Below are 57,671 nucleotides of genomic sequence, written 5' to 3'. Positions count from 1 at the left end.
AAGAACGGGGAGGTTATGGAGACATACATAATAAGGGGGCTGGGCTACAGCATAACGGAACCTGAGGCGGTGAAGCTCTCGGTGTGGCTTGTGGAGAATCTGGATCAGGAAAAGCAGCTCGCGCATGACTCACTGCCCAAGAGCAGTTGGGGTAAGCTTATACTGGACAAGGAGCTGGTGTTTACGTCAGAAAAGCCCTATGCGGTGGAGAAGATAACGTATGCCGTGCCGCAGAAGGGCAGCAAGAGCGGCATAATAGTGCAGACGGGGACAAAAAGCACGGTGGAGAGCTACACATGGCATACGCCGGGAGGGAACCTCTGGTACGGAAGCCACACGACATCGAAGGAAAGCATAATGGACTGGCTGCCGTGGGACAGTATCAAGGCAGAGTATGGGATTAGCCGGGGGAAGTAGAAGAGGAAAATGCGAATATGGAGGGGCAGGGGAGTGACGGGACATTTGGGTGTCCTTTTTTTGTTGCTATAATACAGAATATATTGAGTTAAAAGGTTTAATGTGGTTGAATAGGATATCATTTTATGATAACCTTATGTACAGGTAATCGGAAAGAGCAGGTGTGATTGTCGCCTCCATTCTTACAAAAGAAGGGAGGTGAGGCCTATGGATACATACCAGATAATGTCTTTAATGATAGGATCGGGGATGTTTGTCCTGACGCTTATCTCCTTGATTATTGTGCTAATAAAGGCAATAGCTAAGGAAAAAAAATAATCACCCTGCCGGCTACGCAGGATGATTATTAAGAAATAATCTGTTCGGTGGCAATCGCATTCATGCGAATCCGATTACCTCTTACATTTATTATAGCATAAATTTAATAATAGTAAACTGTTCGTTTAATAAAATCTCCAGAAAAGCATTCACTCCCTTTGTTTAGGAACTCTTTGGCGGCCTCATTTACTTCATATTAAAAAATAATAAATAGAAGGAAGCTTCAGGTATGTCAAACATTTTACTTATAGAACCGTCATATAGAAATAAATACCCTCCGCTTGCATTGATGAAAATTAGTACCTATCACAAGTTGCTTGGAGATACTGTTATCTTTTGCAAAGGTAAAAATACAGAGCTAAAGAACCGTAAATGGGATAGAATCTATATTACAACACTTTTCACTTTTCATTGGAATCCTACTATAGATACAATTGAATACTATCAACATTCTGTAAATAATATATCGGACATATACTGTGGAGGAGTATTAGCAACAGTTTTGCATGATGACTTAATTAAAAAATTTCCTGTAACTGTTACGCCAGGATTACTTAATAGAGCTGGAATTCTTGGGAATGATGAGCATATTGTAGACACGCTTCCGCCGGATTACTCAATAATTGATATGGAAAAGAATACATATCTCAAATATAGTTATCCTTTAAAAAATGCTTATATAGCATACGCAACCCGTGGATGTATAAGAAAATGTCCTTTCTGTGCGGTTCCTACAATTGAACCCTGCTTCAGCCCATATATTGATATTAAGCAGCAGATAGATTATATACGGACTAATTTTGGTGAAATGAAGGACTTAGTGCTGCTTGACAATAATGTACTTGCTTCTGAAAATTTCAACGAAATTATTGATGATATAAAAAAAGCAGGGTTTTACAAAGGAGCTTGTCTTGAATATAAAAAGAATGGAAGAACTATTCGGACAAAAAGATATGTTGATTTTAATCAGGGAATTGATGCAAGGCTATTGACTAAAAATAAGTGCAAAAAGCTCTCGGAAATTGCTATAAAACCTTTGCGTATTGCATTTGATCATGCCGACAAAAAATCTGTGGATCTTTATAAAGCGAAGATAAGAATGGCAGCGTCATATGGAATAGAACATCTATCAAATTATGTGCTTTTTAATTTTGAAGATTCTCCCGAGGACTTGTATAACAGGCTTTTGGTTAATGCTGATTTAAACGAGGAATTCAGGGAGCAAGGCTCTAACTCAAGAATATTTTCTTTTCCTATGAAATATAGCCCGGTAAGAGGTACAAATTCATTAGACAGGAAGTATATAGGTGTAAAATGGAATAAAAAATATTTGAGAGCGGTTCAGTGTATTCTAAATGCAACACATGGAGTAGTAGGACCTAAAAAAGAGTTCTTTCATAGAGCTTTTGGAAGAAATCTTGAGGAATTTCTATTAATCTTGTCCATGCCTGAAGATATGATTATTAATCGTTCAAAGTATGAAAGAGCTGGTATTACCGATAGATGGAGGGAGGATTTCTCAAGACTGTCTGAAGATTCTGAGCAATACTATTTTATACACAATAAGGATTTAAAGACACTGAATTTTTCGGAATCACAACATAATATTTTATCCTATTATATTAGTGTGCAATAAGAGTCTAAACTTATGGCAATTCTTTAGAAATCTTAATGTTTAAGGACACGTGGAATGTCCTTTTTGCTGTGCAAAAATTATAAAGAGAGGGGGCTTTTGTATGTCCAAAGTTGGTACTATGACAGAAGAAGCGTTGTACTATATGCAGCTCCAGATGGGAGATAAACAGGTAATGTCAATTGAGGATGAACGTCCTGGGTGTCCGAATGATATTGAATATCATAAAAGAGAGCTAAGGAGGTTTGAAGAATATCTCAAGAATATGGACAATAAAGACATAGAGCAGCTATACAATGAAAACGATATTTTTCAAATGAAGTATATGCTATGGACATTGATGGGTTTCTGCAATGTATATTTGAAGGGGAAATAGGCTTAAAAAGGAAAGATATATAGAAAGAATTCAAAATTATAAGCATTAAGGGAATAAAAGGGGGCACTGGTTTTATGAATTCAGAAGTGTATACTGTTTATGATATAATGCAGATATTAAATATAAGCAAGAATGTAGCATACGATTTGGTAAAGCAGAAAGGCTTTCCTGCGATCAGGATAAAAAGCTCTTATAGAATTCCTAAAAAGGGATTTGATAGCTGGCTTAATGATAGAATTAATAGAACAGGGTAAATGACAATTAAATTTATAATATGGTTATTGATATTGTAATAACCATAAAAGACCACATGGCACAGCAGGAGAGGGAAAAGATTGTATCAAGAATAAATCAAGGATTGGCAGTTGCAAAAGAGCTGATACTGAAATATAGCAGGGTTAAAAAAGCTGAGCTGGATGAATGATTTTAATGGAATTTCATAGAAAAATCATAACAAAGGGAAGGCTTATCGCCTTCCCTTTTGACACTATCCTATTCAATAGGATATAATAATTGTAGGTGGTGAAAAAGTATTGGAGAGGGAATTCGTTTTTACAAATGAATTTTTGAAGCGATGGCAAGTTATTGGACTTACAGAAGAACATTTAAGAGAGCTTGAAACATTTCTTTGCAAAAATCCCCTATCTGGAGATATTATTGTTGGCACAGGTGGAGTAAGGAAGCTGAGATGGCAGATAAAAGGATATGGGAAAAGCGGAGGAGCAAGAATTATTTACATAGATTTTACATCAATTGAAAGAATTTATATGTTGACAGCATATACTAAGCAGGAGCAATCAGATTTGACAATGGAGCAAAGGAAGGTATTATACAATTTGGTTAAAAAGCTTGAATCGGGAAAGGGGTAAATTCATGAGTGAATTTAATCTGTTTGAAAGTATAAAAAATGGCTTGGAAGAAGCTATTGAATACGAGAAAGGCAATTCCATAAATGTAAGGGTTAAAAGGGTTAAAATTGAGCCTATACGTCAACATACATCACAAGAAATAAAAGATATTAGAGCAAAAGCAAACCTTTCACAATCGGCTTTTGCAAACTTTATGGGAGTTTCAAAAAAGACTGTTGAAGCATGGGAAGCAGGTATAAATATTCCTCAAGGTTCTTCTCAAAGGCTTTTAGAGATAATAAGCAAAGATTCAACGATATTGCAGCAGTATATTGAGCAGTAAATTTAAATAAAATTTTAATGACGGCAAAAGACTATGAGAGACAATTTAAGAAGGTTCATTCAGGGGGCAAATTGATATAATTTCAGGTAGACATTAGGTAGACATTGCCCACTAAAAACACTAAAATAGCATATAATATTTGGTAATACTGTAAGGGACAATACAAGATGAGGAAAAACTTATAGCTGTTGAAGTATAAGGAATAGACGGGAAAAGATAAGACATAAAAATATATGGTGTGAAGAGGCTGTCAATTGTTCAATTCCCCTCGCCTCCACCAAGTAGACAAACCTACTTTTTTAACTAAGTTAAAAGTGGGTTTGTCTTTTTTATGCCCTAAAGTGGTTGTTTTGTATAAGTTTTATTCCTAAAATTGTAAAGAATGAAAAGTAATCTCTCTTCAATTTAAATTTATAACATAAATTATCGTGGGTTTAACGTTGCTGGGTAAAATAATAAACCCAAAAATAATAATGTTTAATGAGGATACCTTTGATGAAAATTCCTTATGGTTTTACCGTAGACAATGATGGCAGCGTTACTGTTGACAAAACACAGGCAAAAGCCATCCAAATGATTTTTAGTGAATACCTTAACGGCAATAGCCTTGGAGGATTGGCAAGAATGCTGGAAAGCCTGGGCATCCCCTCGCCATCAGGAAATAAGTGTTGGGGGCGAGCCGCGATTGATAAGCTGTTGTCCAGTTCAAAGTATGTTCCGCTCATTATTAGCTTAGAACTATATACCACAGTACAATTTGAAAAAGCGGCGCGCTCAAATCAAGAAGTCAATAATGACGGAAGCACACAGCGGAAGGGCACCCGGGACAATTCCAAGAATGTACTGAGCGGCCTTTTAGTTTGCTCAGAGTGCGGCGCGAATTATCGCCGGATTACACGTGCCTCCGGAGAAGTGGTCTGGCGTTGCGCCAACCGTGTGGAACGCAGAAGGTGTACGCAGTCCCCATCAATTACAGAGAAGGATATCATTCAGTTAGTTTGCAATGAACTCGGTATGGATACTTTTGATTCAGAACATGTCAGAGATCTGCTGGACCAAATCCTAATTGACCAAGCTGGTTCTATCTTTTTCGAGTACAGACATACGCAACGCTTTTCCACTCTTTAATCGGCACTATTCAAGTTCTTTCGAACAAGGTATAATATGAATATATTCATGTTTACTTGAACGGGAGATGATCATGGTGACCGAGGAAGAAAAGCGTGCGGAAGCGATTTGGACATATTGCATATCACCAATACAGTTACTTTCGTTCTTAAAAGAAAGGGCTGAACAAGACGCATGATAAATATTCTAATCGCAGATGACGAAAACGACATCCGAAACTTAATAAAAATCAGCCTTGAGGAAAACGGATATACCGCCTTAACGGCGCAAAACGGAAAGGAAGCCTGGGACATCCTGACGACACAGGACGTCCATCTGGCCATCCTTGACGTGATGATGCCGGTGATGGACGGGTTTAATCTTCTCCGTAAAATACGGGAACACAGCACCATACCCGTCATCTTTTTGACCGCGAGGACGGACGACATGGACAAGGTGCTGGGACTCGGACTGGGTGCGGACGACTATCTCTCTAAGCCCTTTTCCATAGCCGAACTGATAGCCCGCGTAGGCGCGCAACTGCGCCGGAACAACGAATATCTGTTGCCAAAGGAAAAAGTCTCCGCAAGCATTGCATATGGAAATTTGTCCATAGACAAAGAAAAATGTTGCGCCTTTAAGAACAGAGAACCAATCGAGCTTGGCGCAAAGGAATACAAGCTACTTCTGTTTTTTATGGAAAACCCGGAAAAGGTTTTCACGAAAAGGCAGCTTTATCACGCGGTATGGGATGAGGAATTTTATTTTGACGACAACACCGTGATGGTTCATATCAGCCGAATCAGGGTCCGCATTGAGGACGACCCACAAAAACCAAAGTACCTGAAAACCATTCGCGGTATCGGATACAAGCTCCATTATACCGGTGAAAAGCCATGAAAAGAAAACTGTCCAATCAATTTCTCGGAAATTTTCTGGTGATATTCCTTCTGACGATACTGGCTACGGTGCTTGCGTTTGTGCTACTGTCCTTTGCGAGCGGATTGATTTCAGATTCGCTGGCAAAAAACCGGTATCCCGCAAGCGCAATTATCAAAGAGGATTACAAACAGATTGACGCATCCGCTGTTGTGGAAAACGGCGGCGGCGTACAGGTCGTGGACAAGGAATACCGTGTCGTCTATTCGAGCGGGCTTAACACCATCGGGAAAGATAAACTGAGTACTGAAGAATTCACAACGTTTTTAGCGGAAAGCAAGAGCAAGCCTTACCATTATGAAATTCTCTATCAACCCGAAGGAGAGTTCTGGCTGATTGTCACCTTCCCCACCTCTATCCGGCTTGATTTTTCATTGGTTTACAACAAAAAAGCATCCTCCAACGATTTCATGCGGGCGGGTTGGGCGATGGCGACGGTGGTGCTGATTTATCTTTTGATCCTTGCGCTGTTCACCTTTATCTATTCGAGGATCACAGCCGCAGGCATTACCGTACCTCTCCAAAAGCTCTGTGACGGCACAAGGCTTTTACGGGAGGGTGATTATTCCACACGAGTAGATTTGTGTCTAAAAAATGAGTTTGCCGAGTTGCAGAACACCTTTAACGACATGGCCACCCGGATTGAGCATGAAATTTCCCTGCGTAAAAAGTCTGAGGAGGACAGGCGGCGGCTGATTCTCGATATTTCCCATGACCTCAAAAACCCCATGTCCAGCATACAGGGTTATGTGGAGTTGCTCATGACTAAGTCAGATATGACTGAGCAGGAACACAGTGAACACCTTGAGATCATTCTTAACAACAGCAAACGAGCAAATAGGTTGCTCACCGAGCTGTTTGAGCTTTCACAAATGGACAGCCCGGAATTTTCCTTAAAGCCGGTAAGAACAGACCTCTGCGAATACCTCCGCCAAATATGCGGCGAGCTTGTGCCGCAGCTGGAGCGCGCGGGCTTCGGATATGAGTTTGATATTCCCGAAGAGAGCGCTTTTGCCCTGCTGGATACCGACCGGTTTGGTCGGATTATTCAAAACCTAATGGGCAATGCGGTACGGTATAATCCGCAGGAAACAACGGTCACCGTAAGCCTGACGGCGCAAAATCATCAGGCAGTGATTGATTTCAGCGACGATGGAATCGGGATTCCGGCTCATCTTGCGCAGGACATATTCAAACCATTTGTCCGTGCAGACGATTCCCGTAACTCCAAAACCGGCGGCAGTGGATTGGGGCTTTCCATAGCGAAAAAAATCGCCGAGGCGCACGGCGGGGATTTGACACTGCGCTACGATGGCAACAAGGGCAGCACATTTAGAATTACGATTCCCACGATTTAAGGTAGATTTAAGGTTCACATCAGCTGTATGACAGGTTCGATTGCTATGATAGCAATAAGCCTGAAATACAGCTGATTTTATTATTGGGAGGTGATAAGTAATGAAGCACGAACTGGCTCGTTTAGAGATATTTCTGACAAGGCTCGCGTTTCTCCTTTGCGGCAAGTCTGTCTACCAAGCATTCGCAGATTGCTTGCCCCTTAACGGTAATGAGCGAGTACTTGACTTCGGATGCGGCATGGGAACGGTTGCATACTACGCCGCAAAAAAACTGACCCACGGACATTTGACCTGTCTGGACATTTCCGAGCGGTGGTTGAATGCCTGCCGCAAAACTCTGCGCAGTTATGGGAACATCACTTTTCTACAGTCGGAATCCTTGGCACTGAGCAAAGACAGCTTTGATGTAGCGTACTGCCATTTTGTTTTGCACGATATTTCGGAAGATGAATTAGAAAGGGTGATCCCCGCACTGGCGAAGTCTCTCAAATCCGACGGAGTGCTTGTTTTCCGCGAACCATTGAATCAAGCGGAAAAATTGAGCGTGATCAAACGCCAGATAGAGCAAAACGGGCTGTCCCTCAAGGATAGCCGCGTCACCGATATTCCGCTGATTGGCAACGCTCTTGAAAGCATATACACCAAACAGTAATGGAGGTTTTTACATGATTCAAACAATTGCATTTTTCATTTTAATTATTTTATCGGTCATTGCTTTCGTAGGAGTTGTGATCCTGTCGGCATATCGTGCTATTGCACACATAAGGAAAAAGACGAACCCAAAGCAAATTATCCGCTTGAAAAAGACGGCCATATTCTTAGCCGTAGCAGTTATTTTAAACATAGGGCTAGTCACCCTTTCACAGTTTACCGCTTCCACGCCCCGTATTGTTAACGAAAACGGAAACACACCCGCAAACAGCATTGCGGAACTGACAGAGCTTGAGCTGAACGGCAGGAAGCAGTGGATCAGCCTGAGAGGTTGGGACAAAAGCAAGCCTGTGCTGCTCTTTTTGGCGGGCGGCCCTGGCGGTACGCAGATGGCGGCGGTACGTCATGAGCTGGTAGAGCTTGAAAAGCACTTTGTCGTGGTCAACTGGGATCAGCCTGGCTCCGGCAAATCCTACTACGCAGAAAAGACGCAGAACATCACCGTTGACACCTACGTTCAGGACGGCCACGCCCTAACGGAATACCTGAAGGAACGCTTTTCGCAGGAGAAGATTTATCTGGTGGGCGAATCGTGGGGCAGCGCGCTGGGGATTTTCTTGGTGGACAAATCCCCGCAATCTTACCATGCTATAATCGGCACGGGACAGATGATTGACTTTGCCGAAACCGAACGTATGGATTACGCGAAGGCAATGGAAATCGCTAAAAATAACGGCGACACCGCTCTCATAGAACAGCTCACGGCAAACGGTGAGCCGCCCTATTATGGCAAGGATGTCACATGGAGAAGCGCGGCGTACATCAATTACCTCAGTGCATATATGGCGAGCAATCCCGGTATCCAGAATCCCGGCTACAACACCTTTCGGGACATCGGTTCTTCCGAATATGGGCTACTCGATAAAATCAACTACGCCCGTGGCGTTATCAATACGTTCGGTCATGTGTACCAGCAACTTTATGACATCGACATGAGGACGGATTACACCAAGCTGAATGTCCCCGTCTACTTCTTCTTGGGGCGGTACGATATCAACGCACCTACGGTGCTGGTTGAGGAATACGAGCGAGTGCTTAATGCGCCTGACAAGGGAATTGTGTGGTTTGAGCATTCCGGACATAGCCCGTGGATCAATGAACGGGCTAAATTTGCGAAGGAGGTATTATCATGCTTTTTAGAAAACAAAACGCAGGAATGAGGTGTGTTCAGAATATGAATCCGGTTATTTTTCTGCCACTGGTAATTGCCATTATTATAGCGCTCACGGCTTGCACCCCGACAAAAGGCAGCATTGTGATCCTTGAGAACCCGAATGGGACAGGATTTACAATGGAATTTAAGGAATGGAGCGCAAAAAACAAGTACGAGTTGTCTTTGAACAGGGATGATGTGTTACAAATTGAAGTTGCCCGTGGAGACGGAGAAATCGCCCTAATGATCAGCGGCAAAAACGGCAGCGAACCCTATACAGGAAACGATTTGGAATCCGGCATATTCACCGTTGCCGTTTCTGAAACGGATGAATATGTGATACTAGTCACCGGCAAAGACGCAACCGGAAAGATTATGGTCAAAAATTTAGGAAACGGGGTTAAATAGATGGTTGGGATTCATTTAAGCGGCACAGGCAACACCAAGTGTTGCATAGAAAGACTTGTTCATCTTCTTGATGAACAAGCTAAGACCATTCCGATAGAGGATGACAGAGCGGTTGCGGCTATTAAAGAGAACGAAATAATTGTGCTGGGATACCCGGTTCAGCTTTCTAATGCGCCGGTTATGGTTCGAGATTTCATCAAAAACTATGCCGGACTTTGGCAGGATAAAAAGATTGAAACCATTGCCGCTGTTATCAAGGTTGGCAAGTATCCGGCAGAGGGCTTGGGACTCTTTCATCGTATTGCCGGATTATTCGGGCAGAGGCTTTGGTTTTAAGGCAAAACACTGCATTATTCCGACCGGCTTAGAATCAGCACCGCCTGCACCCACTGTGGCCAATGCTCTCAAAAGGCGATTACGCTTCTTGGAAAAGAAGTGCATGAGCAATGCCGGATTGAGCGCTATGTATAGGCTTGCCATTTTGACGGAATCCTCAAGCATGAGGATATAATGCACAGGAGGCAAACATGATGAAAAGGGCAGCGATACAATTAGAAAAGTTCTTAAATCATTTGTATATAAGCAAGGAGGTTTTTGAGGAAGTTTAGAGAATGAAGTCTTAAAATTTGATTAGTGCATCTTACGAATTCGGTAAAGAAACGGTTCGATAAAAAATCTCTGGGCATTAATATTTCTATTGAAGCAAAGATTAAAGACTGGAGAAGTGGGCTTATACAAGCACAAAGATATCTGAATTTCTCGGATTACTTCTTATGTTGCACTTCCGGAAAAGAGTATAAAGAATGTAGAATCACAAAAATTTACTGATAGTGGGATTGACCTACTATCAATTTCCGACAATGATATTCAGGAAATAATACCTCCAGTGAAATCAGGAGAGTGCGATTATTTCTTTAAATATATCTCAATATCATCGCTTTTGGAAAAATGCGATAATGTAATTGATGTCTGTAACAAATCTTGTTCACTTTTTTCATTTGATACTATGGAACTTAGAAGCAGTTGAACACAATATTAGGCATAACAAGAAACCAATAGGGGGCATATTTTTTCCCCTCGCCTCCACCAAAATATTTTGTCAAAAGAAGTCAATTGCTGTTGCAGTTGGCTTTTTTGCATTTGCGTGTTAAAATACAGAGGTACTATGAGGTACTATTATGTTGTACGGAAGAACCAACTTCCAGATCATTGCTTATTTATAGAACGGATTTGTATTTTTATGGATGTGTTAATCAGAGAAGCTATAAAGGAAGACGCAAAACAGTCAGCCAAATAAGTATTACCTCGTGGCAGGCAGATTTTTCTTTTCATCTGGAGGTGACACATGGTTAAAGAATTGTATAAGCTATATCGTCCGATAACGGCAACACCGTTTTCCTGTGGAGAAACCTATATTGAAATTCCTCCATGTGAAACGCTTGCACCATATATTTGCTGTTTTTGGGGAACAAGTAAAAATATAAAGACTGTGGCCCCAAATGAAATTCAAAACGGAGTTGTGATTCCCGATACATGCATGGATATTATTTGGGAGGTGGATTTCACGAACAACCAAATCGGTAATTCTTTTTGCGGTATTCAGGATATAAGCTTTATATCGTCCTCAAAAAATATATCTGTTGAAGTCTGTACCTTTGCGATTCGTTTTTATGCCTGGGCGGTTATTCTTTTTGCCGATGAGGATATGAAGTCTGTCTTAAATTCATTTTTTGATACGGGATACTATTTTAAAGACTTTAAGTATAAATTGGAGTCAGCGCTTTTAAACAGAAATACTATTGCAGAGCGAATTGAAATTACCGAAAAATATCTGCTTCAGCGCATTAATAAAAATCGGGAAAATCATAATGTTATGAATTCGATATATAAAATGTTGATATCAAGAGGAAATGTCAGTATAAAAGAACTAACCGAATACGCTTCTGTTTCGCCAAGGCAGTTGGAACGACTGTTTAAGCAAGTGATTGGTACCTCACCTAAACAGTTTACGAACTTGCTCCGATACCAGTATCTTTGGCAGGATATTGTTTGCCGCAAATATTTTAATGTTCAGGATGCGGTTTTCAAATATGGCTATTGCGATCAGGCTCACCTACTTAACGATTTCAAAAGTTATCACACCATGACTCCCACTCAGGCAAAGGAATATGCTCTGAAAAGTAACTGATGTCGCTTTTTTACAATACGGGAAGTGAAGACTTAATTATAATAGTAAACTGGAGGAGGGTTGATAAATGAAGATATTAAGTTCTGAATCATATCAGCATATAAGAACATGGATGTATAGAAACGCCAGACCCCTTGAGTTAGCATTATGGCAGTATAGCTTTGAAAATGGAAGTAAAGACAACGTAATTTCAATACTCACTTTTTATCAAAATGAAGATGGTGGCTTTGGGCATTCGCTTGAAGCAGATAATTGGAATCCTGATTCAACGCCATATACTACGTTATATGCTATTAACATTTTAAGACTCATAGGTTTTAATGAATTAAGCCACCCAATTTATCAAGGCATTCTGAGATTTTTAGAAAGCGGTGTACATTTAGCTGAATATGGTTGGCTTTTCAGCATACCGTCAAATAATGAATATCCGCATGCTCCATGGTGGACATATAATATTGAAGCAAACAAAACGGAAAGTATCGGGATAACCGCAGAATTAGCAGCTTTTATTTTGAAAAACTGTGACCATAACTCTGAATTATATAATAAAGCCTTATCAATTGCTAAGTACATATGTGAAAAACTGAAAATTCAAAGCAATTTTGGAGATCTGGGAATAAACGGTTATTGCGTTCTTTTGGATGTCATAAAAACCGAAGAATACAAAGCTGAAATTGATTATGATTATTTACATGCCACAGTAAAAGATTTAGTGTATAAGTCCATAGAACGCGATGTATCTAGGTGGGCTGTTTATGGTGTTCGTCCGTCAAATTATATAACAGCTCCTGAAAGCATGTTTTATAAAGAAAATGAAGATATAGTAGAAACTGAGCTGGATTATCTTATTGATACAATACCTGAGAATAATGTTTGGGGTATAACATGGACATGGTTTGATAACACTCCCCAATATGCAAAGGAATTTACGATAAGTGAAAACTGGTGGAAAGCATATAAAGCTATTGAAAAAGGTTCGTTTCTGAGAAATTTTGGACGTATTGCATGTCCTGCGTAGCAGTAAGTTGCTAGTATAATTTGAAAGAATTATTGGCATCTTTTATTACCTAACTTCTCAATGAAAGCCGCTTAAATAGCGGCTTTTGTCATGGTGTGCCCAGAATGGGCACAATTTTAAGGGTGAAAGTCCCAAACATGCCCTAGTAGTGGGAAATGTATAGCTTAAAGGTTTAATAAAAATATAGCCAGATACTGGGTATATCCTTAAGAAGGGCCACCTGATTGAAAAGTAAAGAAAGCATAATAGGGATAATCCCGGGCGTTTACAGTACCATTTCATAGCAATACCGGGATACATTTCTTGAAATGATTTTCCTGCCGAAATATTAATTCTGCAATGGCTTTTTTTATTTATATGGCAAAACAGTAAATTTAAAAATTTAACTATGCTGTTGTATTTTACGAATAATTTAGGTATAATAATAACAGCAAGAAAGGAGATGTTGTTGATGCCGAATATTAAACCTGTATCAGATTTACGAAACTATAATGAGGTTTTGCGTGATATTGCTATTGGTGAGCCTGTTTTTTTAACCAAGAACGGTCGCGGGCGTTATGCGCTTGTGGACATTGCTGATTATGAAAAGATGCAAGCTACCATAAAATTAATGAATGATATTGCAAAAGGTGAAAAATCAGGAAAAGAAAAAGGATGGTTGTCGCTGGATGAGGTCGAGGTCTCACTGGAGATAAGCAATGACTAAATTGTATCTATCGCCTGAAGCAAAGAACGATTTGCATGAGATTAAAACTTATATAACCGAAGAGCTTTTAAATGAAACAGCTGCGCTGAATGTTGTTACAAATATTACAGCAAGTATTCGAAAGTTATCCGATTTTCCCGGAATGGGAGCATCATTATCTTCAATTGTGGATATTGAAACTCAATACCGGTTTTTGGTATGTGGACATTACACGGCATTTTATCACATTGAAGGAAATTCGGTGTATGTTGACCGTGTACTGTACGGAAGACGTGACTTTATGAAAGTGCTGTTTGGCGAATCGGCCGGAGATAGGCAAGGAAGTTCATAATAGTGCAAAATTTTAGACATAGATTTGGATTCATAATTGTAAAAGCAGGATAAACATATAATAGTACATCATAATGCATTAAATGGAAGCGGCATCTTTTTTTGCCTAACTTCTCAAATAAATTATTAGTAAAGGGACTTGAACCCTCGTGGTTTGACTTCTTTTGTTTTTGCCATTTTCAAATGAAGGAATTCTTGCAAAAATCTATTGACAAATTAGTAATGTTATGAAAAAATATCTATCAAGTTGAGTATGCATAAGAGCAATACTGCTTGAGCTGCATAGGGGCTATAGAGCCTTACACGTGGATATAAACCCGCGGAGTCACAGAAAATGTGATTCTACGGGTTTTTATTATTTTCAAGGAGGTTTTGTTATGGATTCAGTTAGGCTTAAATATTTAGATAATCCAAAATTGGAAACAGAAAGATTAATATTAAGAAAACTTGAGATTACAGATACAAACGATGTTTTTGATTATGCGAAACATCCGGAAGTAGCGAAGTATGTGACTTGGGAAGCACATAAGTCCGTTGAAGATGCCAAGGGCTTTATTAATTGGACTCTTGGACGTTATAAAAATGATGAAGCCGGGGAATGGGGAATTATGCTTAAAGACAATAGCAAAATAATCGGTGCTATGGGTTTTGTTCAGCTTGACCTGCAAAATTCTTGCGGTTTAATTGGATATGTTCTGTCAAAGGAATATTGGGGTAAAGGTATTATGACTGAAGCAGTTACACGTCTAATATCTTTTGGATTTAAAGATATGGGGTTAAACAGGATAGAAGCTGTTCATGCAGTTGAAAACGAAGCCTCAGGTAAGGTTATGCAAAAATCTGGAATGAAGTTTGAAGGTGTTTTGCGTCAAAGGATGTTTGCAAAGGGAAAGTTCTGGGATGTTAAACAATATTCTATTATAAAAGAGGATTGGCTTGCAAAGAAAGTGGATTTAAAGTTATAAATGTATTTTATTATTGATAAGTTCTATTGACACAAAGCTATATATATAATATAATGAGTACATACTCAGTGAGTTAGGAGTCAATGCAATGATAAAGTCACAAAGACAGCAACAGAAGGAGAATACAAAACAGCTTATTGTTGATGTGGCACTAAACCAATTTGCCAAGGATGGATTAACGGTTGCGCGTACTTCGGATATAGCAAGTTCTGCGGGGGTATCCCACGGCACTGTATTTGCACATTTTCCTACACGCGAAATTCTCTTGAATGTAGTAATTGAAGAGTTTGGTATGCGGATTACCAATCGGCTTCATGAGCTTGTAAGTGAGAATTGCGGGATCAAGGAAGTGCTTGAGGCCCATGTAAAAGGAATAAGTGAGTATGAGGGGTTTTATACCCGATTGATTTCAGAAGGCAGGCTGCTGAATGAAAGCTCACGGAATTCATTGATTATGATACAGTCTGCTATTTCATTTCATATCAGTGAGATTGCTGAGCGGGAGATAAAAGCAGGCAAAATACGTTCAATGCCTGTTGCTCTTCTTTTCAATACATGGATAGGTCTGGTAAATCATTATTTAATCAACAGTGATTTATTTGCACCCCAAGGTTCGGTTATGAAAAAACTAGGCAAACAATTAGTTGAACACTATATAAAACTAATTTCAAAATAGAAAGGGGTTAAGAAATATGAAGACATGTGTTGCATGTGGAATGCCAATGAAAACAAAAGAAGATTTTGCTATGGGAGATGAGAGTAAGGATTATTGCAAATACTGCACAAGGCCTGACGGCACAATGCAGTCCTATGATGAAAAGCTGAACGGGATGACAGGGTTTATAATTAAAACACAAGGGTTGGATAAAGAGGCCGCACGGAAAGCCGCCATAGGAATGATGGCAAAGCTGCCGGCATGGAAGGATAAAAATGATGGCTGAAAAACCATATAATGAAAAACTAAATGACAGCAAAAATATGCCTGAAGCTGTTGAAATAACTGACTCTAAAGCAGCTTTTATGAAGGAAGTCACGGCTGCAATAATCCGTGATGGAGACAAAATTCTTATATGCCAGCGTGCTGCAGATGACGAATGCGCCATGCTGTGGGAGTTCCCCGGCGGCAAGAGAGAAAATGGTGAGACTCTGGAAGAGTGTATAATAAGGGAGATTCGTGAGGAACTTGAACTTGACATTAGGGTGCTGGGGATTTTCACTAAGAGTATTTACCATTTTAATAACAATGAAATTTACTTTACCTTATATAATGCAGAGATTATTGGTGGAGAATTGCAACGAAACGTGCATAATGCTGTAGAATGGGTAACAGTAGAAGAAATAGGAGAGTACGACTTTATGCCGGCTGATATAGGATTTGTTGAAAAGATATTGAAGGAAAGAAATTAGAGCAGGCCGGATCCGGCTCAAGGCCTCCCCCTTTCTCTTTTTTCTTTTACATGTCGCATGGTTCTCTTCATTTCCTGCTTGCTTCCGAACATTCTGTTGATTTTTTCCTGCTCTAACTGGCGGGAGCTTAAGCCTTCATATGCTATTTCCCTTTGAAGCTTCAAATAGTTCCCGAAGCGGTTTTCAGAAAGCTGCCCTGCTTCAATAGCTTTCCTGATAGCACAGCCCGGCTCTGTCAAATGAGTACAATCTTTATATTTGCATTTTAAAGACAGCTCCTCAATATCCTCAAATGCCTTTTGGAGATTACCTGCACAAAGCTGCAGCTCCCTCATACCCGGCGTATCGATCACTATGCCCCCGCACGGCAAAAGAACAAGCTGGCGGTGTGTTGTAGTGTGCCTGCCTTTATCGTCATTCTTGCGGATTTCCTTTGCAGCAAGAAAATCTTTGTCCATTAACCGGTTAATAAGAGTGGATTTTCCCACTCCCGAAGAACCTATAAAGGCAATTGTTTTACCCTCGGTAATATAGGCCCGGGTGCTTTCAATACCTGTTGCTTCTATGCCGGAGCATACAATTACATCTGTTCCGACACTTACTGCTGCAATTTCAACAAGCTTTTGCTGTAAATTATCACATAAATCCGATTTTGTCAGAACAATAACAGGTAACGCCATGCTGTCCCATGCAATAGACAAATACCTCTCGAGCCGCCGCAAATTAAAATCCGCATTTAATGACATGCAGATAAATACTATATCAATATTTGCAGCTACAATCTGAAGGGCATTAGATGTACCTGCTGATTTCCTTGTAAAAACACTTTTTCGTTTGAGTATATGGCTTATAACAGCGTTTCCGGCATTCCCCTCCATTCTGTCTATCATTACCCAATCGCCCACAGCCGGGAAATCCACAGCACCGCCTGCGGAATAAAGCAGCTTGCCGGAAACGCTCGCATGAAGCTCTCCCTGCTCACAAATTACTTTATACAATTCACTTCGCTGTTCGGAAACCCTTGAAAGATACAGTCCTTTGTACAGGGCAGCCTCCTGCTCAAACTGTTCACTTAGCCCATAGTTTTTCAAATTTACATAATTCATTTTATCCTCCCTTGAAGCAGCTTTAAAAAATCCCATATTGCCGCTTATCCTTTAAGCATGGCGGAAAGGCTGTATATTATTAATTATAGCAGATATTTTCAGTGAGAAATTCTACACCATGCTTCAGAAATGAAAAAGCACCGTGAAGAAACCTCACAGTGCTCAAATTATTAGTCTGACTTAGCAGAAGCAACAATTTTATAAATAGTTTTGACGGATAAATAATATTTCTCAGACAGATCCTTTGCCGACATTCCTGCCTGATGCTTCTCCAATATTTCAAAGTTTCTGGCGGAAAAATACTCTTTACTCTTTTTAAGCTCCCCCCACGATTTTTTATTGCACTCCTTACGCGGGATATACAGATATTCTCCGTCAATGTATTTCTGTACTGCATCCAATAAGTTCTCAGGCAATATATCAATGGCACTCTTATAGCCCATTATGCTCCCTCCTATGATAAATTCAGGATTGAGCAAAGACTATTTCATTTTATTTTTCTTTAATGCAATAGCCTTTGCTATGCATAAAGAACCGACTTCATTATACGCATAAATAATACCCCTTTTCTATTAAGCTATTTATATTATATTTCTGTTTGCAGAAGGTGTCAATCAGGCTTTTTATAAGCCCCGGAGGGACTGCCATTATTGCCCGATCTAATCTGCTTTTGTTATAATGAGATACGGAAGGACATAACTTTTAATATGCTTGAGATGGAACCGCCAACACCACTGTTTTAAGAAGGAGAGTATAATGGAAGTTACAATCATTCATGGCCAGGGGCATAAAGGCAGCACTTATCATGCCTCTGCAATAATAAAAGAAAGAATTTGCGGAAGTGATACTGTTATCCACGAATATTTTATGCCAAAAGACACCCCAGCATTTTGTACAGGATGCAGCCAATGTATTCTAAAAGGAGAGGGAAAATGCGCACAGCACGATAAGGTAAGTCGAATTGAGGAATCAATTCTCCGCTCGCAGGTGCTTATTATTGATTCTCCCACATATTGTTTTGAGATGACGGGACAGCTTAAAACGCTGTTTGACCACTTTGCCTATATGTGGATGATTCATCGACCGAGAAAAGAGATGTTTACAAAAATAGGTATTGTAGTTTCCACATCTGCCGGTGCAGGGCATAAGAGTGTTACAAAATCCATTGCAAGGCAGTTGAGCTGGTGGGGCGTTCCAAAGATCCACCGTGTACATTTTAGCTGTAATGCATCTGTCTGGGAGAATGTGCCGGAGAAAATCAGGGAAAAAATAATAAAGAGAGCGGAGGTGGTTTCGCAAAAGGTGAAGGGGCAGCTCGGCAAGGTTAAGACCGGTATTAAGACCCGTTTATTATTCGGAATCATGCGAAGGGTACAAAAGTCAAATAACTGGAATGTGGCTGATAAAGGCCATTGGCAGCAAAACGGCTGGCTCGGAAAGGCAAGACCATGGAGATGAATTTATGGAAAACGAGGTGTAAGCAAAGCAAAAAGTTTCGGGATTAATCCCGAAACTTTTTGCTTTATGGCTGTGTAATTTAAAAAGTATTTGTCAGCAGCTATTTTATATTATATTTTTGTTTGAATAATTCCTCCTGACGATGCTTGCGCCTTTGCCTGTACTTTGCATACTTCGTCAGAATAAATCCTGTTGCAATAATGCATATTATAATCAGAAGTGCGATTGTGGCCTGTTCCGGATCATCGTGAAGCCATTGATAAAAATCCATTCCTAACATAATTCAGTCCTTTCAAATTCATATTATCCCAAGATAATGTAAAAATGGAAATTATGAAGTTTAGAAATAATAAAATTAATTACTTCTTTAAATATTATAATATTAGAAATAATAAAATATCAATAAAAATAATATAATTATTATGGAATACGTATGAATATGTTTTAGATAATCTAAAATTTACTAAAATTATAATTGAGTCTTTAGAGGAGTGTGGTTTTTTTGAAGTTACCGGAAATGATGGCTGAATTACGAAAAGACAGAGGGCTCTTGCAAAAGGATATCGCACGGCTTTTAGGGGTATCTATAGGCACGGTTTCTAATTATGAAACGGGAGTTCATAATCCTGAAATTGAGAGCCTTATTAAGCTTGCCGATTATTTCGATGTTTCAGTAGACTATATGTTGGGAAGAGTGAAATTCAGATCCAGATTAGATGTTTTGAATAGCCCTATAATTCTTAATAATAAAGAGATTACAGCCGGAGAGCTTCTCAATGACATTCTCACTCTTAGTAATGACGGAAAAAAGGCATTGATTGATTATCTGGAACTTTTAATTATGAGAGAACAAAGATGCTAAAATTTTTTATTACCTATAAAAGATCGGTTTCTAATTCGATTTTCATCGGATAATAAATTCTATTATGATACAATATTAATTATTTAAGGCTTTTTATATGCATTTACAGGAGGAGTTTAATGGATGCAGAAAGGAAGAACAGCCTTAATTAATTAAACTTTGGCTGGAAAAAGAGGAGCGGGAGTATGCCGGATAAGTTAATTTTAAAAGTGCTGGAGGATCTGAAAATAGAGTATGAAAGAGTGGAGCACCCTCCGGTTTTCACGGTATCTGAGGCAAAGGCATTCGGAAGCTTTGAGGCGGATGGGTGTAAAAATCTGTTTTTATATGATAAAAAGGCTGATAAGCATTATCTGGTTGTTATGCTGGAGGATAAGAAGGCTCACTCAAATACTATCCGCAAGCAGGTCAAGGCCAGAAGCCTGGTTTTTGGAAGTGAGGAGGAGCTTAAGAGTCTTTTGGGAGTAACTCCGGGGTCGGTAAGCCCTTTAGGGATAGTGAATGATAGAGACAGAGTGGTAACTGTTTTGATTGATGAAGATTTGCCCTGCTGCAGCAAGGTATGCTTTCATCCCAATATTAATACCTCAACGCTGATTATGAAATACAGTGATTTTGAAAGGTTTATACAATGGTGCGGAAATGAGTACAGGTTTATTTGCGTAACAAATTAAGCATACTATATAAGGACGCGATAAAGATTTTACAAACATAGAGGATATAATTGCTTGCAGGAATTTTATTATGCTTTTATTTTAAAGAGGTACGGTTATGGGAAAGAACAGTCCCGGCACGGTTAATCATAACCTCCCGCCAATATACGGAGAAGGCTCAAAAATATTGATTCTCGGCACTATGCCTTCAGTAAAATCCCGAGAGGCTAATTTTTATTATATGAACCCTCACAACCTTTTCTGGCGGGTACTGTCTGAGATTTTGGAGGAAGCTTTTCCTCGGACGGTGGAGGAAAAGACGGATATGCTTATGCGAAGGGGGATTGCAGTATGGGATGTGTTAAAAAGCTGTGAAATTGAAGGGTCTTTGGACAGCACAATAAAAAATCCTGTACCGAATGATTTTTCCCCTATATTTCATACTGCCCAAATAAAGGCGGTATTTACGGCGGGCAATAAGGCGACAAGCCTGTATAAAAGATACTGTAGGACTGCTGTGGGGATGGAAAGCATTTACCTGCCTTCTACAAGCCCCGCCAACAGGAAGCATTATTCATATGAGAGGATATACGAGGGCTGGAAGACAATATTGCGGTATTTAAAATGAGAATTAAGCGGCAGACGATTGTTGAAAATACTGTATATAATCTTTACATTTACTAATATATGGAATATAATTATATGTGGCGGAAGTTGGGTATTTCAGATTTTAAATGAGGAGTTTTTTTATATGGCAAATCAAATCAAATTAAGGGCGTTGACGATTATTTTATATTTAGTGCCTATATTATTTGTTACTATTCTCGCAAAAGGATTAAATTATTTTTTACTGAGCGCAGGGTTTATGACGGTATTACTTGGTTTAAGCATGAGACTTATACCAAGCTATATAGGCTATAGGAAGGATACAGATAAGTTTCACTCTCCCATTTTTATTATGATGTCTGGAATTTCACTGGTATTGGTTGCTGTAATGTAAAAGTTAAATTCAGGATTCAGAAAGCTTTTTGTTTCAGAGATATATTTTTAGGGTAATATTATACTTTGAAGTTCGTACTTGATTATTAGTATATAAATGGATATCATAATAGGATAAGTACAAACAAAATATCAATATGCAAAAGGGAAGGTGAAGATCGTGATAACAAAGGATATGTCAATTACAGATATTGTGGAGAAATATCCCCAAACCGTTGAGATTTTAATGAATTACGGTATGCACTGCTTTGGGTGCATGGCGGCGAGGTTTGAGAACATTGAACAGGGCGCCATGGCTCACGGTATCAATGTGGATGATCTCATGAAGGATTTAAATAAGAGCTTGGAGTCATAACAGCTTTTAACAACTGGAATGAAATAACGCTCTGTGAAAAAATGCCCTGGCCTTAAGGTGTTAAATCCTTTTGGCAGGGCACTTTTTTTAAAGGGCTATGTCTCAGCTACAATATTTCCTGTTTCAGAGAGATCATAGCCTCCTATTCCTGAAAGCTCCATTTTAAATTCATGTGAACGAAGAATTTCTATAATAGCTTCAAAAGGTGGCTTGTCCATATCCTCCTTTTTTATAACCAGCTCATAACGCTCCTTTTGCAGAGGAATAAAATCTATACCCTGTACCTGCAAACCCGCTTTTTCATTTCCCATAGCGATATCGGCACCTCCGCGGGCAACTGAGCTTGCAACCGCAAGATGAGACAGACATTCTCTTGAATATCCCTTTATGCTTTTTCCCGGTATGCCCAGCAAACGCAAATGCTCATCCAGCAAAATTCTGGTTCCGCTCCCCCTTTCCCTGTTTATAAGGGTGATGCCGGGTCTTTTAAGATCCTCCCAGCCGCTGATTCCCTTAGGATTTCCCTTTGCCACATAAAAGCCCTGCATACGGCTGGTCAAATGTATTATTGTACACGGGGTACCGGGAAGCATCCTTCTTACATAGGGTATGTTATACCCGCCGGTATCTCCGTCCCATATATGCGCCGTAGCAACCTGCACATCTCCGCGGTAAAGGGCATAAAGCCCGTTATAGCTGCCTACATAGGAACGCAGAGCTCTTACGCCTCCGGGGTGCTGCTCAAGGTAGCGGGAGAGAATGTCTAAAAGCACGTCCTGGCCGCAAATTACAAAGCCCCTTTCCATAGGGAATTCTTCATAGTACAGTGGATTGGTTCTGGAAGCAGAAGCGGCAGGCACTTCCTGAGGTGCTTTGTTTTGGGGCTTTTTTGTCTTAGTCTGATTTTTATACTCCTCAACATCGCTTAAATCTACTCTTACCTTTTTCCCAACTCTGTAGCCGTTTAGCTCCCCACGTTTAATAAGCTCATAAACGGTGTTTTTAGCGATTTTTAATATATCGGCAACTTCCTGCGGGGTGAGTGAAGTGTTTTCTTCCATAAGCATATCCCCTTTCAGTGGAAGCAATAAGCTTCTTCTATTTAATATATCAAATATATACTGCTATATGCAAGATAAAAAATAGCACCATTCATTATTGTGCTTGAAAATAGATGGCCAAAGACATGAAATGACAAAAACAAAGATAAAACAAACAAAAATGCAGGAAGAAATATTATTTACTTCAAAAGGCTTGATTTTTTATATATTTACCAGTATACTTATAAAGTAACAACACACAACAAAACGATATGAATTCTACTAAAACAAAACGCCACGTTCGGTTTTGCCCTGCCAGGTGTGCAGGCAGAACCTATGCGTTACCGAATATGCTCTGTGCACATATTCTTTCAGGTGGTTTTGTTTATTTTATTTTCAGCAAAAATAAAATAACGGCAGCATAAAAATTAGGAGGAGTTTTTGTATGAGAAATTTAAGAAAAATTATTTTAATTACAATAGTTTGTGCGGCACTTTTAGTATCCTTTGAATGTACTAAGCCGGGTAGCTCGTCTCAGCTGGCAGGAGGTGCCGCCTCATCAGGAGTCAAAACTGCCGCGGCAGTTCAAGATCAGGTACAGCAGGTTTCAATCACAATATCGGCGGCGGCAAGCTTAAAGGATGCTATGGAGAAAATAAAGCAGCTTTATTCCCAAGAAAAGTCAAATGTTGAAATAACCTATAACTTTGGGCCAGCCGGCTCACTCCAGCAGCAGATAGAGCAGGGTGCCCCCGTGGATGTGTTTATGTCCGCCGCTGTAAAGCAGATGAATGCTTTGAAGGAAAAGGAGCTTATGATTGATGAAACCATAAAGGATTTGCTGCGGAACAAGGTGGTGCTTGTTGAGGAAAAGGGTGCCGGCTTAGTTAAGGACTTTAATGGGATTGCAAACGACAAGGTTAAGAAAATAGCGTTGGGAGAGCCTAAGAGCGTGCCTGTAGGGCAGTACGCTGAAGAAATTATCAGCTTTCTTGAGATTAAGGATAAGGTAGAGCCTAAGTCGGTATACGCAAAGGACGTAAAGGAAGTGCTTACATGGGTTGAAACGGGAAATGCCGATGTGGGCGTTGTATATGAAACGGACGCTAAGGTGTCTGAAAAGGTAAGCATTGCTGCCTATGCGCCTGAAAATTCTCACAGGCCTGTAGTGTATCCGGTGGGTGTGGTTAAAGCCACAAAGAATGCCGATGCCGCTAAGGAATTTCTTGAGTTTCTCTCGGGAGATAAAGCAAAGGCAGTGTTTGAGAAGTTTGGATTTACTGCTTAAGGAGGAATAGCCTTGATGGACATGTCCCCTCTGTGGATTTCGTTAAAAACTGCTTTTTCAGCTACATTTATAACATTTTTTGTCGGGATTGCCGCTGCCCGTTGGATGTCGGCATATAGAGGAAAGCTTAAGGGTTTTATTGATGCCTTGTTTAATCTTCCTCTGGTTTTGCCCCCTACAGTGGTTGGATTTTTTCTGCTGCTGATTTTCGGGAGATATGGCCCTATAGGCAAGCTGCTCTTTGAGCTGGGAACTACAATTATATTTACCTGGCCCGCAACGGTTATAGCTGCAACGGTGGTTGCCTTTCCCCTCATGTATAAGACCTCGCGGGGTGCATTTGAGCAAATTGATTATAACGTGGTGAATGCTGCAAGGACGCTCGGAGTATCGGAATGGAAAATTTTTTGGAAGATTATCCTTCCTCTGGCCTGGCCGGGCATTGCGGCGGCTACAGTGCTGAGCTTTGCCCGCTCGTTGGGTGAGTTTGGGGCCACGCTTATGATCGCGGGAAATATTCCGGGAAGGACGCAGACAATTCCCGTTGCAATCTTCTTTGCGGCAGAGGGCGGAGATATGGATAAAGCCCTTATATGGGTAATACTCATAGCAGTAATATCTTTGGCTGTTATTCTTTTGATGAATTATTGGACGGAATATCAAAGACGGTTTTTATCCTCTATGAGCAGTGCGGAGGGAAATTAAAACGTAAGGCAGTAGTGAGGCAGTCAAGCTCAAAAATGGAGGACTTTTATGGAACTGATGGTTGATATAGAAAAAAAACTTAATGGATTTCATCTAAAAACAAAGCTTTCGGTTTCAGGGGAGGTGCTTGGACTGCTTGGAGCCTCCGGCTCGGGAAAAAGCATGACCTTAAGGTGCGTTGCAGGGCTGGAAAAGCCCGATCATGGCAAAATAGTTTTGAACGGTAAGGTTTTATATGACTCTGAAAAAGGAATTTATTTGCCTGCAAGAAAGAGGAGGGTAGGTTTTCTGTTCCAGAACTATGCACTGTTTCCCCATATGACAGTGCGGCAAAACATAGGCTTTGCACTGGAGGGAGTATCCCAGAGGCAAAGAGACAGGCTGGTGGATGACATGATAGGCAGAATGCACTTAGAGGGTCTTGATAAGAGATACCCTTCCCAACTGTCGGGGGGACAGCAGCAAAGAGTAGCACTCGCAAGAGCGCTTGCAATTGAGCCCGAGATGCTTCTTTTGGATGAACCCTTTTCTGCTCTTGACAATCATTTGAGAAGCCAGATGGAAGCGCAGCTTCTGGAAACACTTTCGGAGTACAAAGGCGTGACGTTGTTTGTATCTCACAACATGGATGAAGCCTACAGGATATGCAACAGGCTTGTTATCATGTCGGAGGGTTCAATTGCCGCCGCAGGCGACAAGGACGGAATTTTCCGCAATCCTCCCACTCTTGCAGCGGCACGGGTGACGGGCTGCAAAAATATATCCCGAGCCCGTTACGCAGGGGAGGGAATAATAGAGGCTGTTGATTGGGGATGCAGGCTCAAGGTAAATAAGCCTGTTTCGCATGGCATATCGTACGTGGGAATAAGGGCGAGGCATATAACAGAGGCACGAGAGAAGCGGGAGGATGCAAATGTTTTTCAATGCCGCCCTGTTAAAATTGTGGAGGGACCTCATTCGGTTACAGTATATATAAAGCTTGGAGAGCAGCAAAAGGGAGACTCTATAAAGCCCGTTCACTGGGAAATCTCCAGAGATAGGTGGGAGGATATTAAAGACCGCCCTCTCCCATGGAATATTGAATTGAGTCCGTCAAAAATTTTTCTTATACAATAAAACATTTGTGAAAGGAGTATTGTTATGTCATTTAAAAAGTATACCTCTTATATATACACAGGAAAGATGCTTGCTGTTTTTATGATTATCTGCATAAGTATTCTTTCCGCTTGCTCTTCCGGCAAGCAGAGCAATATGCCGGCAAGCTCACAGGAGGCGAAGGCGGCGGCAACGCAGGGGGAGGCATCCGGCTCACTGCCAAAGACACGTGAAATTACCGATATGGCGGGAAGAAAGGTTATAATTCCTTCAGAGGTTAATAAGGTGTATTCCTCAAGCGCTATCGGGACTGTTACAATGTACACTCTGGCTCCGGAAAAGCTGGCGGGGTGGAATTTTGCACTGGTGCCGGGGGAAAAGAAATACATAGACAAGAAGTACCATGATATACCTGCCTTAGGAGCCTGGTCAGGCAAGAAGGGCGCTGCCAATGTGGAGGAGATAATCCGTTTAAAGCCCGATTTTATACTTTCAATGGGAAATGTGGATGACACACAGGTATCCGCGGCAAACGCAATCCAGGATCAGACCGGGATACCGGTGGTTATGCTGGATGGACCTCTTACGGGCATGGATAAGGCTTATGAGCTGCTTGGAGAATATATAGGCGAGCAGGAAAGAGCCAAAGAGCTTGGAAGCTATTGCAAGCAAGCCATTGCGGAAACGAAGGCAATGATAGATAAAATTCCCGAGGATAAAATGAGGCGCGTATATTATGCGGAAGGGCCGAAGGGATTGCAGACAGACCCTTCAGGCTCGTTTCATACCGAGGTTCTGGATTTCGTGAGAGGTATAAATGTTGCGGACATACTGGCGCAGAAGGGGACGGGAATGTCTAACGTATCAATGGAGCAGGTGCTGTCATGGAACCCTGACATTATTCTTGTCAGTGTTGACAAGGAGGGAGATCTTTCACAGGGAGGCTTCTATTCAGAGGTGTTTAATGACCCGTCATGGGCGCAAATAAAGGCAGTAAAGGATAAAAAGATTTATGAGGTTCCCGCATATCCTTTTAACTGGTTTGACCGTCCACCCTCTGTCAGCAGGGTTTTGGGGGTAAAATGGCTGGCCGGACTGATATATCCCGAATATGTGCCTCTGGATATTGAAAAGGAGGTAAAGGAATTTTATTCATTGTTTTATAACAAAAGCCTAAGTGATTCTGAGGTGAGTGAATTATTGCAAAGAGCTCGGGCGAAATAGGGGGGATTTATGTGGGAATGCAAATTGCAAATGAGGTTAAGCTGAGTGAAGGTGTTATAAGTGATATACACGGCTTATATGAAAAGAAAAAAAAGAATAAGAAAATTCTCATGATCGTTCTGGGTCTGCTTCCCGTTGCCGCATTTATACTGTCAACTGTTATGGGGAGATATGTAATATCTCCCCTACCGCTTATAGATATATTGGCGGGCAAATTGCTTGGCCTTCCGGCCACATGGCCCGAGACGCTGGAAACCGTACTGTTTAAGGTGCGTATACCCAGGATTTTTGCAGCTATGCTGGTTGGAGCGGCGCTATCGGCGGCGGGTGCGGCATACCAGGGACTGTTTAAAAACCCCATGGTATCCCCGGATATTCTTGGGGCTTCTGCGGGAGCGGGATTTGGAGCCGCGGTTGCAATACTTATGTCGTTTAATATTGCGGGCATTCAGCTTACCGCATTTGCTTTCGGGCTTGGTGCAGTCATGCTTACCTTTGTTATCAGCACGGTAATGGGGAGGGGGAGCAATGCGGTTCTGACTCTGATTCTGACAGGAATGGTTGTCTCAACCCTCTTCTCTTCATTTACATCCATGACTAAGTATGTGGCTGATCCCTATAGCAAGCTTCCGGCGATTACCTTCTGGCTTATGGGAGGGCTGTCATCTATAACTTCCAAGGATGCGCTCATCCTGCTTATACCTATTTGCATCGGCATTACTCCATTGCTTATGCTGCGATGGAAGCTGAATGTTCTGTCGTTTGGGGAGGAGGAGGCCAAGGCAATGGGGATTGATACGAGGAGGCTCCGATTTATTATAATCATTTGTTCAACGCTTTTAACCGCTGCTGCTGTGTCGGTCAGCGGAATGATTGGGTGGATTGGGCTTATTGTGCCTCATATGGCAAGACTGGTCACAGGCCCCGATTACAGGGTGCTGCTTCCGGCATCCATGCTTATTGGAAGCACCTTTTTAGTTGTGGTGGATGATGTGGCCAGAAGTGTTTTTGCTATGGAGATTCCGCTGGGAATTTTGACGTCACTTCTTGGCGCACCGTTTTTTATTTATCTTTTAGTGAAAGGAAAGAGGGGCTGGGTATGAAAATGGAGCTTAGAGATGCTGCCTGCGGATATGGCAGCAGGATAGTGGCAGAGAATATAAGCATGGAGGTGCATTCGGGAGAAATTTTGTGCCTTCTGGGCCCTAACGGTGTTGGAAAGACCACTCTTTTTAAAACCATTTTGGGGTTTCTAAGGCTTCAGAGAGGAGAAATTTTACTGGACGGGCACAATATATTCAATTGGACTAAAAAGAAGCTTGCAAAGGCAATAGGCTATGTTCCTCAGGCACATACTCCTCCATTTCCCTTTAAAGTGCTGGATGTAGTTACTATGGGAAGAACGGCTCACTTGGGGGCGTTTGCATCTCCGTCGGCATGTGATACGGCTATTGCTGAGGAGGCTCTCCAAACTCTTGGAGTTTCCTTCTTAAGTGATCGCATATACACAGAGATAAGCGGAGGAGAACGGCAGATGGTGCTTATTGCACGGGCACTTGCACAGCAGCCCGAAATACTTGTTATGGATGAGCCTACCTCAAATCTGGATTTCGGAAACCAGATCCGAGTTCTTGAGCAGATTAATCTTTTAGCCCGAAGAGGAATTGGGGTTATTATGACATCGCATTTTCCAAACCACGCATTTCTCTGTTCGGGGAAGGTGGCGCTTATGCAGAAGAGCTCCGCGTTCATTGTGGGAGGTGTGGATGAGGTTGTAACTGAAGAAAATTTAAGATCGGCCTATGGAATTGAAGTAAAAATTACCAGTGCGAAAAATAGCCGCGGCGAGCTTGTAAAGGCTTGTATTCCCTTAATAAATTAAAAAATGGTAGGGAACACCCCTTGTGGTGTTCCTCTTCCGAGTAGTGGCATCGTTGTTAAATTTTCACGATTAAATAGATAAAAGGTATAGGGGTGAGTGAAGCGTGGGAAAGGCATATGAGTTTGATGAGATTGCAAATGGAGTATTTTTTCCTATCTACCCTGCAATTGCTGAGCAAATAAAAGAGAGGACAGGAATAAGCAGTGGCAGGTGTATGGATTTGGGAAGCGGCGGAGGGCATTTGGGGCTTTGCCTTGCGAAAATTACCGATATGCATATAACTCTGCTTGATATGAATGAGGAGGCAATGGAAATTGCCCGAAGCAGGATAAAGGAATGGGGCTTAGAGGAGAATGCTGATACCTTGCAGGGGGATGTCCACTGTATACCTGTGGAAAGCGGCTCTGTAAATCTCGCTATAAGCAGAGGCTCTTTATGGTTCTGGGAGGATCAGAAGAAGGCGTTTGAGGAAATATACAGGATTTTGGCTGACGGCGGCGTAGCTTATATCGGGGGAGGCTTCGCAAACGCAGAGCTGAAACGTCAGGTGGATAAAAAAATGAAGCTGAGAGATCCCGAGTGGCCCAATTCAAGAAAGAAGTTTACAGAGGGACACACTGTGCAAAGGTTCGCAGAGATTCTTAGTGAATTGGGAATAAGCAGGTATGAAATTACCGACGATGAAAAAGGGCTATGGATCTTTATTCAAAAGTGACAGGGCTGTGGGGGGGATTGTACGGTGAAAATTAATTCTGAGACAAAGATTGGAGAAATATTGGCCCAATATCCTGAGACCTTAGAGGTGTTTAATGTAAACGGATTTGCAGCTGATTCACCGAAGGCTCTGATAGAATTTCTGGGAGGAGACTGGAGGCTTTCATCGGTTTTAAAGGCGCGCCGCTTAAATATGGAGCTGTTTATACAAATGCTTGAAGAAAAAATTGCCGGGAATGAGGGAGTTTTTGATTCATGTGCAGAGGAAGGACGGATTAGAAGGCTGGATTTTTTAGGATATACCGTTTGCCCGTTAAAGCATACCTTCAGGGAATGCTTTGACGCTGTGCTGGACAAATACCGAAGGGAAACAGGCAGAGGCTTTGACTGCTATGTTCCGTCGGGGTGCGGAGGAGATGATGCATACGAGGAAATATGGAAATCGCAGAGCATAGACGATCTGCCCGGTGCAATAGCCTCCATCGGCTTTGGAGATTTCTTCAGAAAGGAATTTGTAGATAGGTTTATAGATAAAGGCTGTTTTAAGGCACCGGAGAGGAAGGAGATTAATGCCGACTTTGCGGGAATGGGGCTTGAGGACCCCGATGGCTGCTACACCATTTATTCTGTTTTCCCATATATAATAATGGTTGACAAAAAAAAGCTTGGGAACTTGCCTATGCCATGCAAATGGGATGACCTTCTTAAGCCGGTATACAGAAATAACATTATAATAGGAGGCTCTGCAGACGACATATCGGAGGTGCTGCTTTTGTATTTATACAAAAAGCACGGGGATAAGGGTGTTGAGCTGCTTGCACGAAATGTTAGGGATGCATGGCATGCGGCCAAAATGGCAAAGGTGGCGGGGACATCTTCTACGGAAGGCGCGGCCGTCTATGTTATGCCGTGGTTCTTTGCCAGATCATGCCCAAGAACCGACGTAGTTTCAATCGTATGGCCCGAGGACGGAGCGCTCATCAGCCCGTTTTACCTTTTGGTGAAGGAGGACAGAGGTGCTGATCTTCAGATAATTACCGATTTTGTTATGGGTGAGGAGCTTGGACAGAAATCAGCTAACTCGTTTTTCCCGGTGTTAAATTCCGAGGCGGATAACAGACTGCCTGAAAATGCAGCCTTCCAGTGGCTTGGATGGGATTATATAAAAAGCAATAGCATGGATACCTTAAAGGAGCATGTGAAAAAAATCTTTGCGGAGCACTGGGTGGGGGGGTAATGCGGCAGGGGGAGGGAATGCCACGGGAGGCGGAATGCAACAGGGGGCGGAACACCACGGGGGGTGTTCCCTACGATTAGGTGGCCTGATTGATGAAATAAATGATATAATATGTGTAAAATTTTGCTTGGTTTAAAATAAATTAATAGGATTGGAGGGGTATACGGTGCGGCTGATAACTGTTTCGGGGCCTCCCTCTTCGGGGAAGACCTCGGTAATATTAAAGACAATTGAATACCTGAAGGCTGAAGCTCTTAAAATCGGAATAGTTAAATTTGATTGTCTTTCCACCTATGACAATTTACTGTATGAAAAGATGGGCATTCCCGTAATGGTGGGGCTTTCAGGGAATTTATGCCCCGACCACTTTTTTATAAGCAATATTGACGATTGTATGCGGTGGGGAGTCAGGGAGGGAATGGACATACTTGTAAGCGAAAGCGCGGGGCTTTGCAACCGCTGCTCTCCGCACATAAAGGACATAACTGCTGTGTGTGTAATTGACTGCCTTTCGGGTGTTCATACTCCTAAAAAAATCGGTCCCATGCTGAAGCTTGCGGATGTGGTGGTTATAACAAAGGGGGATATTGTTTCTCAGGCAGAGCGCGAGGTGTTTTCCTTCCGCGTTAAGCAGGCAAATCCCAGAGCCTCTGTTTTGTTTATCAATGGAATTACGGGTCAAGGAGCCTATGATTTAAGTGTCAGCTTCCGCAACGCCGCTTGGGTGGATTCCCTTGACGGCAAACGCCTTAGATTTTCAATGCCCGCGGCTTTGTGCTCGTATTGTCTGGGCGAGACAAAAATAGGGGAGGATTACCAGACCGGGAATGTAAAAAAGATGGATTTCGGGGAAGTGAAAGCATGATAACGGAAATGATATGGGTGCCTATAAGCAAGCTTATGCAGGATTACCCTTACATAGAGGATTTTTTACTGTCCGTCGGACTTAAGGATTTTGATTCCGAGCTTTCTATGGGGAGCATAGCCGGGACTCTTACGGAGGAGTGGCTTGAAGACAGAGGCATGGACAGGGAGCAGCTTATTGGGCACTTTACGGCGTTTATGGATAAAATGGAGCAGCTTAGGCTAAAGCCTGAGAGCAGGGTTAAGGAGATAGCTATTTTAGGAGGGCATGATAAGTCAGGGAATGAGGAGAATATAAGCCTTACCGTAAGGCCTGGGGATATTCTCTGTATAGTCGGGCCCACAGGCTCAGGTAAGAGCAGGCTGCTGGCCGATATAGAATGTCTGGCACAGAGGGACACTCCTACCGGGAGGCAGGTGCTGGTCAACGGAGAGGCACCCGCGGCAGATAAGCGGTTTTCTATAGAATATAAGCTGGTTGCCCAGTTGTCCCAGAATATGAATTTTGTAATGGATCTGACGGTTGAGGAATTTGTCACAATGCACGCCGAGAGCCGTATGATTGAGAATATAGAAGACAGTGTAAAAGCAATTGTGGATTGTGCAAATGAGCTTGCGGGGGAAAGGTTTGCTTCCTGTGTTCCGATAACCCAGCTCAGCGGAGGGCAGTCCAGAGCCTTGATGATTGCCGACACGGCGCTGCTCAGTGCATCTCCTGTGGTATTGATTGACGAGATTGAAAACGCCGGAGTGGATAGAAAAAAGGCGTTGGAGCTGCTGGTAAAAAAGGAGAAGATTATACTGATGTCCACTCACGACCCTATTCTTGCGCTTATGGGACACAGGAGAATAGTTATTAAAAACGGGGGAATTCACAAAATTATTGAAACGGGTGAAGCTGAAAAAGCGAATATGGACATACTCCATAAAATTGATGCCAAAATGCTGAACTTAAGAAATATACTTAGGTCGGGAGGAACGGTGGATTTTGATGTACAGGGATATTTTGCCGGCGTAAAGTGACAAACAAGGAGGATAAGGTATTGAATATAAAGCAGGATATGTTTATAGACCGCATACTGAGGGAATATCCCGAGGCCATACAGGTATTTATAAGCAATGGCTTTGAGGATTTTGCCGATAGTGATTTGATTAGCCGTCTGGGGCCCTTTCTCAAGCTTAAAACGGCTTTAAAGGCAAGAGGGATTAATATTGACCTGTTTTTGCAGCTTATAGAGGAAAAGCTTTCTGAGACAAGGGGGCTGAATATGTCGGCGGTGCATGACTTAAAGCCGGGGCAAAAGGCTCCCAACTTGCTGGCGCTGCTTCCCTGTCCTTTGAAGATTCCTTTGCAGGAGGAGTTTTCGTCATTTATTTGTTCCTCGTACCGTCAGGGAGAGCTTGAATATCTTATTGAGGGCAATGCAAATAACCAGCTTTCCTATTATACCTATGTAGAGCAGTTTGAGGATATTGACGATGTGCCTGATATTGTTATTTCACCGGGAATTAACAGCTTTTTTTACAAAGGCTTTGTTGAAAAGTTTATAGACAAGGGATATTTTGCCGACGCTGCGGAGTATATGCCGGGGGAGATGCTTAAGAGAGCGGGGGTTAAGGACCCGGGAGGCAATTATACAATGATTTGCATGAACCTTCTGGTAATGGTCGCGGATTTAGATCAGATGGGGGATCTGCCACTGCCTAAAAGCTGGGGTGATCTTTTGCACCCTCAGTATGAAAAAAAGGTTGTAATACGGGGACAGAAGGAATTTTTTTGTGAGACTACTCTGCTCACAATTTTTAAGGATTATGGATTGGAAGGGGTTGAAAAACTGGGGAGGTCTGTAAAGGCAGGCTGGCACCCTGCACAGATGGCTAAAATGGCGGGAAGCGGAAATGTAAATGCTCCGGCTATCAGCGTAATGCCTTATTTTTTTACTAAAACTATTAAAAACAAGGGCAATGTCAAGGTGATATGGCCTTGGGACGGTGCTATTATAAGTCCTGTTTCCATGCTGGTAAAGGCTTCAAAAATGGAGCAGCTAAAAAATGCATGGTCCTTTTTCACAGGCACGGCAGCGGCTAAAATTTGCGCCGGTGCCTTCTTCCCTTCTCTGCATCCCGAGGTTGATAATAAAATACCTGAAGAAGCTTCATTTAACTGGCTTGGATGGGAATTCATAAAATCCCGTGACATAGGGGCAATATTAAATGAATTAAACCAATGCTTTTTAAAGGCTTACAAAGGCTATATAATTTAGGCTTTTGCATATCGGATAACGGAGGATGTAAAATAATATCCTCCAGAATAATTTCTACTCTAACTACAGAAGCATGTATACCTGTAGAAGACGCTTGTGACTTTAGTTAGCCTAAATTGCAGCGCGGTCACGTATTCCGGGGAAATTATTCCTCCGGAAATTATTTTACATTCTTTTTAGATAGTTTGCATCCTAATTTATATAGGCGTGACATTTTACAAAATTTAAAACAAAGCAATGAAGGACTTCCCGTTTTAGAGGAAGTCCTTCATTGCTTTCAGCTTACTGCATTTATTTTAAGGAGGATTCAATTTTCGGCGCTATATCCTACTTTCAGCCTGCTGCTTTCAAATGCTCCGAGAGAGGTAACTGTTATATATACATACCCCGCTGAGGTGCCAAGCTGGGCTACCTTGATTGTGACCTCATCATTATTCTCACCTACGGTACCCGTTCCCAGAAGGGTACCTCCCGTAGACGAGCTGTATATGCTTACAACATCGTATTCCATTAATCCGGCAACCTTAATGGTATCCGATTTTCCCGCGTTGTTCAAAATAGTTATATTGGCTGCATCCGGCACATCGGATACCGGCTCGGCAGAGTAGTAAACGGCGGTTCTTTCACTCTCAAGCTTACCGTAGCCTGTAACGGATACATATATATTCCCCGCAGAGGTGCCGAGCTGTGATATTTTAATGGTTACCTCGGTGCTGTCGGCCGATGCTGCCGCACTTCCAAGCAGGCTTCCACCGGGGGATGAATTGTATACCTTGACAGTATCCTTGGCATCTAAGAAGGTGACTGTTACAGTATCGGACATTCCCGCATTATTTTTAACAGTAATGTTACTAGAGGAAGGTGCGGCGGTTTGCTGCTCTTTTGTATAGACAGCCTTTGTCCTGCTGCTTTCCGCCTTGCCCACGCTTATGGCAGATACATACACAGAGCCGCCGGAGGAATCAAGACTGTCAACAGATACGGTAACCTCGGTGCTGTCTTCAGCCACTGTGCCCATGCCCAGCAGGCTTCCGCCCGAGGACTTGTTATAAATCCTTATAACGTCACCGGGCTTGAGGAAGGTTACAGTTACAGTGTCTGATATTGTTGCATTATTTATTATTTTTATATTTTCGGCTGCAGGAGCATCGGTTGTAGCCTCTGCGCTATAGTATACAGCCGTTCTATCACTCTCAAGCTTATTTACGCTTGTTACGGAGACATATGCATTTCCCGCCGAAGCTCCAAGCTGGGTAACTTTTACCGTTACCTCCGTCTTACCATCCGCTACCTTACCGGTGCCCATAAGAGTGCCTTCGGAAGCGGAGCTATAAACCTTTACAACATCTCCCTCTTCCAGGTAAGTAACCTCTACCGTATCCGATATGCCTGCATTATTTTTAATTGTTATATTTCCCAGTGAGGGAGAATCCGATTTCTGTTCTGCGGCGAAGGATACCATAGTTCTGTCGCTTTCAAGCTTGCCCTTCGTTGTCACCGACACATATATTTTTCCTGCGGAGGCTCCCAGCTGTGTTACGGTGACTTTTACAAACGAATCATAAGTAGCTACCGTAGCTGAACCCAGCAGGCTTCCACCCGAAGGTGAATCGTATACATTTACCTTGTCGCCCCCTGTGAGCCCGTTTATTTGTATGATGTCCGGTGCCCCTGCGTTGTTGGAGACTATTATGGTGCTTGAATGGGAGGCTCCCGATTTAGGCTCGGCAGAATAGTCTGCTTTAACACGGGTGCTTTCTCTATAGCCCTTCTTTGTGAGAGAGACATATACGCTTCCTGCCGAACCCCCAAGCTGTTCCACAGTGACGGTTGCGTATGTATCGTATGTTGACGCGGAGGCGGAGCCTAAAAGCATACCTCCTGCAGCGGCTGTGTATACCTTTACCTCGTCACCGCCTGAAATACCGCTTACTTTAATGGTGTCATCTATACCGGCGTTGTTTAATACCGTTATATTGCCGGCAGACGGGGCAGCCGACTGAGGCTCTGCAGAGTAGATCACCTTTGTCCTGTCACTTTCGGTTTTATTTTTTTCGGTGACCGAAACATATACAGATCCCTCGGTGCTGCCAAGCTGAGTTACGGTAATGGTGGCAGATGAAGCATATGTTTCCACCTCTGCCGAGCCCAGAAGGTTACCGACCTTTTCGGAGTCATATACCTTTACGGTATCCCCTCCGGTAAGACCCGAGACCTTAATGGTGTCAGCCATTCCCGAATTATTTGCAATTACTGTCTTGTCTAAGGACGGAGCTGCTGATTTTGCCTCAGCGGAATAATCCGCCTTTGTCCTGTCACTTTCAAGCTTTGTGCTGCTTGTGACTGAAACGTATACGCTTCCCGCCGTGGGTCCAAGCTGGGTAATACTGATAGTAACGGAGGAGGCGTAGGTGTCTGCCGAGGCGGTGCCCAAAAGCGAGCCGGCTTTTGCCGAGTCATACACACTTATTTTATCTCCGCTTGTGAGTCCCGCAACTTTTACGGTATCGGCAGTGCCTACATTGTTTATAATTTCTATATTGTTAACTGATGGAGCGGGGGTTTTAGCTTCGGCCGAATAATCAGCCTTTACCCTGTCACTCTCTGTCTTTGTTTTGCTGGTAACCGAAACATAAACACTTCCCGCAGACGTACCGAGCTGAGTAATGCTGATGGATATGCCGGTGCCGACCGAAACGGTTGCCGAGCCGAGCAGAGTTCCTCCGGTAGCGGAATCGTATACCTTGACCTTGTCATCGGTGTTAAGGCCTGTCACCTGTACGGTATCGGAGGTACCCGCGTTATTAATGACTATAATGTCATCGGGATCAGGGGAAGCGGATTTGGATTCCGCGGCATAGTCAGCCTTTGTCCTGTCGCTTTCCAACTTCCCTGAGGAGGTAATCGAAACATAAATGCTTCCTGACGTGCTTCCAAGCTGTGAAATGCTTATTGACACCGACGTCTCATAGGTTCCTGCCGAGGCTGAACCTAACAGCGAGCCTCCCTTGGCGGAGTCATATACCTTTACGGTATCGTTATCCGAAAGCTCTGTGACGGTAACCTTATCGTCGGCACCTACGTTGTTTTCAATGTATATGCTTGCGGCAGACGGGGAGGCAGATTTTGCTTCGGCAGCATAATCTGCTTTTGTCCTGTCGCTTTCCTGCTTATTTTTGCTGGTGATTGAGACATACACGCTTCCTGCCGCCGTGCCAAGCTGAGGGATAGAAACCCTGGCGTATGTGCCGTAGGTTGATACTGTGGCAGAACCCAGCAGAGTACCTCCCTTGGAGGCAGTATATACCTTGACTGTATCATCTGCGTTTAAGCCTGTAACCTCAACAGTGTCCGGTGCTTCTGAATTATTTGTAATTGTAATGTTTTGGGCATCCACAGCCTGCGACTTGCCCTCCGCAGCATAGGAAGCCTTAACCCTGCTGCTTTCAAGCTTGTTTAAGCCGGTTATTGAGACATAGACATTGCCTGCCTCAACTCCAAGCTGGGCTATTGACACTGTTGCGTAAGAGCTGTCCGCCGGAACAGTTGTATAGCCAAGAAGGCTTCCTCCGTTAGCAGCGTCATATACCTTAATTACATCCCCGCCCTTAAGGCCTGTGACCTCAACAGTGTCTGGCGTACCCGCCACATTGTTTGTAATTATTATATTGTCTGCATCAGTGGCATCCGATGAAGCCTCGGCAGAGTAATTTACCTTTATTCTGGAGCTTTCGTTCTTTCCTGAGCTGGTTATTGAAACATATACATATCCTGCTCCCGTACCTAACTGTGCTATGGTAACTGTTGCTTCTGTCTTGGAGGATGCAACTGTCGCCGAGCCAAGCAGCGTCCCGTCGGAGGCAAGGTCGTATACCTTTACGATATCTCCTGCCGCAAGTCCTGTTACCTGGACAGTGTCGGATTTTCCGGCGGGATTATTTATAACCGTTATATTGTAGCCGTCGACTGTATTGGATACAGGCTCGGCAGAGAAGTATACTTTTGTCCGCTCGCTCTCAAGCTTGCTTTTTTCTGTTACTGATATGTATATATATCCTCCGTCCGCTCCCAATTGCTTCACTGTCACGGTTGCATCGCTCTTTGATGAACCGACTGCCGCGGAGCCAAGCAGAGTGCCTTCTTCATAGGAATCATATATCTTTACGACATCCCCGGAGGACAGGCCCGATACATTTACGGTGTCGGATTTACCTACGTTATTTACTATTACTATTTTACTTGTCTTAGGCGCATCTGAGACAGGCTCATCCGAGAAGGATTTTTTTGTTCGGGCACTTTCAAATTTGCCCTTGGTTGTTACTGAAATATATACATACCCGTCGGGGGAAATAAGCTGCGGTATTGTTACGGTGGTTTCGGAGGCTGACCCTGAAACCGTTGCCGAGCCAAGAAGATTTCCTCCTGAGGCGGCATCGTAAACCTTTACGACATCACCTGAAAGGAGCTTTGTGACCTTGACTGTGTCTGCCGCGTTTCCGTTATTGGTTATGGTTATATTTCCGGCATACGGAGCATTCGATGTATTCTCAGCTGGGTAGGCAACTTCGGTTCTGTCGCTTTCACGGCAGTCCTTACTGGTTACCGTAACATACACATATCCGGCGGCCTTGCTGAGCTGGGGAATGTTCATGGACACCTCTGTTTTTGAGGCAGGAACCTTGGCGGAAGCAAGCAGATTTCCCCCCTTGGCGGCATCATAAACATTAACGGTGTCACCTAAGGAAAGGTAGACTACCGACACAGTGTCATTTATACCGGCATTATTTATAACTGTTATATTGGCTGGATTTACAGCAGCCGACTTGGGTTCTGCGGAATAATCCGATTTTGTTCTTATGCTTTCCAGCTCTCCCTTATTGGTAAGAGAAACGTAGACACTTCCCGCTTCTACTCCTATCTGCGATATCTTGACCGTTACGTCCGATTTTGTAGAAGAAACGGATGCCGAGCCAAGAAGCTTGCCTCCTGTGGTGGCGTTATAAACATTTACCTTTTCGCCCCCATAGAGTCCGGTTATATATATCAAATCTGCTTTTCCTGCATTATTTGTTACAGCAATATTTGAGGCATCAGGCGGGTCTGTTTGCACCTCTGCCGGGTAGTCTGCTTTAGTTCTGCTGCTTTCGAGCTCTCCTTTGCTTGTAACCGAGATGTACACACTTCCTGCTGCCGTTCCGAGCTGTGATACCTTAACTGTCGCCTCGGTTTTATAGGATGAAACAGATGCCGACCCCAGAAGCTTTCCTCCTGAGGAAGCGCTGTAGACATTTACCTTATCCCCTCTGGCAAGGCCTCCTATCAGTATGATATCATACGTCCCGGTGTTGTTGGTTATGGTTATGTCGGCAGCTTTTGGCGCTATGGAAGTGCCTGCCGCATGGACACCACCCGGCAGGGTGAACACAAGCAGAGCTGCCAGTACTGTGCAAAGGGTTCTGGAAAAACTTGATTTCACTGTTATACCTCCTAAAAAATCTGAATTTATTATAAAGCCAGTTATATACTATATCGTTATAGAACGGCAATCTAATAATAGATACAGAGAAATTAGCAGGATAATTCACAAAATTTTCACAGAATCTTCACATTATAATAGGATGCAATAAAGACTCTACAAACATATTTGGGGGAAATGTCTCTGTAAAATCTTTATTGCTAAATATATATGCATACCTTATGCTCATAAGCGTGACTAAAGCGTCAGAGGAACATGTCCGTTCATGGCAAGAAGCAGCCTCCTTTCAACGTCGTACCAGTTCACGATACCCCACCACCTGTCAATATATTCCCCGCGCTTATTTTGATAATCGAGATAATAGGCGTGCTCCCAGACATCGCAGACAAGAATTGGGATTCCGCTCCACTGCGTCAAATTTTGGTGCTTTTGTGCCTGCAAAATTTCTACATGTCCCCACGAGGGCTGCCATGTCAGTACCCCCCAGCCTGACGCCTCCACCTTTTCTGTGGCATTTTTAAATTGCTCCTTAAAGCCTTCAAAGTTCCCGAAGTAGCTATTTATAGCCCCCAGTGTATATGGGCCGGGATACCCGCCCATTCCGGGAGGGGACATAGTTGTCCAGAGGATACTGTGAAGAATATGCCCGGAGCCGTTGAAGGCAAGCTCGTTTTCCCAGTATTTTATATATTCATAGTTATTGTTTTTCCGTGCCTCAACAAGATTTGTTTCGGCTCTGTTCAGCCCGTCCACATAGGCTTTATGAAGCTTATCATGGTGAATTTCCAATGTCCTCCTGCCTATTACCGGCTCCAGTGCATTATATGGGTATGGCAGAGGGGGCAGGCGGTGTTGTCCGGGTGGTATCATCATATATTGCATAACCTACTCCTTAATATATATAAAATATTTGCTGTAATATAGTATTCATAACCTGAAAAGTAAGTGCGCAGGGAAGCCGCTGTTATATTTACTTAAAGCCGGCGCAATTTTTAAAAAGGCCAAATATTGCATACAAATTAAATGAATTAAAAATAACACCAATTGAGAAAATAATACTGGAAAAGGAGGTAACTTTATATGACGGTAGCTTCACAGGTAAAACAAACGTTGGAAGGCTTAAAAAGTGTGCGGGGCACTTTGAGGATATACTCGGCACAGGAGCAGAAAGAAGAAGCTAAAACGGCTTTTAATGAAGCACTGGAAGTAACGGGAAGTGTTATTTGTGACCTTGAGAAAAGAGTACAGGTTCTGGAGCTTCAGGAGCCCCAATATAAAGGGAATTAATGGGGGATAGCTATGCAGATGTGGATACAGATTTTACTTAAGACGGCTTCATTGTTTTTTTTAACCCTCGTGCTGGTAAGGCTGATGGGAAAAAGAAGCATGGCCCGCATTACACCGTTCAGCTTTGTAAGCTATATAGTTATAGCTGCCTTCGCTGCTTTGATGTCGGTCAATATAATAACCAATCTGGCCTTTGGATTTATTTCCATGGGGGTATGGATTTTTCTTGTCATAGCATTGGAATACCTGTCCATAAAGAGTAAATGGATACATGATCTCGTAAACGGAAGGGAAACGGTACTTATAAAGAAGGGAAAGATTATGGAGGAAAATCTCATGCAGTCAAGGCTGACAGGTGAGGAGCTGCTGAGAGAGCTTCGATCTAAAAATGCATTTAATCTGGCGGATGTAGAGTTTGCGGTTATGGAGGCGACAGGAGAGGTGAATGTATTTCTTAAGGCTGACAAAAAGCCTGTAACACCTCATGACCTGGGTCAGAAGGTTGCTCCCGCAGCCGAGCCCCAGACTGTAATTATTGACGGAAATGTGATAAATGAGGCTCTGGCCTCTTTAAGCTTAAACAGGGAATGGCTGGAGCTGCAGCTGAAAAATCAGGGAGTATCTTTAGATAATGTATTCCTTGGACAGGCAAACAGCTCAGGAGAGCTGTATCTCGATCTTTTTGATGATTTTATAGAGCTTCCCAAGCCCAAAGTAAAGGAAATGCTGTACGCAAACCTTGAGAAGGCACAGGCCGGGCTTGCCATGTACTCCTTAGAAACCGAGGATCGCAATGCAAAAGCTATGTATTCAAGGAATGCAAAAAGGCTTAGGGAGCTTATGAAAAAGCTGGAGCCCTATTTATTAAGATAGAAGGTGATAAAGCATGTCGAGTAAGAAAAGAAAGAATTTGACACCTGTGCAGCAGCAATATCAAGATTTTGCGAAGGCCAGAGAACCCAAAATTCCCGTACTGAAAAATTGTATAAGGGCCTTTGTTGTGGGAGGAATTATCTGTACTATAGGACAGTGCCTCACCTGGGCGTTTATCAACTGGTTTGGCTTTGATGAGAAGACGGCGGGAAATCCCACGGCTGCGGTTTTGATTTTTATTTCCGCCCTTTTTACAGGACTGGGCTTTTACGATCACATAGCCCAGTGGGGAGGGGCGGGCACCGCCGTTCCCGTTACGGGATTTGCAAATACCATAACCTCTGCGGCGATTGAACACAAAAGCGAAGGCTTTGTACTGGGAGTGGGAGGAAATATGTTTAAAATTGCCGGACCTGTAATTGTTTATGGGGTCTTTTCTGCTTTTGTGGTTGCAATTGTAAGCGTGACTATCAAATGGTTGGGTGGGATGTAGATGATTAAAGGACATCAGACGTGGCTTTTTGAATCCAGGCCTGTCATAATAGGCTCGGCTGCGGTAGGAGGCTCTTTTGAAGCCCAGGGTGCTCTGTCCGGGGATTTTGATATGCTATACGACGACATATGGATGGGGCAGGATAGCTTTGAAAAGGCTGAAAAAAAGCTTATGGAGCAGGCGTGTGAAACTGCTATAAAGAAATCCGGCCTGAAGAAAGAGGATATACAATTCTTCATGAGCGGGGATTTGATAAATCAGATTATCGCCAGCAGCTTTACGGCGCGTACACTTGGGGTTCCTTATCTTGGGATTTATGGGGCCTGCTCAAGCTCAATGGAGGGGCTGGCGCTGGCCTCTCTTCTCGTTGATGGCAAGTTTGCGCAGAACGCTCTGGCTGCCACCTCAAGTCATAATTCAGCGGCGGAAAAGCAATACAGGTACCCGACGGAATACGGAGCGCAGAAGCCTCCCTATGCACAGTGGACGGTGACGGGAGCGGGAGCTGCGGTAGTGTCAAATAAGGGTGAAGGGCCGAGGGTTTTTGCGGCTACCATAGGCAGGGTTATAGATATGGGGCTGTCGGACCCCTTCAACATGGGAGCGGCTATGGCCCCGGCAGCAGTGGATACTATCGAGGCTCACTTCAGGGATTTGGGCATAGGCCATGAGCAATATGATCTTATTGCTACAGGGGATCTGGGAAGGGTAGGGCACAGGATTGCTTCAGATATGCTTAAAAAGCATGGAATTGAAATACCGGAGGAAAAGTTTACTGACTGCGGAATGCTTATTTATAAGGAAGAGCAGCCGGTTTTTTCGGGAGGAAGCGGGTGTGCGTGCTGTGCCACAACAACCTATGGACACCTGCTGAATCGCATGAGAAAACGAGAGCTAAAGAGAATTCTGGTTGTCGCAACAGGAGCTCTGCTGTCCCCCATGTCCTATCAGCAGAAGGAAAGCATACCGTGTGTAGCCCATGGAGTGTGTATAGAAATGTAAAAGGAGGTGGTAGGTTGGAGAAATTTATATGGGCATTTATTATAGGCGGACTGGTATGTGTTATAGGACAGCTTCTTATGGACGTGGTCAAGCTCACTCCGGCACATACCATGTGTACCTTGGTGGTAGCGGGAGCAATATTGGGCGGCTTCGGTCTGTATGACCGCTTTGTGGAATTTGCAGGTGCAGGGGTTTCTGTGCCTATCAGCAGCTTTGGGAATCAACTGGTAAAGGGTGCGTTGCAAGAAGCGGAGCAAAACGGAATAATAGGAGTATTGACGGGAATTTTTGAGGTGACGAGTGCCGGAATATCGGCGGCAATAATATTTGGATTTTTAGCGTCATTAGTATTCCGACCGAAGGGGTAGAAAACTAACCCCCCCCCCTTGAAGGGAGGTGAATTTATGACAGTAGGCACTCAGATGCAAAAGGCTATGGCAACGGTACAAAGCGCGGCGGCAACCATGAAAACCTTTGCCCTTGAAACGCAGGATCAGCAAGCAAAGCAAACATTTCAAAGCCTTGCAAAAACCTTTGATGATGCTTTAAAAACTCTGGAGGGAAGAAATCAGTACGTCCTGAAGCAGGAGCCCCAGTACAGGCAGCAGTAGCACAAAAGCAAAAGGGCCGGAACACACAAGCTTTCGGCCCTTTTGCCATTTATTTTACATAGGCATAAGGAAGAGGGTGTTGGTATATTATGGGGCTTAAGGAAGCTGATATTAAGGCCGATATTGAGGAGTTCAAGAATGCATTATTCACCAAAAAGGTAAGGTATAACGATCTTGAGGGGATTTTAAAATACAGGTTCATAAAGGTGCTGGACCAATCTCTTTCCCGGTATGGAACCATATTCGAGGAGGATTTAAGAAATATAAGCAATATCTACAGGGGGCGCAGGCTTAAGCCGGAAGATAGCTGTTTTACCAGTCCGGAGGATTTTGTACCTGACTGGAACAACAGAATGAACCCACCGGGATTTTTATACCTGGCCTTCACTCCTTCCCTAAAGCGGAGCGGGGTGATATATAACGCACAAAGGGCCTGTATTGAAGAGCTAAAGCCCTTAGCAGGGGAAAGATTCTCTGTTGCAAGCTTCAGGCCGGTAAAAGGCGGAGAGAAGAGGCTGATAAACCTGTGCAGGTACGATGGCTTTTCATATGAGGACATGCTTAAGGAGTGCGGTGGGGATGAAAGGCTTAAAAATTTAAAAAATGTTGATTCCTTAATAGGCTTCCAGAAAAGGTATATGGGTTTTTTGTCGGAGACAATATTCAAGCCCGTTGATGACAATGACAAAAAACAGCGTGACAGAGAATATTCTCTGACCCACGCAATGTCGTACTATTTTCAGCAAAAGGGCTATGCGGGAGTGATATACAAATGCACCAGAATGAATGATGACAGTGTAAGAAACCTCGCCCTGTTTGATATGGACGATGTGGAATGCTGTTGTGAGTATTCTCACTTTAAATGTTGTCAGAGGGACGGTTCTATTGACATAATTTTAGCGGTATGATAAATTTTACGCAAGGAGGTGTTGGTACTTTGCCCAGATACTCAAGAGTATTAAGTGAAACGAAAATTTATCATATCATGCTAAGAGGAAATAACCGCCGGAAAATATTTGCAGACGACGAGGATAAAGATAAGATTATAAGCACGCTGCATGAAAAAAAGAGAGACGGAGGCTTCTTGATTTATGCGTATTGCGTAATGGATAATCATATTCATCTTGTCATAAAACAAGAAAGCGATTGTCTTTCCCGGATTGTAAAGAGGATTGGCATCAGCTACGCATATTATTTTAATAAGAAGTACAGGCATACGGGACACGTATTTCATGACAGGTTTCGGAGTGAAACTGTAGAAAACAGCCGTTATCTGCTGGCATTAATAAGACATCTGCATCAAAATCCACTAAAGGCAGGAATAAGTACTATGGAGGAATACAAATGGAGCAGCTACAGAGAATATTTAAGCCGGGGAAAAGGACTTGCCGAAACTAAAGAAATATTTAAGCTTATATTGGATGATCGTAAAAGCACGATGGAGGAATTTATAAGGTTCAATCATGAGACAACAGAGGAGACATTCCTTGATGCGGGCAAGGTGGCAGAAATTGATGAAGCTGACGTTAAAGAATATATCAACGGCTTTTTAAAAGCCCACAATATGGAGATAGAGCAGCTTAAGGAAGCAAGAAAGAGGCATTTAACAAAAAAACTGGTAAAAGATTTACTGGAGAAATCAAGTCTTTCCAAAAGAGCCGTTGCCTTTGAATTGGGGCTGGGAAGAGAAACGGTGAGAAGGATTGCCCTATCCAAAGCACCGCTGTCCCCTTGACCCCTTCGTACGGAACGCCCCCTGTGGCGTTCCGCTCCCCGTGACCTTCTCCCCCCTAAGCGGGTGTTGACAGGCTTTGGCGGCAGCTCTTCAGAACTGAGTAATAGTCATATACCAATTGTCTGAAAACTTTATCCCAGGTTTTCTGGAGGGTATATTCCCGTGCGTTTTTGCTCATTGCTTCCGCAAGCCGGCGGTTCTCTAAAAGGTCTGCTATGCCGGCGGTAAAGCTTTCTGTATCTCTGGGCTTGCATAATAGCCCATTATACCTGTGAATTATATTATCCGTTACTCCTCCTGAATTTACGCCTATGACAGGAAGTCCCGAGGCCATTGCCTCAAGAATAACATTTCCGAAGGTTTCGGTGCCTGACGGAAAAACAAATATATCCGCGGATGCGTATGCCTCCGCCAGCCTCTCACCTCTTAGATACCCTGTAAAGCAAACATTTGCCGGCGCACCCGTTTTTAGCTTTTTTGACATTGGGCCGTCTCCCACTATCACAAAGCGGGCCTTTTCGGGGTAGAGCCTGTTTATATTTTCTATGCTGTCCATGAGGATATCCAGATCCTTTTCCGGCGCGAGCCTTCCTACATATAAAAATGTTGTCGGAGTATCCAAGGAGATGCCCTGCTTTGAAGGAAGGTGTCCTTGCCTTGCGGTATACTTGCCGGTATCAATGCCCCTTGACCATATTTTTAAATTGTTTATTCCCTTGCTTTCAAGTGTTTTTGCAGTGTCATACGAAGGACAGAAATTCACACTGCAGAAGCTGTGGAACCATCTGAAAAAGTTCCACACCATTTCTTCCAGATATTCAAACCTGTAATATTTAAGATAAATATCAAAATTGGTATGAAAGGAAGACACTACCGGGATATTTCTTTCCCGTGCATATCGAAGCCCCATTAAGCCTATACCAAGAGGGGTCACCAGATGAACTATGTCGGGGCTGAAGCTGTCCGCCACTTTGCATAAATTGGAATACATAGGAATGGAAAGCCTGCATTCGGGGTAGATGGGAAAGCTTACACTGTTAAAACGGTAAACGGGGCTTTTGGGGGGTCTCTCTATTTTAGATAGATACTGGGGTGCAAAAAACATATGCTTTATGTCTTTAGACACAAGGTAATCGCCCAGCTTTTCCAGAGTGTTGGTTACGCCATTTATTTGAGGCATAAAGGTGTCGGTAAAGTATGCGATTCTCATAAAGGTTATCTCCTTTAGGCAGCTAAAATTATTTCTTTAAATGCACATGGGACTAAAATTGACAGGCATATTGAAGCGGATGCCTTAACAGCATAAGACATATCCAGCTCATAGCACGGCGCTTTGCCCATATATTCTTCACAAAGGCTTTCTATATAGCTGCACAAGGAATTAAAATTGTTTGAAATATATACGCAGTCGCTGAAAATGCATTTGTGTATTTTTTCCGGATTTATTCTGCAATACGTAAAGAGGTCTAATTCGTATAAATAGTGTGACAGCAGTCCTCCGTTAAAATGCTTTGAGTGAGCATAGCAAAAGTAGTCCGACAGATAGTGGGATATAACGCCCAGATCCTCGGAAAATTTTCTTGTGCCTATGACAGAGCTGTCAGTTTCTATTTGTTCCATAAGCGTTTGTATTTTTTTGCATATAAAGCTGAATGAACAATCCTTGAAATGAGGTATCCTTACCAGCCCGGGACACACATCCGGCTTGATATTGCCATAAAGGAAGCCCGCTATGTCAAGCCTCACGGAAAGCTCGCGCTCTGCGGCCCTATGGACGGCTTTGGCTATTCCAAGGTGTGTAAAAACTGTCATAGTATATTCCTCCAGTAAATTTTGTTTAATAATATCAGTATACTCCGGGAGGATTATGATTTTTTTATATTGAGATTAAAATTATGTTAGGAAATACAACAACCTTACATCTGTATTTCCCTGACAGACAAATAATCACCCCCTGACCGAATCTTTTCAAAAGAGACGGGCAGGGGGTGAGCATAGCGTGCCTTTTCTTACTCCTGCATTTTAATACCTGCTGCCGGCAAGTCCTTAGCCCAAAATGGCTTTCAAGTCCTCATCGGGAGTAGATATCGGCTTTAGGGCAAACTTCTCAACCAGTACCTGAAGTACATTTGAGGAGAAAAATGCCGGAATTGAAGGTCCTATATATATATTCCTGACTCCAAGAGCCAAAAGCGTAAGAAGTATGCATACGGCTTTTTGCTCGTACCATGAAAGAACCAGCGTCAGCGGAAGCTCATTCACCCCGCATTTGAAAGCATCCGCGAGGGCCAAGGCCACTTTTATCGCCGAGTATGCGTCATTGCACTGACCCATGTCCATAATGCGCGGGAGTCCGCCTATCTCGCCTATATCCAGGTCGTTGAAGCGAAACTTGCCGCAGGCAAGCGTCAGGATTACCGTATCCTCAGGGGATTTCTGTACAAATTCCGTATAGTAGTTTCTTCCGGGTCTGGCTCCGTCGCAGCCACCCACTAGGAAGAAATGCTTTATGGCTCCTGCCTTTACTGCGTCAATAACCTTGTCTGCCACTCCAAGCACAGTACCGTGGGCAAAGCCTGTGGTAAGAACCGAGCCTCCGTTAATTCCGGTAAAATTCATATCCTGATCCCAGCCGCCCAGATCCAATGCCTTTGAGATTACAGGAGAGAAATCCTTTTGTCCGCCTGTGCCCTCGGGTATGTGCTTAAGGCCGGGATATGCCACAACCGCTGTTGTAAATACCCTATCAGAATAGCTTGCTTTTGGAGGCATAAGGCAGTTGGTGGTAAAAAGGAAGGCGCCGGGAACATTTTCAAATTCCTTTTGCTGATTCTGCCATGCCGTGCCGAAGTTGCCCTTTAAATGAGAATATTTCTTAAGCATGGGGTAGCCGTGTGCCGGAAGCATTTCACTATGTGTATATATGTTAATGCCCTTACCCTCAGTTTGCTCCAGAAGCTGCTTTAAATCAAGGAGGTCATGCCCGCTGACAACTATAAAGGGGCCTTTTTCTACATTTGTAGTTACCTTTACAGGCACGGGGTTCCCATAGGCAGAGGTATTGGCAGCATCCAGCAGAGCCATGCATTTTAAATTTACTTCTCCAAACTCCATAAGCAGTCCAAGCCATTCCTCCACCGAATGATCCTGTCCTATCGCGCGCATACCCTTATACAGCCATCCTGTTACCTCGGAATCCTCCTTGCCCAGAACATATGCGTGCCATGCATATGCCGCCATGCCCCTTAAGCCCAGAAGAAGGGTTGAACGGAGGGATACAATATCTTCGTTTCCTCCCCATAGGCTGCCGGAAGAAAAATTTTCCGCCCCGCCAAGCTTATCCTTTTCCTTGTTTACAAGGCTTTTTAAGCATTTTATGCTGTCACAGTCAAAGCTTACATTTGTTACGGTGGTGAAAAGACCCTGCATCATGAGCTCGTCTGCGGCTCTTCCGGGATTTTTACCTTCCGATGCCCGTGCGAGGCCAATCAGCGCGCACGTCAGATCATCCTGACTGTTTGACACATCAGGCTTCTTGCCGCATACTCCTGATTTTGTACAGGCCTTTCCTCCCGCAGTCTGCTCACATTGAAAACAAAACATATTATCCATAATTTTTTACTCCTTCTATTTTTATTTTATTTAAACTTTTACTTTATCAGCTAACAATATTTCCGTCGGTACCTATTACGCTAATGCTCCACGGAATCATTTTTCCGCTGGACAGCAAGGCGTTTTTAACAGCCTGAACTATACCTCCGCAGCATGGCACCTCCATGCGGACAACGGTTATGCTTTTTATTTCATTATGAATCAGTATTTGAGCAAGCTTATCCGAGTAGTCAACCGAATCCAGCTTTGGACATCCTATAATTGTTATTCTGTTTCTCATAAATTCACTGTGAATATTGGCGTATGCGTACGCTGTACAATCCGCGGCGATTAAAAGGTCTGCGTTGTCAAAATACGGAGCATTTACAGGCACAAGCTTTATCTGGCACGGCCACTGTCTGAGCTCCGATTCCATGGAGGTATCTGCTTTTGCCTGCGCCACGGTAGTCACCTTTCTGTCTATCCTTCTTGCATTTGATCCTGGGCAGCCACAGGGAATGGGATCCCTCTTCTGCATATTTATTTTTACCGCCTCCTCGTCATATTCAGGCGCTTCTCTTTCTTCAATTGTAATAGCTCCTGTGGGGCACTCAGGAAGACAGTCGCCCAGCCCGTCACAGTAAGATTCGGATATAAGCCTTGCCTTTCCGTCAACAAGAGCGAGCGCGCCCTCATGACAGGCATTTATGCAAAGAGAACAGCCATTGCATTTCGATTCATCTATTTTTACAATTTTTCTTTTCATAGCGGTATAAATCTCCTTTCTTTGTTGTTGGCATGAATATTAACAAATTTGCCTTGATGGCCTTATTATAGTATAATTAAAATCAAAAATCGGTAGCCACGGATACCAAAATACAGCCTTAAAATAAAGGATGACCAAATGATTGATAAATATAGAGAAGTTTTATGCCGGGTAAGCTTATTTAACGGCATTTCACATTGTGATTTAGCAGTCATGCTTGATTGCTTGAAACCTAAAACATGTAAATATAGAAAAGAAGAGATGATAGCATGTGCCGATGACCCGTTTGAAAGCATAGGCATTATTCTGGAGGGAGAGGCTGCCGTAATTAAGGAAAATGCCGCGGGGAGCAGGGCGATGATGACGCTTTTGAGGCCATCCGATATATTCGGGGAGATGGCTGTATTCTCGGGAAGGCCGGTATGGCCTGCAAGCGTGGTGGCCAAGCAGACCTGTGCCGTGCTTTTTATACCCCGGCAGAATATAGTGGGCGAGTGCAGTCAGACCTGCGCAAGACACAGGACTATGATATTCAATATGCTTAAGATTATATCCGAAAAGGCCCTGATGCTTAACAAAAAGGTTGAATACCTAAGCATAAAAAGCATGAGAGGCAAGCTCTGCACTTTTATAATGGAGCAATATAAAAGAAGGGGAAGCCTCACATTTATGCTTCCCATGAACAGAAATGAGCTGGCTGATTTTCTAAATGTGTCCAGACCCTCCATGTCGAGGGAGCTTTGCCGTTTGAGGGATGAGGGAATAATTGACTTTCATTTGTCGTCTGTAAGGGTTTTAAATGTTGAGCTGCTTAAAAGCATGGCGGAATAAACTTATTTAAGGAGGACTTTATTATGGTGCAGGAGGTTATTTTTAAAATGATAGGCTATTTCAAGGAGGATGCCCGCAGAATCGGCCATGCGCTTAAGGTGTATGGCTTTGCGTGCGCCATAGCGGGGCAGGAGGGCATGTCCTGCGGTGAAGCGCGTACTCTCCAGCTGGCGGCGGTATTGCACGATATAGGCATTCGGGAGGCTGAAAGGAAGTTTAATTCTACGGCGGGAAAGTATCAGGAAATGGAGGGGCCGCCTATAGCCGAGAAAATTCTTGCCGAATGCGGGGTGGAGGACGAGGTTGCAGGAAGAACCTGCTTTTTGGTGGGAAATCATCATAGCTACACAAAGATAGATGGGCTTGATTTTCAGATTCTTGTAGAGGCCGACTTTATTGTCAATATTCAAGAGGACGGTATGGATAAGGACATTGTTAAAAGCATAAGGGACAAATACTTCAAAACCTCCGCCGGAAAAAACATTCTGGATTCTATGTACCTGTCCGCCGCTGTATAAAGGCACTAAGCCTAAAAAATAAATTATTTATTAAATTTAAAATTTATTGTATAATTTATATTGGTGAGGTAAAAAATATAAGTAATGATGGGTTAAAATAGCTTTAAGCTAATCTCATGCTCTCATCATGTATGCCCCGGGCTAATCCCCGGGGCTTTTGTACGGACTTTAGGAGAAATATAGATGTATTCCTTACGGGCCAAAAAAATTTCTTCCATCAAATTATATCCTCCATGTAAAATCTTTATTGCTAAATATATAGAAATATGCCGATAATATAATTGGTGATGCGATATGTGGATACTTCCCGTAGCAAGGATTACAAATGACAATCAGGTATGGATATACAGAAGGAAGGATTTATATAAGCCATTCAGAAAAAAAACAAAAGAAGAAAAAACATTTTCTGAAATATATGAGAGTAAAAGAGGAGCCTGCCGATAACGGCAGGCTTCTCTGATGCTATCTAAGAGTGCTTTTTAGCATATCCTATGTTTTGACAGATGCCTTGCGGACTGGTAAAATAAACTCAGTATAGCCTATATAAAGACCTCTTAGGGAATATTTATTATGATAAGCTTTAATTGGAGAAAGAATAGTCTTTTCCCGGAGCCATAAAAAAGGAGCAAATTGTGTTTAATATTTCATATGAAAGTATTTCCAAGCTTGCAACGCCTGCTGCTTATAATAGGGGTAAGGAATATTATGAGTGGCAAAGGGTAAAATCGGTAAGCTTTATTCAGGATAAAATTATTTTTGATGCCTCTGTTGTGGGCAGAGATGTCTACAGTGTTCAAATTCAGTTTGACAGCAGTGGGAGTATTTACAACGCTCATTGCAATTGCCGGGAATATGAATGCCAATCCTGCATATGCAAGCATATTGTGGCTGTACTGCTGGTAATTAAGAGCAAGCAGGAGCAGGGCTTCTTTGACGGGCTGGGCTCAAGACAGATATCCGGACAGATATTTGATTATTTTCAGAACATGCCTGTCTCAAACAGGAGTGAAGTAATGCTTGAAACTACGTATAAGTTTCAAAAGAGAGCGAGGGGACCTTCAGGCACTTACTCAGCCCTGAGCTTTAGGTTGGGACAGGATAATCTTTATATGATAAGAGAGCTTAAAAGCTTTTTTCAAAGCATGGAAAGAAATGAGCCGGTGGTTATGGGCAAGGGCTTTACCTTCAACCCCTTGAAGCATTGCTTCAGAGATCGGGATCTGCCTGTGATTAATCTGGTAAAGGAGCTCTATGAAGCGGAGAATACAAGTGCCAAGGTTCACCCGGGACATGGCAGGGCAAGCCTTTTTAGAGACAGAGATGTAGTCATGCCCTCGGCGGTGGCGGCAAGGTTTTTTGAGCTTATGGGAGATAAGCCTTTTAAAGCAGTGGTTAATGGTGTGGCGTATGATGAAATGACGGTTAAACAAGAGGATTTTCCGATAAAATTTATTATAAGCATGGAGGGCAAAAGCCTGGATTTGAAAATAGACTGTGACGAGCAGCTTATGCCCATTACGGAAGAGGGAGAATACTTTTTTTCAGAGGGAAGCATATATAAGACGTCAAAAAAGCAGCAGGAAAGCTTTAAGCCGTTTTATATAGCAATTCTGGGACTGAAGGACAGGGTGGTAAGCTTCTACGGATGGGATAAGGAAAGATTTGTGTCTGAGGTGCTTCCTTTCGCGCGGAATGTGGGAGAGGTTATAATCCATGAAAATGTGCTGAAGGCTATGGAAAAAAGAGAACTGATCGCGGAGATATATGTTGACCGGATAGAGTCCGCTATTTCGGCAGAGTTAAGGTTTATATACGGTGAAAGAATAATAAACCCCTTCAAGGCGGAGGAGAAAAAGCCCGAGCATGTGGGTAAAATCCTTGTAAGAGATATGGAAAGAGAAGGAGCAATCCTTGACATTCTGGGGGAGTCTGAGTTTAAGGTTCTAAATGATCAGATATACATGGAGGACGAGGATAACATCGCTGATTTTGTATTCAATATAATACCCTCACTCCAAAAATATTGTAATATATATTATTCGGAAAGCTTTAAAAAAACGGTTGTGAAGAATAACGTTTTTTGGAGTGGGAAAATGAAGCTTAATACCAGGACAGATTTTCTGGAAATAAGCTTTGATACGGAAGGAATAGAGAAATGTGAGCTTGCAGGGCTTTTGGAGGCGATAAAAGCAAGCAAGAGGTACTACAGACTCCGGGACGGGGCCTTCCTGAGTCTGGATACAGATGGGCTCAGATCCGTTGCGGCGCTGACGGAATGTCTGGAGCTTGATGCGTCTTCCTTTGAAGTAGGGCTTGTAAAGGTGCCTAAGTATAAAGCCCTGTATATAGAGAAGCATTTGGACATGCAGGCATACAACGATATTGAAAAGGACGAAGCCCTGGTGGAATTTGTAGAAAGCGTTTCCCGCTCTTCGGACAGTGATTTTGTGATGCCGCAGGGCATAAATGCAACGTTAAGGGAATACCAGAAAATAGGCTTTAAGTGGCTTAAAAGCATGTGCAGATGCGGATTGGGAGCAATACTGGCAGACGATATGGGGCTGGGTAAAACACTTCAGGTAATAGCTCTGCTCATGTCCGAAAAGGAGGAAAAAGGTGCATCATCCTCGCTGGTTGTTGTGCCTACCTCTCTTTTGTACAACTGGCAGTCGGAAATAGAAAAATTTGCCCCCGGGCTTACCTGCATACTGATTGCCGGAAGCAGGGACGAGAGGCAGGATCAAATTAAAGCAATAGCACAATATGATATTGCCATAACCTCCTACCCGCTGCTGCGAAGGGATATACAGCAGTACGGGGATATGAAATTCCGCTATTGCATACTGGACGAGGCACAGCATATTAAGAATCCCGGTTCCCAAAATGCCAGGGCCGCCAAGCAAATAACAGCCCGGAACAAATTGGCGATGACGGGAACTCCAATGGAAAACGCACTCGATGAATTGTGGTCGGTATTTGACTTTATACTTCCGGATTATTTGTTTTCATACAGCCGTTTTATGGAAAGGTATGAAAAACCCATTGTGAGAGAGGAAAGCATGGAGGCTATGGAGGAGCTGAGGAGGCATATAAAGCCTTTTATACTGCGCAGGATTAAATCGGAGGTCTTAAGAGAGCTGCCGGAAAAGATAGAGCACAGGATAGACGCGCAATTGGGAAAGGAACAGAAAAAGCTCTATCTGTCGTATTTGCACAGAATAAGGAATGAGCTTGAAGGTGACATAAACCAGAGTGGCTTTGAGAAAAACAGGATCAGGATATTAGCGGCATTGACAAGGCTAAGGCAAATATGCTGTCATCCCTCAATATTTATTGAAGACTTTCAGGGGCAGAGCGGTAAAATGCTGCTGCTTCAGGAGATAATTGACGAATCTGTGTCAGGCGGGCATAGAATACTGTTGTTCTCCCAGTTCACGCGTATGCTGGATATAATAAGACAGTGGCTGGGACACAGGGGAATAGGGTATCTGTATCTGGACGGTTCGGTGAAGGCTGCCGAAAGGTCGAAAATGATATCGGATTTTAATGCCGGACAGGGCAGCGTGTTTTTAATCTCTCTCAAGGCGGGAGGCACCGGCTTAAACCTTACGGGTGCCGATACGGTGATACACTATGACCCCTGGTGGAATCCCGCCGTTGAGGAGCAGGCAACCGACAGGGCATACAGAATAGGCCAGATGAAATCGGTGCATGTGATGAAGCTCATAACAAAAGGTACAATAGAAGAGAAGATCTATAACCTTCAGGAGAAAAAAAGAAGGCTTATAGATTCTGTTATACAGCCGGGGGATACGGTGATTTCAAAAATGACCCCGGAGGAAATAAAATCTCTCTTTGAGTAGCGATTCCAGAGTAAGGTCCTGCTTGCAAAAACAGGTACGAGGTAATGCAAATACGGTACGTCAGACCTATGTAAGTGAGAAAGATTGTTTACGATAAATCATTATGACAGGGCAATTGTGTTAATAAGCTGAGTGGCCATGAGGCTTATTATATTAAAGTAAAAGCAGTGAAAAAGGAATTTCACAAAACAAAAAGTCATGGAGGTAATGATATGATAATCAATCACAATCTGGCGGCAATGAACTCCCACAGGCAGCTTACCATCAACAACGGATATCAGGGCAAATCCTTAGAGAAGCTGTCTTCGGGCTACAGGATTAACAGGGCAGGCGACGATGCCGCAGGCCTTGCAATCTCTGAAAAGATGAGGGCGCAAATAAGGGGCTTAAATCAGGCATCCAGAAACTCACAGGATGGGGTATCGCTTATACAGACGGCAGAGGGAGCGTTGAACGAAACCCACAGCATACTGCAGAGGATGAGGGAGCTTGCGGTTCAGGCTGCCAACGGCACCAACGACACTGTTGACACCGGGTATCTGCAGCAGGAGGTAGAGCAATTGAGGGCGCAGATAGACACAATAGCCGACGGCACACAGTTTAACGGCAAAAAGCTTCTGGACGGAAGCCAGTTAACCGGGCTGACACTGCAAATCGGTGCAAACGCGGATCCCTCAATTGATCAGGTAACTATAGGCATAGGAAATATGGGGTCGGTATCATTAGGAATAAGCACCGTGGATATTTCAGCGACGCCTACAGATGCCATAACTGCCGTTGACGCGGCATTGACTCTGGTATCGGCGCAGAGGTCAAGCCTTGGAGCATATCAGAACAGGCTTGAGCACACAATAGCAAACACAGACAACGCCGCAGAAAATTTGCAGGCGGCAGAGTCGAGAATAAGAGATGTTGACATGGCAAAGGAAATGATGAATTACACCAAAAACAACATACTTATACAGTCTGCCACCGCAATGCTGGCGCAAGCGAACCAGCAGCCCCAGTCGGTACTTCAATTGCTCAGGTAAGAATTCATTAAATTCACAAAAGATAAAAAGGGTGTCTCCAAAAGAGGCATCCTTTATTTATTGCAAAGCGACTGAAACCACAGCCTCATAATAATAGGCCTATAGGCCTATTATTATGAGGCTGTGGAACTATATGCGGAGCTTTATTTTCATACGATAAAAATTGTAAGAGAAAATAATTTATTCTATAAAAAATTTATAAATGTTCTATTGGGCTTATTCAAGGCTATGCTTTTATCATAATCTCATACCGTAGGCTTTTACTTTAAACACAACAAAAAGAAGTTCTTAAATTACAGCTAATAAGCCGAGTGGCCATAAGGCTTATTATAAAAAGCCAAAAAGGGGCGGAAAAGGAAGTCCGTCCAAGTAAAATTCAAGGAGGTAATGATATGATAATCAATCACAATCTGGCGGCTATGAATTCTCACAGGCAGCTTACTATTAACAGCGGCTTGCAGAGCAAGGCACTGGAAAAGCTGTCGTCAGGCTACAGGATCAACAGGGCGGCAGATGACGCGGCAGGTCTTTCAATCTCAGAAAAAATGAGGGCGGAGATCAGGGGCTTAAACCAGTGCGCAAGAAACGCACAGGACGGCATATCCATGATACAGACAGCCGAGGGGGCATTAAACGAAACCCACAGCATACTGCAGAGGATGAGGGAGCTTTCAGTGCAGGCAGCAAACGGCACTAATGGAATGGATGACACAAGCTATCTGCAAAGGGAGATAGATCAATTGAATGAGCAGATAGATACAATAGCCAAAGGTACAAAGTTCAATGGGCATGAACTGATTTCAGCTGAGAGGATGATAGAAATTATCATAGGACGTGGTGGTTCGATAAGCCCTCCGTACATCGGGCTGGAGGTAGGATTTAAAAGTGCCTCGGCAACCAGTTTGGGTGTTGGCACTGTGGATGTCTCTGTCAATCCGGTAAATGCCTTAGATCGTATAGACAGTGCCTTAAGTCAGGTGTCTTCCCAGAGGTCAAGTCTTGGAGCATATCAGAACAGGCTTGAGCATACCATTTCAAATTTACTCAACACCTCGGAAAACCTTCAGGCGGCAGAGTCGAGGATAAGAGACGTTGACATGGCAAAGGAAATGATGAACTACACCAAGAACAACATATTGATTCAGTCCGCCACCGCAATGCTGGCGCAGGCAAACCAGCAGCCCCAGTCAGTGCTTCAATTGCTGAGGTAAGCAGACTGTTAAAAGGATAACAAAAACAGGGCCCATAATAATGAGGCTTAAGTCCTATTATTATGGGCCTATAGACCTATGCAGGCCTATGGTGATATAGACGATAGATTAATAGAGACAACAGCATTTTAGCGTGCTGTACTTATTTAGGAAAAATGGCGGAAAGGGAATTCCGCCAAATAAAAATCACGGAGGTAATATTATGATAATTAATCACAATCTGTCGGCAATGAACTCCCACAGGCAGTTGACAATCAACAACGGCTATCAGGGAAAGGCTCTGGAGAAGCTATCCTCAGGCTACAGGATCAACAGGGCCGGTGACGACGCGGCAGGGCTTGCAATATCCGAAAAGATGAGAGCGCAGATAAGGGGCTTGAATCAGGCATCCAGAAACTCACAGGACGGAGTA

The 57,671-nt window shown here is 43.0% G+C and carries 63 protein-coding genes and 1 pseudogene (1 of these 64 running past the window's edge); 54 read left to right on the top strand and 10 right to left on the bottom strand.

The features are described from left to right. From DFR58_RS01570 to DFR58_RS01465, 23 genes and pseudogenes are all read left to right on the top strand, one after another. Positions 1-417: the final stretch of an Athe_2463 domain-containing protein gene (locus DFR58_RS01570; protein WP_114296042.1), read on the top strand. Its footprint begins 864 nt before the window's first position; 417 of the gene's 1,281 nt are visible here — the last part of the coding sequence; the start codon falls outside the window, past its left edge; it ends in the stop codon at positions 415-417. A 207-nt stretch (positions 418-624) separates the two neighbouring features. Next, entirely contained in the window at positions 625-735 is a 111-nt protein-coding gene (locus tag DFR58_RS22300) for a putative holin-like toxin (protein WP_242987352.1), read from the top strand. Between the two features lie 229 nt (positions 736-964). Continuing rightward, positions 965-2,371: a radical SAM protein gene (locus DFR58_RS01565; protein ID WP_114296041.1), complete on the top strand. Its 1,407-nt coding sequence runs from the start codon at positions 965-967 to the stop codon at positions 2,369-2,371. 100 nt (positions 2,372-2,471) lie between these two features. Next, entirely contained in the window at positions 2,472-2,744 is a 273-nt protein-coding gene (locus tag DFR58_RS01560) for a hypothetical protein (protein ID WP_114296040.1), read from the top strand. 74 nt (positions 2,745-2,818) lie between these two features. Continuing rightward, positions 2,819-2,998, top strand: a complete 180-nt coding sequence (locus DFR58_RS01555) for a helix-turn-helix domain-containing protein (RefSeq protein ID WP_114296039.1) — start codon at positions 2,819-2,821, stop codon at positions 2,996-2,998. 11 nt (positions 2,999-3,009) lie between these two features. Next, positions 3,010-3,141 (top strand): annotated as a pseudogene (locus tag DFR58_RS01550) (recombinase family protein); the annotation flags it as partial. 136 nt (positions 3,142-3,277) lie between these two features. Then, complete coding sequence (locus DFR58_RS01545; RefSeq protein ID WP_114296038.1) at positions 3,278-3,613, top strand: type II toxin-antitoxin system RelE/ParE family toxin; 336 nt, start codon at positions 3,278-3,280, stop codon at positions 3,611-3,613. Positions 3,614-3,617: 4 nt separating this feature from the next. Beyond that, positions 3,618-3,935, top strand: coding sequence for a helix-turn-helix domain-containing protein (locus DFR58_RS01540; protein WP_114296037.1), 318 nt, complete (start codon positions 3,618-3,620; stop codon positions 3,933-3,935). A 495-nt stretch (positions 3,936-4,430) separates the two neighbouring features. Continuing rightward, a complete protein-coding gene (locus tag DFR58_RS01535; RefSeq protein WP_242987354.1) occupies positions 4,431-5,063 on the top strand; it encodes a recombinase family protein in 633 nt (210 codons plus the stop codon). Between the two features lie 174 nt (positions 5,064-5,237). Then, entirely contained in the window at positions 5,238-5,942 is a 705-nt protein-coding gene (locus DFR58_RS01530; protein WP_242987351.1) for a response regulator transcription factor, read from the top strand. Next, on the top strand, positions 5,939-7,339 hold the full coding sequence (locus tag DFR58_RS01525; RefSeq protein WP_114296035.1) for a HAMP domain-containing sensor histidine kinase: 1,401 nt from the start codon (positions 5,939-5,941) through the stop codon (positions 7,337-7,339). The genes DFR58_RS01530 and DFR58_RS01525 overlap by 4 nt, the downstream gene beginning before the upstream one ends. A 100-nt stretch (positions 7,340-7,439) precedes the next feature. Next, positions 7,440-7,991: a class I SAM-dependent methyltransferase gene (locus DFR58_RS01520; protein WP_114296034.1), complete on the top strand. Its 552-nt coding sequence runs from the start codon at positions 7,440-7,442 to the stop codon at positions 7,989-7,991. Between the two features lie 13 nt (positions 7,992-8,004). Next, complete coding sequence (locus tag DFR58_RS01515; RefSeq protein ID WP_114296033.1) at positions 8,005-9,210, top strand: alpha/beta fold hydrolase; 1,206 nt, start codon at positions 8,005-8,007, stop codon at positions 9,208-9,210. Next, a complete protein-coding gene (locus DFR58_RS01510; protein WP_114296032.1) occupies positions 9,180-9,611 on the top strand; it encodes a hypothetical protein in 432 nt (143 codons plus the stop codon). Before DFR58_RS01515 ends, DFR58_RS01510 begins: the two co-directional genes overlap by 31 nt. Further along, positions 9,612-9,947 (top strand): hypothetical protein, encoded by a 336-nt coding sequence (locus tag DFR58_RS01505; RefSeq protein ID WP_341457375.1) that lies wholly within the window; start codon positions 9,612-9,614, stop codon positions 9,945-9,947. Between the two features lie 1,009 nt (positions 9,948-10,956). Then, a complete protein-coding gene (locus DFR58_RS01500; protein ID WP_114296031.1) occupies positions 10,957-11,799 on the top strand; it encodes a helix-turn-helix domain-containing protein in 843 nt (280 codons plus the stop codon). A 67-nt stretch (positions 11,800-11,866) separates the two neighbouring features. After that, complete coding sequence (locus DFR58_RS01495) at positions 11,867-12,817, top strand: hypothetical protein (protein ID WP_114296030.1); 951 nt, start codon at positions 11,867-11,869, stop codon at positions 12,815-12,817. A gap of 451 nt (positions 12,818-13,268) precedes the next feature. Next, complete coding sequence (locus DFR58_RS01490; protein WP_114296029.1) at positions 13,269-13,523, top strand: type II toxin-antitoxin system prevent-host-death family antitoxin; 255 nt, start codon at positions 13,269-13,271, stop codon at positions 13,521-13,523. Beyond that, positions 13,516-13,854, top strand: a complete 339-nt coding sequence (locus tag DFR58_RS01485) for a type II toxin-antitoxin system RelE/ParE family toxin (RefSeq protein ID WP_114296028.1) — start codon at positions 13,516-13,518, stop codon at positions 13,852-13,854. Before DFR58_RS01490 ends, DFR58_RS01485 begins: the two co-directional genes overlap by 8 nt. Positions 13,855-14,230: 376 nt before the next feature. Further along, positions 14,231-14,818: a GNAT family N-acetyltransferase gene (locus tag DFR58_RS01480; protein ID WP_114296027.1), complete on the top strand. Its 588-nt coding sequence runs from the start codon at positions 14,231-14,233 to the stop codon at positions 14,816-14,818. Between the two features lie 88 nt (positions 14,819-14,906). Further along, entirely contained in the window at positions 14,907-15,494 is a 588-nt protein-coding gene (locus DFR58_RS01475; protein ID WP_114296026.1) for a TetR/AcrR family transcriptional regulator, read from the top strand. Between the two features lie 16 nt (positions 15,495-15,510). Further along, the gene (locus tag DFR58_RS01470) at positions 15,511-15,759 is read left to right on the top strand and encodes a zinc ribbon domain-containing protein (protein ID WP_114296025.1); all 249 of its coding nucleotides are present in this window, start codon (positions 15,511-15,513) and stop codon (positions 15,757-15,759) included. Continuing rightward, positions 15,749-16,225 carry a (deoxy)nucleoside triphosphate pyrophosphohydrolase gene (locus tag DFR58_RS01465; RefSeq protein WP_242987350.1) on the top strand — a complete coding sequence of 159 codons (477 nt, stop codon included), beginning with the start codon at positions 15,749-15,751 and terminating at the stop codon, positions 16,223-16,225. The genes DFR58_RS01470 and DFR58_RS01465 overlap by 11 nt, the downstream gene beginning before the upstream one ends. A gap of 17 nt (positions 16,226-16,242) precedes the next feature. Here DFR58_RS01465 and rsgA read toward each other — a convergent pair whose 3' ends face one another. Together rsgA and DFR58_RS01455 are read right to left on the bottom strand one after the other, a co-directional pair. Continuing rightward, positions 16,243-17,331 (bottom strand): ribosome small subunit-dependent GTPase A, encoded by a 1,089-nt coding sequence (gene rsgA / locus DFR58_RS01460; RefSeq protein WP_114296062.1) that lies wholly within the window; start codon positions 17,329-17,331, stop codon positions 16,243-16,245. Between the two features lie 170 nt (positions 17,332-17,501). Beyond that, on the bottom strand, positions 17,502-17,774 hold the full coding sequence (locus tag DFR58_RS01455) for a CD3324 family protein (RefSeq protein WP_114296024.1): 273 nt from the start codon (positions 17,772-17,774) through the stop codon (positions 17,502-17,504). 313 nt (positions 17,775-18,087) lie between these two features. Here DFR58_RS01455 and DFR58_RS01450 point away from each other — a divergent pair, with 313 nt between their 5' ends. Then, the gene (locus tag DFR58_RS01450; protein ID WP_114296023.1) at positions 18,088-18,789 is read left to right on the top strand and encodes a flavodoxin family protein; all 702 of its coding nucleotides are present in this window, start codon (positions 18,088-18,090) and stop codon (positions 18,787-18,789) included. 100 nt (positions 18,790-18,889) lie between these two features. On the opposite strand, the gene DFR58_RS21720 is transcribed toward DFR58_RS01450, so the two are convergent. After that, positions 18,890-19,060 carry a hypothetical protein gene (locus DFR58_RS21720; RefSeq protein ID WP_207659090.1) on the bottom strand — a complete coding sequence of 57 codons (171 nt, stop codon included), beginning with the start codon at positions 19,058-19,060 and terminating at the stop codon, positions 18,890-18,892. Positions 19,061-19,291: 231 nt separating this feature from the next. Here DFR58_RS21720 and DFR58_RS01440 point away from each other — a divergent pair, with 231 nt between their 5' ends. The 5 genes from DFR58_RS01440 to DFR58_RS01420 all read left to right on the top strand — a co-directional run bounded on the left by DFR58_RS01440 (position 19,292) and on the right by DFR58_RS01420 (position 21,658). After that, complete coding sequence (locus tag DFR58_RS01440; protein ID WP_114296021.1) at positions 19,292-19,651, top strand: helix-turn-helix domain-containing protein; 360 nt, start codon at positions 19,292-19,294, stop codon at positions 19,649-19,651. Between the two features lie 185 nt (positions 19,652-19,836). Beyond that, complete coding sequence (locus DFR58_RS01435) at positions 19,837-20,325, top strand: prolyl-tRNA synthetase associated domain-containing protein (protein ID WP_114296020.1); 489 nt, start codon at positions 19,837-19,839, stop codon at positions 20,323-20,325. 97 nt (positions 20,326-20,422) lie between these two features. After that, positions 20,423-20,932 carry a DNA-deoxyinosine glycosylase gene (locus DFR58_RS01430; RefSeq protein WP_114296019.1) on the top strand — a complete coding sequence of 170 codons (510 nt, stop codon included), beginning with the start codon at positions 20,423-20,425 and terminating at the stop codon, positions 20,930-20,932. A 123-nt stretch (positions 20,933-21,055) separates the two neighbouring features. Beyond that, positions 21,056-21,304 carry a hypothetical protein gene (locus DFR58_RS01425; RefSeq protein WP_147273131.1) on the top strand — a complete coding sequence of 83 codons (249 nt, stop codon included), beginning with the start codon at positions 21,056-21,058 and terminating at the stop codon, positions 21,302-21,304. 159 nt (positions 21,305-21,463) lie between these two features. Continuing rightward, complete coding sequence (locus tag DFR58_RS01420; RefSeq protein WP_114296017.1) at positions 21,464-21,658, top strand: DUF1858 domain-containing protein; 195 nt, start codon at positions 21,464-21,466, stop codon at positions 21,656-21,658. Positions 21,659-21,753: 95 nt separating this feature from the next. Here the strand turns inward: DFR58_RS01420 and DFR58_RS01415 are convergent, their stop codons facing one another. Next, positions 21,754-22,719, bottom strand: coding sequence for a helix-turn-helix transcriptional regulator (locus tag DFR58_RS01415; RefSeq protein ID WP_114296016.1), 966 nt, complete (start codon positions 22,717-22,719; stop codon positions 21,754-21,756). Between the two features lie 424 nt (positions 22,720-23,143). Here DFR58_RS01415 and modA point away from each other — a divergent pair, with 424 nt between their 5' ends. The 11 genes from modA (at position 23,144) to DFR58_RS01360 (ending at position 33,971) form a co-directional block, all read left to right on the top strand. Further along, complete coding sequence (modA, locus tag DFR58_RS01410) at positions 23,144-23,986, top strand: molybdate ABC transporter substrate-binding protein (RefSeq protein WP_114296015.1); 843 nt, start codon at positions 23,144-23,146, stop codon at positions 23,984-23,986. Between the two features lie 15 nt (positions 23,987-24,001). After that, the gene (gene modB, locus DFR58_RS01405) at positions 24,002-24,691 is read left to right on the top strand and encodes a molybdate ABC transporter permease subunit (RefSeq protein ID WP_114296014.1); all 690 of its coding nucleotides are present in this window, start codon (positions 24,002-24,004) and stop codon (positions 24,689-24,691) included. Between the two features lie 48 nt (positions 24,692-24,739). Next, positions 24,740-25,807 (top strand): sulfate/molybdate ABC transporter ATP-binding protein, encoded by a 1,068-nt coding sequence (locus DFR58_RS01400; protein WP_114296013.1) that lies wholly within the window; start codon positions 24,740-24,742, stop codon positions 25,805-25,807. A 24-nt stretch (positions 25,808-25,831) separates the two neighbouring features. Then, complete coding sequence (locus tag DFR58_RS01395; protein WP_207659089.1) at positions 25,832-27,010, top strand: ABC transporter substrate-binding protein; 1,179 nt, start codon at positions 25,832-25,834, stop codon at positions 27,008-27,010. A gap of 17 nt (positions 27,011-27,027) precedes the next feature. Further along, a complete protein-coding gene (locus DFR58_RS01390) occupies positions 27,028-28,113 on the top strand; it encodes a FecCD family ABC transporter permease (protein WP_114296060.1) in 1,086 nt (361 codons plus the stop codon). Then, positions 28,110-28,892, top strand: coding sequence for an ABC transporter ATP-binding protein (locus tag DFR58_RS01385; RefSeq protein WP_114296012.1), 783 nt, complete (start codon positions 28,110-28,112; stop codon positions 28,890-28,892). Before DFR58_RS01390 ends, DFR58_RS01385 begins: the two co-directional genes overlap by 4 nt. A 103-nt stretch (positions 28,893-28,995) precedes the next feature. Beyond that, a complete protein-coding gene (locus DFR58_RS01380) occupies positions 28,996-29,607 on the top strand; it encodes a class I SAM-dependent methyltransferase (protein ID WP_114296011.1) in 612 nt (203 codons plus the stop codon). A gap of 24 nt (positions 29,608-29,631) precedes the next feature. After that, the gene (locus tag DFR58_RS01375; protein WP_114296010.1) at positions 29,632-30,843 is read left to right on the top strand and encodes an ABC transporter substrate-binding protein; all 1,212 of its coding nucleotides are present in this window, start codon (positions 29,632-29,634) and stop codon (positions 30,841-30,843) included. Positions 30,844-31,009: 166 nt separating this feature from the next. After that, positions 31,010-31,708 carry a GTP-binding protein gene (locus tag DFR58_RS01370; protein ID WP_114296009.1) on the top strand — a complete coding sequence of 233 codons (699 nt, stop codon included), beginning with the start codon at positions 31,010-31,012 and terminating at the stop codon, positions 31,706-31,708. Next, a complete protein-coding gene (locus tag DFR58_RS01365; RefSeq protein WP_114296008.1) occupies positions 31,705-32,730 on the top strand; it encodes an ATP-binding cassette domain-containing protein in 1,026 nt (341 codons plus the stop codon). The genes DFR58_RS01370 and DFR58_RS01365 overlap by 4 nt, the downstream gene beginning before the upstream one ends. Before the next feature lie 20 nt (positions 32,731-32,750). Next, positions 32,751-33,971, top strand: coding sequence for an ABC transporter substrate-binding protein (locus DFR58_RS01360; RefSeq protein WP_242987349.1), 1,221 nt, complete (start codon positions 32,751-32,753; stop codon positions 33,969-33,971). 307 nt (positions 33,972-34,278) lie between these two features. On the opposite strand, the gene DFR58_RS01355 is transcribed toward DFR58_RS01360, so the two are convergent. Continuing rightward, positions 34,279-39,447, bottom strand: coding sequence for a beta strand repeat-containing protein (locus DFR58_RS01355; protein WP_114296007.1), 5,169 nt, complete (start codon positions 39,445-39,447; stop codon positions 34,279-34,281). 237 nt (positions 39,448-39,684) lie between these two features. Beyond that, on the bottom strand, positions 39,685-40,329 hold the full coding sequence (locus DFR58_RS01350) for a superoxide dismutase (protein ID WP_114296006.1): 645 nt from the start codon (positions 40,327-40,329) through the stop codon (positions 39,685-39,687). A gap of 198 nt (positions 40,330-40,527) precedes the next feature. Between DFR58_RS01350 and DFR58_RS01345 the strand changes: the two genes are divergently transcribed. From DFR58_RS01345 to DFR58_RS01310, 8 genes are all read left to right on the top strand, one after another. Then, positions 40,528-40,734, top strand: a complete 207-nt coding sequence (locus DFR58_RS01345) for a DUF1657 domain-containing protein (RefSeq protein ID WP_114296005.1) — start codon at positions 40,528-40,530, stop codon at positions 40,732-40,734. 12 nt (positions 40,735-40,746) lie between these two features. After that, positions 40,747-41,607: a DUF421 domain-containing protein gene (locus tag DFR58_RS01340; RefSeq protein ID WP_114296004.1), complete on the top strand. Its 861-nt coding sequence runs from the start codon at positions 40,747-40,749 to the stop codon at positions 41,605-41,607. A 13-nt stretch (positions 41,608-41,620) separates the two neighbouring features. Then, positions 41,621-42,100, top strand: coding sequence for a stage V sporulation protein AC (gene spoVAC / locus DFR58_RS01335; protein WP_114296003.1), 480 nt, complete (start codon positions 41,621-41,623; stop codon positions 42,098-42,100). Further along, complete coding sequence (spoVAD, locus tag DFR58_RS01330; protein ID WP_114296002.1) at positions 42,101-43,102, top strand: stage V sporulation protein AD; 1,002 nt, start codon at positions 42,101-42,103, stop codon at positions 43,100-43,102. Between the two features lie 14 nt (positions 43,103-43,116). Further along, a complete protein-coding gene (gene spoVAE, locus DFR58_RS01325) occupies positions 43,117-43,470 on the top strand; it encodes a stage V sporulation protein AE (protein WP_114296001.1) in 354 nt (117 codons plus the stop codon). Between the two features lie 36 nt (positions 43,471-43,506). Next, positions 43,507-43,713: a DUF1657 domain-containing protein gene (locus DFR58_RS01320; protein ID WP_114296000.1), complete on the top strand. Its 207-nt coding sequence runs from the start codon at positions 43,507-43,509 to the stop codon at positions 43,711-43,713. Between the two features lie 89 nt (positions 43,714-43,802). Further along, positions 43,803-44,621: a hypothetical protein gene (locus tag DFR58_RS01315; RefSeq protein WP_114295999.1), complete on the top strand. Its 819-nt coding sequence runs from the start codon at positions 43,803-43,805 to the stop codon at positions 44,619-44,621. Then, positions 44,618-45,448, top strand: coding sequence for a transposase (locus DFR58_RS01310; protein WP_114295998.1), 831 nt, complete (start codon positions 44,618-44,620; stop codon positions 45,446-45,448). Before DFR58_RS01315 ends, DFR58_RS01310 begins: the two co-directional genes overlap by 4 nt. 55 nt (positions 45,449-45,503) lie before the next feature. Here the strand turns inward: DFR58_RS01310 and DFR58_RS01305 are convergent, their stop codons facing one another. From DFR58_RS01305 to DFR58_RS01290, 4 genes are all read right to left on the bottom strand, one after another. Further along, positions 45,504-46,658, bottom strand: coding sequence for a glycosyltransferase family 4 protein (locus DFR58_RS01305; protein WP_114295997.1), 1,155 nt, complete (start codon positions 46,656-46,658; stop codon positions 45,504-45,506). A gap of 14 nt (positions 46,659-46,672) precedes the next feature. Then, positions 46,673-47,260, bottom strand: coding sequence for a zinc dependent phospholipase C family protein (locus tag DFR58_RS01300; RefSeq protein WP_114295996.1), 588 nt, complete (start codon positions 47,258-47,260; stop codon positions 46,673-46,675). A gap of 234 nt (positions 47,261-47,494) precedes the next feature. Continuing rightward, complete coding sequence (gene hcp / locus DFR58_RS01295; protein ID WP_114295995.1) at positions 47,495-49,060, bottom strand: hydroxylamine reductase; 1,566 nt, start codon at positions 49,058-49,060, stop codon at positions 47,495-47,497. Between the two features lie 46 nt (positions 49,061-49,106). Beyond that, positions 49,107-49,805 (bottom strand): ATP-binding protein, encoded by a 699-nt coding sequence (locus DFR58_RS01290; RefSeq protein WP_114295994.1) that lies wholly within the window; start codon positions 49,803-49,805, stop codon positions 49,107-49,109. Between the two features lie 138 nt (positions 49,806-49,943). On the opposite strand from DFR58_RS01290, the gene DFR58_RS01285 reads away from it, so the two are divergent. The 6 genes from DFR58_RS01285 to DFR58_RS22085 form a co-directional block, all read left to right on the top strand. Further along, the gene (locus tag DFR58_RS01285; protein ID WP_114295993.1) at positions 49,944-50,636 is read left to right on the top strand and encodes a Crp/Fnr family transcriptional regulator; all 693 of its coding nucleotides are present in this window, start codon (positions 49,944-49,946) and stop codon (positions 50,634-50,636) included. Positions 50,637-50,659: 23 nt separating this feature from the next. Beyond that, positions 50,660-51,154, top strand: a complete 495-nt coding sequence (locus tag DFR58_RS01280; protein WP_114295992.1) for an HD domain-containing protein — start codon at positions 50,660-50,662, stop codon at positions 51,152-51,154. Positions 51,155-51,786: 632 nt separating this feature from the next. Beyond that, positions 51,787-55,017 carry a DEAD/DEAH box helicase gene (locus tag DFR58_RS01275; protein ID WP_114295991.1) on the top strand — a complete coding sequence of 1,077 codons (3,231 nt, stop codon included), beginning with the start codon at positions 51,787-51,789 and terminating at the stop codon, positions 55,015-55,017. A 212-nt stretch (positions 55,018-55,229) separates the two neighbouring features. Continuing rightward, positions 55,230-56,048, top strand: coding sequence for a flagellin N-terminal helical domain-containing protein (locus DFR58_RS01270; RefSeq protein WP_114295990.1), 819 nt, complete (start codon positions 55,230-55,232; stop codon positions 56,046-56,048). Between the two features lie 392 nt (positions 56,049-56,440). Then, a complete protein-coding gene (locus DFR58_RS01265; protein ID WP_114295989.1) occupies positions 56,441-57,259 on the top strand; it encodes a flagellin N-terminal helical domain-containing protein in 819 nt (272 codons plus the stop codon). Positions 57,260-57,461: 202 nt separating this feature from the next. After that, a partial coding sequence (locus DFR58_RS22085) for a flagellin N-terminal helical domain-containing protein (protein WP_479722718.1) occupies positions 57,462-57,671 on the top strand: 210 nt, incomplete at its 3' end.

The sequence above is a fragment of the Anaerobacterium chartisolvens genome, from assembly GCF_003337415.1.
In the GTDB taxonomy this organism is placed as follows: Bacteria; Bacillota; Clostridia; order Acetivibrionales; family DSM-27016; genus Anaerobacterium; species Anaerobacterium chartisolvens.
This window is presented reverse-complemented; position numbering and strand designations above follow the sequence as displayed.

Coding starts and splice junctions, on each gene's coding strand:
- DFR58_RS22300 (WP_242987352.1), top strand. CDS start 625: ATGGATACATACCAGATAATGTCTTTAATGATAGGATCGGGGATGTTT.
- DFR58_RS01565 (WP_114296041.1), top strand. CDS start 965: ATGTCAAACATTTTACTTATAGAACCGTCATATAGAAATAAATACCCT.
- DFR58_RS01560 (WP_114296040.1), top strand. CDS start 2,472: ATGTCCAAAGTTGGTACTATGACAGAAGAAGCGTTGTACTATATGCAG.
- DFR58_RS01555 (WP_114296039.1), top strand. CDS start 2,819: ATGAATTCAGAAGTGTATACTGTTTATGATATAATGCAGATATTAAAT.
- DFR58_RS01540 (WP_114296037.1), top strand. CDS start 3,618: ATGAGTGAATTTAATCTGTTTGAAAGTATAAAAAATGGCTTGGAAGAA.
- DFR58_RS01535 (WP_242987354.1), top strand. CDS start 4,431: ATGAAAATTCCTTATGGTTTTACCGTAGACAATGATGGCAGCGTTACT.
- DFR58_RS01530 (WP_242987351.1), top strand. CDS start 5,238: ATGATAAATATTCTAATCGCAGATGACGAAAACGACATCCGAAACTTA.
- DFR58_RS01525 (WP_114296035.1), top strand. CDS start 5,939: ATGAAAAGAAAACTGTCCAATCAATTTCTCGGAAATTTTCTGGTGATA.
- DFR58_RS01520 (WP_114296034.1), top strand. CDS start 7,440: ATGAAGCACGAACTGGCTCGTTTAGAGATATTTCTGACAAGGCTCGCG.
- DFR58_RS01515 (WP_114296033.1), top strand. CDS start 8,005: ATGATTCAAACAATTGCATTTTTCATTTTAATTATTTTATCGGTCATT.
- DFR58_RS01510 (WP_114296032.1), top strand. CDS start 9,180: ATGCTTTTTAGAAAACAAAACGCAGGAATGAGGTGTGTTCAGAATATG.
- DFR58_RS01505 (WP_341457375.1), top strand. CDS start 9,612: ATGGTTGGGATTCATTTAAGCGGCACAGGCAACACCAAGTGTTGCATA.
- DFR58_RS01500 (WP_114296031.1), top strand. CDS start 10,957: ATGGTTAAAGAATTGTATAAGCTATATCGTCCGATAACGGCAACACCG.
- DFR58_RS01495 (WP_114296030.1), top strand. CDS start 11,867: ATGAAGATATTAAGTTCTGAATCATATCAGCATATAAGAACATGGATG.
- DFR58_RS01490 (WP_114296029.1), top strand. CDS start 13,269: ATGCCGAATATTAAACCTGTATCAGATTTACGAAACTATAATGAGGTT.
- DFR58_RS01485 (WP_114296028.1), top strand. CDS start 13,516: ATGACTAAATTGTATCTATCGCCTGAAGCAAAGAACGATTTGCATGAG.
- DFR58_RS01480 (WP_114296027.1), top strand. CDS start 14,231: ATGGATTCAGTTAGGCTTAAATATTTAGATAATCCAAAATTGGAAACA.
- DFR58_RS01475 (WP_114296026.1), top strand. CDS start 14,907: ATGATAAAGTCACAAAGACAGCAACAGAAGGAGAATACAAAACAGCTT.
- DFR58_RS01470 (WP_114296025.1), top strand. CDS start 15,511: ATGAAGACATGTGTTGCATGTGGAATGCCAATGAAAACAAAAGAAGAT.
- DFR58_RS01465 (WP_242987350.1), top strand. CDS start 15,749: ATGATGGCTGAAAAACCATATAATGAAAAACTAAATGACAGCAAAAAT.
- rsgA (WP_114296062.1), bottom strand. CDS start 17,331: ATGAATTATGTAAATTTGAAAAACTATGGGCTAAGTGAACAGTTTGAG.
- DFR58_RS01455 (WP_114296024.1), bottom strand. CDS start 17,774: ATGGGCTATAAGAGTGCCATTGATATATTGCCTGAGAACTTATTGGAT.
- DFR58_RS01450 (WP_114296023.1), top strand. CDS start 18,088: ATGGAAGTTACAATCATTCATGGCCAGGGGCATAAAGGCAGCACTTAT.
- DFR58_RS21720 (WP_207659090.1), bottom strand. CDS start 19,060: ATGGATTTTTATCAATGGCTTCACGATGATCCGGAACAGGCCACAATC.
- DFR58_RS01435 (WP_114296020.1), top strand. CDS start 19,837: ATGCCGGATAAGTTAATTTTAAAAGTGCTGGAGGATCTGAAAATAGAG.
- DFR58_RS01430 (WP_114296019.1), top strand. CDS start 20,423: ATGGGAAAGAACAGTCCCGGCACGGTTAATCATAACCTCCCGCCAATA.
- DFR58_RS01425 (WP_147273131.1), top strand. CDS start 21,056: ATGGCAAATCAAATCAAATTAAGGGCGTTGACGATTATTTTATATTTA.
- DFR58_RS01415 (WP_114296016.1), bottom strand. CDS start 22,719: ATGGAAGAAAACACTTCACTCACCCCGCAGGAAGTTGCCGATATATTA.
- modA (WP_114296015.1), top strand. CDS start 23,144: ATGAGAAATTTAAGAAAAATTATTTTAATTACAATAGTTTGTGCGGCA.
- modB (WP_114296014.1), top strand. CDS start 24,002: ATGGACATGTCCCCTCTGTGGATTTCGTTAAAAACTGCTTTTTCAGCT.
- DFR58_RS01400 (WP_114296013.1), top strand. CDS start 24,740: ATGGAACTGATGGTTGATATAGAAAAAAAACTTAATGGATTTCATCTA.
- DFR58_RS01395 (WP_207659089.1), top strand. CDS start 25,832: ATGTCATTTAAAAAGTATACCTCTTATATATACACAGGAAAGATGCTT.
- DFR58_RS01390 (WP_114296060.1), top strand. CDS start 27,028: ATGCAAATTGCAAATGAGGTTAAGCTGAGTGAAGGTGTTATAAGTGAT.
- DFR58_RS01385 (WP_114296012.1), top strand. CDS start 28,110: ATGAAAATGGAGCTTAGAGATGCTGCCTGCGGATATGGCAGCAGGATA.
- DFR58_RS01365 (WP_114296008.1), top strand. CDS start 31,705: ATGATAACGGAAATGATATGGGTGCCTATAAGCAAGCTTATGCAGGAT.
- DFR58_RS01350 (WP_114296006.1), bottom strand. CDS start 40,329: ATGCAATATATGATGATACCACCCGGACAACACCGCCTGCCCCCTCTG.
- DFR58_RS01345 (WP_114296005.1), top strand. CDS start 40,528: ATGACGGTAGCTTCACAGGTAAAACAAACGTTGGAAGGCTTAAAAAGT.
- DFR58_RS01340 (WP_114296004.1), top strand. CDS start 40,747: ATGCAGATGTGGATACAGATTTTACTTAAGACGGCTTCATTGTTTTTT.
- spoVAC (WP_114296003.1), top strand. CDS start 41,621: ATGTCGAGTAAGAAAAGAAAGAATTTGACACCTGTGCAGCAGCAATAT.
- spoVAD (WP_114296002.1), top strand. CDS start 42,101: ATGATTAAAGGACATCAGACGTGGCTTTTTGAATCCAGGCCTGTCATA.
- DFR58_RS01320 (WP_114296000.1), top strand. CDS start 43,507: ATGACAGTAGGCACTCAGATGCAAAAGGCTATGGCAACGGTACAAAGC.
- DFR58_RS01315 (WP_114295999.1), top strand. CDS start 43,803: ATGGGGCTTAAGGAAGCTGATATTAAGGCCGATATTGAGGAGTTCAAG.
- DFR58_RS01310 (WP_114295998.1), top strand. CDS start 44,618: ATGATAAATTTTACGCAAGGAGGTGTTGGTACTTTGCCCAGATACTCA.
- DFR58_RS01305 (WP_114295997.1), bottom strand. CDS start 46,658: ATGAGAATCGCATACTTTACCGACACCTTTATGCCTCAAATAAATGGC.
- DFR58_RS01300 (WP_114295996.1), bottom strand. CDS start 47,260: ATGACAGTTTTTACACACCTTGGAATAGCCAAAGCCGTCCATAGGGCC.
- hcp (WP_114295995.1), bottom strand. CDS start 49,060: ATGGATAATATGTTTTGTTTTCAATGTGAGCAGACTGCGGGAGGAAAG.
- DFR58_RS01290 (WP_114295994.1), bottom strand. CDS start 49,805: ATGAAAAGAAAAATTGTAAAAATAGATGAATCGAAATGCAATGGCTGT.
- DFR58_RS01285 (WP_114295993.1), top strand. CDS start 49,944: ATGATTGATAAATATAGAGAAGTTTTATGCCGGGTAAGCTTATTTAAC.
- DFR58_RS01280 (WP_114295992.1), top strand. CDS start 50,660: ATGGTGCAGGAGGTTATTTTTAAAATGATAGGCTATTTCAAGGAGGAT.
- DFR58_RS01270 (WP_114295990.1), top strand. CDS start 55,230: ATGATAATCAATCACAATCTGGCGGCAATGAACTCCCACAGGCAGCTT.
- DFR58_RS01265 (WP_114295989.1), top strand. CDS start 56,441: ATGATAATCAATCACAATCTGGCGGCTATGAATTCTCACAGGCAGCTT.